A 56,754-nucleotide genomic window follows, 5' to 3' on the forward strand; every position below is an offset into this window, starting at 1 on the left:
CCCGCCCCCGCCCGGGAGCCGCGCCGGGCGCCCGAGCGCGCCCGCGCCGAGGCGCGTGGCCCGCGCCGGGAGAGTGAGGACGACACGCCGGTCGGGCTCGGCTCCCACGTCCCGGCCTTCCTGATGAAGCCGACCGGGCCGCGCAAAAGCAAGGATTAGGGCGTTTGCCCCCGCGGCGGATGCCGGCGCTCGGACAGGAGCCGAGGCGGCATCCGGACGGGGAATGGGGCGCGCTCGGGGCCGCGGGAACTTTGCCGGTGTTTCCCAGGTGCGCTTAACGTCCTGGCGACCTTCCCCGTGCGAGACTGCGCCATCGGACGGGGGGCACCGTCCAGAGGAGTGGATGGCACCGGATGAGCCACGGCCCCGACCTCGACCGTGAACGCAGCCTCGTCCTGGCGCAGCGCAGCTTCGAGCTGATGCGAGACTACTGCACCTGCGCGACGCCGCGGGCCTATGCCGTCTGGTACGCCTATGTGGCGGGCACGCAGCCGCTGATGAACGACGCCATCAAGCGCCTGACCACGCAGAACGGCACCCTGACCAGCGCCGATATCGAGCAGCTGCACGACACCTACATCGACGGGCGCCGCCTCGCCGTCGAGATGGACCGAATGAACACCAGCCTGATCGCCGAGGTCGAGGGCATCATGGAGATGATCGACGTGTCGATCCACTCCACCGCCCGCTACGGGGAATCGCTGCAGGCCTTCAGCCACGACATCGCCAACACGGCGACAAGCCGCGCCCGGCTGAAGGAGATCGTCGGCACGATCGTCGCCAACACCCGCGACGTGACCGCCAACAACCGCACCCTCGAAGCCCGGATGCGCGAGAGCCGCACCGAGATCGAGACTCTGCGCGAAACCCTGGAGGCGGCCCGCCTCGAGAGCCTGACCGATCCGCTGACGGGCCTCGGCAACCGCAAGAGCTTCGAGGAAGGTCTGCGCCGGGCGACCGAGGGCGTCGGACCCGGCCGGCGCCCGTCGAGCCTGATCGTGCTCGACATCGACTATTTCAAGCGCTTCAACGACCTCTACGGCCACCTGACGGGCGACCAGGTGCTGCGCCTCGTCGCGATCGTGATGCGCGAGCATGTGGCACAGCCCGGCGCCACCCTCGCGCGCTTCGGCGGAGAGGAGTTCGGCATCGTCCTGCCGGAGACGGATGGGCGGACCGCCCGCGAGATCGCCGAGCGGGTCCGCACCAGCGTGACCGGCCGCGATCTCGTCAAGCGCTCGACGGGGGAATCGCTCGGCAAGGTGACGGTTTCGCTCGGCGTCGCGGTGCAGCGCGCCGACGACAATTCGGTCTCCCTGCTGGAGCGGGCCGATTCCTGCCTGTTCGCGGCCAAGCGCGCGGGACGCAACCGCACCGTCGACGAGTCGCAGACCGCCCTGCTGCCGAACGTCGCCTGAGCGGCGTCGGTTCGGGCGGCGCACCAAAGCCCTTCACAACTGCCTTCAAAGGGCCCTTGGCGGGCGGGCCCGGCGCCACGATATGCGCTCCAGTCCGCGTCCCCGGGAGCCTGCCGATGCCCCGCCTACCCGCTCTTCTCCTGCTCCTGTCGATGGGCGGCGCTGCTCTGGCGGCGGGCGACAAGGCGCCGGCCCGCGGGAGCCCCGAGCCGGTGATCGGCTGCACCTCGCTGGCCAATCTGCGCAGCCTCCTGCGCGACACCAAGGGCGACACCACCGCCGCCCTCGCGACCATCCGCGATCCGAAATCCGATCTCGGCTGCAGCACGGTCGAGCGCGTGGCGGTGACCGAGATCACCGACCACGTCGCCCTGGCCGGCCGGGCCTATGACTGCCTCGCCATCAAGGGCACGGCGGTGTGCCACTGGGTCGTGGCGGGCGCCGTCGTGCCCCCCGAGAAGCCCGCGGGCAAACCCAAGAAATAGCGGCGCTTCCGGGATCCAGGGCGGGATCCAGGGGAAGAGACAGGCCTCTTCCCCCGGATGCCTCAGCGCGCCTTCTTCGTCAGCTTCTGGGCGATCTCGAACATCTCCTCCGGCGCGTAATCCGGCGAGAAGGCCGAGGGGACGCCGGTGAGCTGGTGGATCTTGCCCCCGTCCGGCATCCCGTCCACCACCTCCAGTTCGCCCGGCGGATCGCCCGGCAGAGCCTGCTCGCCATTGCCCCAGAGGCCCGCGATCTCGCGGTAATCCTTCGGACTCCAGGTGTAGAGGCGGCGGTGCGAGCCCTCCTGGAGATATTTCTGGCTCTCGGGGATCTTCGAGAGGTCGATGTTGGGCGTCGGCAGGAATTTCTCGATTTCCACGCCGGTGATCTGCTTGAGGGCGAGCGCGTAGGCATGGGCGTGGACCGAGCCGCGCACCAGCAGGTAGCCGCAGACCTCGCGGCCGGTCGGGTCGGAGAGCGTCTCGTAGACCCGCAGCTTGTGCAGCCGCGCGCCGCATTCGAGGTGGAAGTTGTGCAGCAGGTCGACGACGACGTTGCCGGTCGAGGTGATGAAGTCGTTGTTCCACGAGACGCCGTTGCTGTTGATCGGCGCCGCGCCGCCGCCACCCGACAGGAAGGCCGCCGCGAGACGGATGTCCTTCATGTCCTCGAACGGCGCGCCGGAGATGTCGCCGCCGGGCGTCTCGTCACCGTCGTTGTCGGGCCCGTTGTTGAGCATGGCGACGCCGTTGCTGACCAGCTCCACATGGCCGAGTTCCTCGGCCGTGATGCTGGCGACCAGGCTGTAGAACGGCTTGAGCTTGTCTTTGCTGCGGAAGTTGAAGCTCTGGAACATGTAGTTCCCGAGCGTGGACATCTCGCCGTACTTTCCACCCAGGAGTTCCTGGAGGGCGGCGGCCGCGTTGGGGTCCCGGCGCTTGGGAGCGGGCAGCTCCGCCTGGAGCTGATCGACGCGCATGAACATGGGAGGGAATTCCTTACCGCGTGTGAAGTCCGCAGCGGTGAAACCTCCGCTCCCAGCCCCTGTTCCGGCGCCGCGCCCGGTTCCCGACGCCCTCGGCGTCGATGAGGTCGTCGCTCCGATCGGGGCGATCATCGGCCATGCGGGCTAACATGATGCAGGCAAACGACACTTGCCCTGGATACAGGATCTTGCCCTGGATACAGGATACAGTGCGTTGAGCGTGATCCACGGCTCTGATAGCACCCGCGCCACGGCCCTCGCGCGAAGACGGGGGCATTGGAGGAGCGCGTCCCCGTGACACCCTGGAACCAAGTCTACGATCCATTCGGGAACCAATGGCTCTCGACCTTCATGGCCTCGCTGCCGGTCATCGCCCTGCTCGGGATGATCGCGAGCGGCAAGATCAAGGTCCACATCGCCGCCATCCTCGCCCTCATCGTCGCCTTCCTGGTGGCGGTGGTGGCCTTCGGCATGCCGACCGATCTCGCCGTTCGGGCGACCATCCTCGGCGTGGTCACGGGCATGTTCCCGATCGGCTGGATCATCCTCAACGTCATCTTCCTCTACCGGCTCACGGTGGAGAAAGGGTGGTTCGCGGTCCTTCAGCAATCGGTCGCGGGCATCACCGAGGACCGGCGCATCCAGTTGCTGCTGGTGGCCTTCGCCTTCGGCGCCTTCTTCGAGGGCGCGGGCGGCTTCGGCACCCCGGTCGCCGTCACCGGCGCCATCCTGATCGGCCTCGGCTTCTCGCCGCTCGCGGCCTCGGGCCTGTCGCTCATCGCCAACACGGCCCCGGTGGCCTACGGGGCGCTCGGCGCTCCCGTGCAGGGTCTCGCCTCGGTGACGGGCTACGATCCCTACATCCTCGGCGCGATGATCGGCCGTCAGCTGCCGTTCTTCTCGGTGATCGTGCCGTTCTGGCTGATCTGGGTGTTCGCGGGCTTCCGCGGCATGATGGCGATCTGGCCGCCCATCGCGGTCTGCGGCGTCTCCTTCGCGCTCGCCCAGTTCCTGATCTCGAACTACGTCAATCCCTGGATCGTCGATATCGGCGCCTCGCTCGCGTCGATGGGGGCCCTCGTCCTCTTCCTGAAGTTCTGGCGCCCGGCCCAGGTCTGGACCTCGCCCGCTCTGCGCGGCCACGATCCCTCGATCGGCTACGGCGCGCCCAAGCCCGCCTCCCTCGGCGCGGGCGTGCCGAGCGATCTGCCGAAGGTCCAGCTCGGCGGCCGCACCGCCTCCTCGCAGGCGATCTTCATGGCCTGGGTGCCGTGGATCATCCTCTCGGTGATCGTGGCGATCTGGGGCACCGGCTGGTTCAAGGGCATCGTCAACCCGATCTTCTCGTGGAAATACGAGGTACCGGGCCTGCACAACATGATCATGAAGGTGCCGCCGGTGGAGGCCGCCCCGAAGGCCGAGGCAGCAATCTTCAACTTCACCTACATGTCCTACACCGGCACGGGCGTGCTGTTCGCCGCGATCATCTCCGGCTTCATCATGCGCTTCTCGCCGCTGCGCCTGGTCACCGCCTATCTCGAGACGATCTGGGTGCTGCGCTACTCGCTCATCACCATCGCGGCGATGTTGGCGCTCGGCGTGCTCACCCGCTACGCGGGCGTCGACGCGACGCTGGGTCTGGCGTTTGCCGGCACCGGCATCCTCTACCCGTTCTTCGGCACGCTGCTGGGCTGGCTCGGCGTCGCGCTGACGGGGTCGGACACCGCCTCCAACGTGCTGTTCGGCGGCCTGCAGCGGATCACCTCCGAGCAGCTCGGCCTGTCGGGCATCCTGATGGCCTCGGCCAACTCCTCGGGCGGCGTGATGGGCAAGATGATCGACGCGCAGTCGATCGTCGTGGCCTCCACCGCGACCGGGTATTTCGGCCAGGAGAGCAAGATCCTGCGCTTCGTGTTCTGGCACTCGATCGTGCTGGCCTGCCTCGTCGGTGGCCTCGTGATGCTCCAGGCCTACGTCTACCCGTTCACCGAGATGGTGATCCACCCGCCGGCGAGCGTCGCGCCCGCGCACTGAGCGGCGCCGGGGCGACCGCAGACACGAGAGAGGCCCGCCCCGTCGCCACGGGGCGGGCCTTTCGGCTTTTTGCGGTTCGGCGCGGGGCGCGCGGATGCTCAGGGGGCTCCGGTCGAATCCGGCTTCGCCACCGGGGCCGCGGGCCGGGCGAGCCGCCCCTCCTCGGCCTTGTGAATGTACTGGCTGGCCACGAGCCAGCCCTTGAAGAAGCGCAGCGGCAGGGTGCAGGCGATCAGCACCACCGGCAGCGTCAGCGCGAAATGGAGCCAGACCGGCGGATCGTAGGTCAGTTCGAGCCACAGGCCGAAGCCGAGCGCCGGGATGGCGGTGGTCATCATCACGAAGAAGGCCGGCCCGTCGGCCGGGTCGGCGAAGGCGAAGTCGAGGCCGCAGGCATCGCAGGACGGCGCGATCTCCAGGAAGCCCTTGAACAGGTGGCCTCGGCCGCAGCGCGGGCAGGCGCTGCGCACGGCGCAGGCGATGGGGGACTGGGGGATGGGGTCGGGCATCGAACCTCTCCTGGCCAGGCAACCGGGCCCGGCCGCGACGGTTCGCTCCCATCCCAGGCTCGCGACATCCCGGCAAGGGGGCGCGATGACCGGCGCGCCGTCGGGATGAAGGCGCCGGGCCAGGACGTATCTACCCGTGTCCGCCGCCGCACCCACATCTTCCCGATGTTCTTCCGCCGCGCCCGCCCCGACAGCCTCTTGGATCTGCCCGCCATCGAGACCGGGCGGCTGTCGATCGGGCCGCTCGCCCCCGGCGACGCCCCGGCGCTGCACCGCCTCACCGACGATCCGGCCATCACCGGCGCGGTCGACTTCCTCGCCGATCCCTTCACCCTGGAGGACGCGCAGGCGCTGATCGCGGGCGGCCGGCACGGGCGCGACCGGTTCCTCGGCGTCTGGGCGCGCGCGCCCGGCCCGGACGGAGCCACGCCCTTGCTCGGCGTGGTCGGCACGCATCTGCGCGGGGAGGGGGCGATCGAGATCGGCTACTGGATCGGCGGCGCGGCCCGCGGACGCGGCTTCGGGGCGGAAGCGGTGGGCGGCGTCCTCGCCCTAATGCGCCGCCGCTTCCCGCGCCGGGCGATCCTGGCCGAGTGCCGCCCGGGCAACGTCGCCTCCTGGGGCCTCCTGCACAAGCTCGGCTTCCGCGAGACCGGCGCGGAGGGCCATCGCCCGGGCCGGCGCCAGCTGCTGCTCGAGGAGGCCTGATCTCCCCACGACGGCGGGGCGTCCGGCGGGAGCCGGGGAGAGCCCCCGCGCTCCTGTCCGCATGCGGCGCGGAGGGACGGGCTGCCTTGCCCAAAAGGACGGGCAGTCATCCGCGCCGAAATGGCTTAACTCTCATGGTGATGGGGCCGGATGCCGAGGGCGCCGGCCCGCCGGAAGGCGTGACCCACCATGATGGCCTGCGCAGCAGCGGACACCGGAAGCGGCCCCGCGGGGACCGTCCCGCGCCCGGGGGAAGGGACGCTCCGCCTTCTCCTCGTGGACGACCACCCCCTGTTCCGCGAGGCGCTGGCGAGCGCGATCGCGCTCGCCTTTCCCGGGGCCGAGCTGCACGAGGCGGACGGCATCCGCGGAGCCTGCGAGATCCTGGAGCGCACCCCCGCCATCGACCTCACGCTCCTCGACCTGACCATGCAGGGGGTCGCCGGCTTCGACGGGCTCGTCGGCATCCGCACCCGCTTCCCCCGGGTGCCGATCCTGATCGTCTCCGGGCTGGAGGAGCCGCGCATCATGCACGAGGCCGTGCGTCACGGCGCGGCGGGCTTCGTGCCGAAGGCGGTCGACAAGGCGACGCTGACCCGGGCGATCTCCGAGGTGCTCAACGGCGCCCTGTTCCTGCCGCCCGACCTCGCCGCCCCGCCGCCGACCGCCCGCCCCAGCCGGAAGCCGCCCCTCGCCGAGCGCGTCGCCCGCCTCACCCCGCAGCAGATGCGGGTCCTGAGCATGATCCGCCAGGGCAAGCTCAACAAGCAGATCGCCCACGAGCTCCAGGTCGGCGACTCGACCGTGAAGGCCCATGTCTCCGAGATCCTCCGGAAGCTCGAGGTCATCAGCCGCACGCAGATCGTGATCGAGACGGCCTATCTCGACTTCGATCAAACCGGCGGGGGATTCTGAGGCGATCCTCGAACGATCCGCGCGACGGCCCCCGGCCTCGCGCGGCGGGGCCGGAACGATCCGGCGCGGGCACCGTCCCGGACAGGCCGGGCCCGCCGGATTGCGAGGCCGATGCGCGCCGTGACGGCCTCACGATTTCAGCCGCTCGATCAACCCCTGGATCCGTCCGGGCAGCGGCTCCCCGTCCGGGCGGGCGTAGAGATCCCGCAGCTGGCGGCCGATCTCGGCGAGGCTCATCGTGCCCTTGACGATGAGCCGGTCGGCCTGCCGGCCCAGGCTCTCCTTCTCGGCCGGGGTGACCTCCTTGGCGGTCAGCACCACGACGGGGATCGTGCCGTCCGGGCGGCCGCGCAGTGCCCGGAGGAAGGCGAAGCCGTCCATCACCGGCATCATCAGATCGAGCAGGATCAGGCTGGGGCGGGCGACGTCGAGGCATTCGAGCGCCTCGGCGCCGTTGCCCGCCTCGCGCACCTGCCAGCCGTCGCGCCGCAGCGTGCGGCGCACCCGCTCGCGGGCCTCCGGGTCGTCGTCGACGACGAGGACGCTGCCCTCGTGCCCGGCCGGGCGGTAGCGCTCCATCGTGTCCTTGAGGGCGCCCCAGTCGATCGGCTTGACGAGGTAGTCGGTCGCGCCGAGCACGTGGGCGAGGCTGAACTCGTTGACGACGCTGGTGATGATGACCGGCGTGTCGGCGATGTCCGGATCGGTGCGGATCGCGTGCAGCACCGCCCAGCCGTCCATGCGCGGCATCTCGATGTCGAGGAGGATGGCCCGCGGCTTCAACGCCCGGGCCAGCGTCAGCCCGGCCCGTCCGTCATGGGCGGTGCGCACGCGAAAGCCCTCGCGTTCCAGGAAGCGCTGGAGCAGGTCGCGGGCGGCCGGGTCGTCGTCGACGAGGAGCACCACGTCCTGCGGGCTGACCGCGCCCGCGGTGATCGCGCGCACCTGCGCGGCGACGGTCTCGGCCTGCATCGCCTCCTCGCGGGCGGCGAGTTCGGCGGGCAGGCGGATCGTGAAGGTCGCGCCCTCGCCGAACGTGCTCGCCACGTCGATCGTCCCGCCCATGCGCTCGCAGAAGGCCCGGGTGATGGCGAGGCCGAGGCCGGTGCCGCCGAACTGGCGGGTGGTCGATTCGTCGGCCTGGGAGAAGCGCTCGAACAGGCGGCCCCTCTGCTCGTCCGTGAGCCCGATCCCGGTATCGGCGACCGCGAAGGCGAGCCAGCCGGCGCCGGCCTCCTCGGAGCGCCGCACGCTCAGGGTGATGTCGCCGTCCTCCGAGAACTTGGCGGCGTTGCCGACGAGGTTGATCAGCGACTGGCGCAGCTTGAGCTGGTCCTGGTGCATGGTGCCGAGATCGGGCCCGAGGTCGAGGTGGAAGCGGTTGCGCTTCTTCCCGATGAGCGACTGCGTCGCGGCGCAGACATCCTCGACCAGCGTCGCGACATCGAAGGTCTCGGCCGAGAGGGTCATGCGCCCGGCTTCGATCTTCGAGATGTCAAGCACGTCGTTGATGAGCCCGAGCAAGTGGCGGGCCGAGGCCTCGATCTTGCGCAGGTCCGGCAGCAAGTCGGCCTGCCCCAGATCCTCCAGCTCCTCGCCGAGCATCTCGGAATAGCCGATCACCGCCGAGAGCGGCGTGCGCAGCTCGTGGCTCATGTTGGCCAGGAACTGGCTTTTCGCGAGGTTGGCGGCCTCCGCCGCCGCGCGGGCGCGCTCGACCTCGGCCTCGGCCTCCTTGCGGGCGGTGATGTCGATGTTGAGCCCGACCCATTCGCGGATCGCCCCGTCTTCGCCGAGGACGGGCACGCCCCGCACCTCGGTGTCGCGCCAAGCGCCGTCGAAGCGGCGCAGGCGGTACTCGACCGCGTAGGGCCTGGCCGTCTCGACGCATTCGGCCCAGATCTCGGCGGCCCGCGCCCGGTCCTCGGGATGGACCGCGTCGACCCAGCCCCAGCCCTGGTAAGCCTCCTCGCTCTGGCCGGTATAGGCGGCCCAGCGCGGCTGGGGCGGCATCAGCGCGCCCTCGGGCGTGGTGTTCCAGATCACCGCCGCCGACGCATCCACCAGGGCGCGGAAGCGTTGCTCGGAGCGGGCGAGCGCCTCCTGCGCCGCGCGGGTCTCGGTGATGTCGGTGTTGGTGCCGTACCAGCGCAGGACCGTGCCGCCGGCGTCGCGCACCGGCTCGGCGAGCGACAGGAACCAGCGATAGGAGCCGTCCGCCCCGCGTAAGGGAAAGGTGTCCTGCCAGGACCGGCCCGCGGCGATGCAGGCGGCGAAGCGCGCGGCGGCGCCGTCCAGATGGTCCGGGTGGTGCAGCCGTCGCCAGCCGTGATCGGCCATCTCGGCGGGCGTGGTGCCGGTATAGTCGTACCAGCGCCGGTTGTACCAGACGAGGGTGCCGTCGGGCTCGGCGATCCAGGCGAGCTGGGGCAGGGCATCCGCGAGGTTGCGGAAATCCGCCTCGGTCGGCGGAGCGGCCGGCGGGTGGTCCGGAGCCGGGGCCCTCTGATCGTCGCGTGCCGTCACGGTGTCCCTCCCCGAAGGTCTCGCGACCACGCGGCCCGCTGCGGCCGCATGGCTTCTGCTCCCAATGGCCTCAGCGCCCGATGGCCTCAGCGCCGCAGCCGGTTGCCGAGCACGAAGCCGAACAGGCCCATCAGCACGATGCCCACCGCCCCCTGGAGCCCGACGAGCAGGTTCGTGACCCGGCCGTCCGGCTTCACGCCGATCTCCGGCGGGTTGGCGGTCATCATGTTGAGCGCACTGTAGCTCACGAGGTCGAGGGGGTTGCGGATCGGCACGCCCGGGGTCGCCTCGAAGGACAGGCCGCCGGCCACCCCGTAGGCGGCGGCGAACAGCAGAATGCCGATCACGAAGGCCCGGACGATGCGCGAGAGGCTCTCGCCGTAATCGCACAGCCACTCGACGTAACGGTCGGCGATCCAGCGATAGCCGTGGACGGCCATGCCGCGCGGGTCGCGCTTCGACACGGCGTCGCGGGCCTGCGCGCCGGCGTGGCGGCGGCCCATGCGGCGTCCGCGCTTGTAGGCCCAGCTCGCCCCCGCATGGCTGCCGATGCCGTGGAGGTTGCGCTCGAGTGCCAGATAGCTCGCCTGCGCCGCCTCGAACTCGCCCGCGACCTCCTCGCCGACCGCGCCGCCGAGCTGCTCGACCGAGAGCCGCACGCCCTCCAGCCACGCCCCGGCGAAGCGCGCGTGGCGGAGCTGGCAGGTGGTGAGGTCCAGCCGCACCAGGCTGGTGCGGGAGAAGTCCGCCCCCGAGAGATCCGCCCCCTCGAGCCGGCAGCCGGCGAGGTTGGCGCCGCGCAGGCGCGAGCCGGTGAGCCGCGCCTTCTTCAGGTTCGCGCCCTCGAAATCCGCCCCCGTCAGGTTGCAGTCGGACAGGTTCGCCTCCTCGAGGCGGGCGGCGCGGAACACGCTGTCGTCGGCATCCGCCCCGGAGAAATCGGTGCCCCACAGGTCGGCGCCGGGGAAGCGGGCCCCGTCGAGGAGCGCGCGGCGGAACCGGGCGAAGCGCATGACGGCGCCGGAGAAATCGGCATCCTCCAGCATCGCCTCGCCGAAACCGGCCTGGCCCGCCACGACGCCGTGGAAGCGGGCGCCGCTGAGATCGGCGCCGGAGAAATCGGCCTCCTCCAGGCAGGCGCCCTCGAAGCCCGCCGAGCGGGCCAGCGCCCCCTTCAGGCGCGCCCGCCGCAGGTTGGCCCCCGACAGATCGGTCTCCTCCAGCCGCGCCCCGGCGAGGTCGGCCTCCCCGAGGTCGAGTCCGCCGGCCCCGTCCGTCCACCAGCGCGGCGGGGCGCGCGGGTCGATCCGGCCTTCGAGCGCCGCGCGACCGAGCCGCAATCCGGCGAGGCCGCCGCGCCCCTCCGCCGCCAGGGGCGGCTGGCCCGAAGCGAGCCGGGCGAGCACATTCGCGACCCGATCGTCTTCCTCCGCTCCGCCGTGTTGCACCGCCGCGTTCCCCGCCATATCCCACCCTCGCGCCCATGGTCGGGCCCACGGTCGGGCCCATGGTCGGGCCGCGTCCCGAGCAACACGGCCCGAGCGATACAGGCAGCCCGCCCCCGATGGCGAGCCGTTTGCGACGATCGGGCCGTCAGCGCGTTGGTGCGGTGCGCGACGCCGGCACGATTGCTGCGCGCCGGGCGCGCGAGAGGGGATGGGCGGGCGTGTCGGGCAAGATCCTGTTGGTGGAAGACCACGAGGAGATCTGGGACTTCCTGTCCCGGCGCCTCAAGCGCCGCGGCTACGAGGTGATTCTGGCGCATGACGGCGAGGCCGGCGTGCAGCAGGCCCGCGCCGCGCAGCCCGACGTGATCCTGCTCGACATGAACCTGCCGGTCCTCGACGGCTGGTCGACGGCGCGCGCCCTCAAGGCCGGCGGCGACACCCGGGCCATCCCGATCATCGCGCTCACCGCCCACGCCATGTCGGGCGACCGCGACAAGGCGATCCAGGCGGGCTGCGACGACTACCATCCCAAGCCGATCGACTTCCCGAAGCTCCTGAGCCAGATCGGCGCCGCGATCGGAGCGGCGTCCTGAGCACGTCCGCGGCGCGGGGCAGGCGGCGGGCCCGATGAGCGAGGATCCGGTCACGGCGCGCCTCCTGCGGCGGGCGCTACCGGTGGTGACGAGCCTCGCCTCGCTGCTCCTCGTCGTCACGCTGGCCGGGGCGCTCTCCCTCGGCCGCGACATCCTGGTCCCGGTGGCTCTGGCCATCCTGCTGAGCTTCGTCCTGCTGCCGGCGGTGCGCGCCCTGCGGCGCTGGCGGGTGCCGCGGGCCGCCGCCGTGCTGGTCGTCGTGGTCCTGGCCTTCGGCCTCCTCGCCGCCATCGGCGGGCTGATCGCCCGGGAGGCGGCCCAGCTCGCCATCGACCTGCCCCGCTACTCGCTGACCTTGCGCGAGAAGATCACCGCCTTGCGCGCCGCCACCGCCGAGCGCGGCGGCCTGTCGGACAGCTTCTCCGGCTTCTTCGACATGGCCGAGGAGATCGGCAGGGAATTGCAGCCGCCCGTCCCCGAGGGGGAGAGCGACGCCCGGCTCGGCACCGCCGCGCGGCCGATGCAGGTCGAGATCCACGCGCCCCGCTCCGGCCTCCTGAAGACCCTGGGCTCGGTCGCGGGGGGCGTGCTGCATCCGCTGGCGACGCTTGGCCTGATCCTGCTCTTCACGATCTTCATCCTGCTCCAGCGGGAGGATCTGCGGAACCGGGCGATCCGGCTCGCGGGCTCCAGCGACCTGCGCCGCACCACGGCGGCGATCGACGACGCCACCGGGCGGCTGAGCCGGCTCTTCCTGGCGCAGCTCGTGCTCAACCTCGCCTTCGGCGTCGTGATCGGCGCGGGGCTCTGGGCGATCGGCGTGCCGAGCCCGATCCTGTTCGGGGTCATCGCCGGGATCTCCCGCTTCGTGCCCTATGTCGGCGCCGTCATCAGCGCGGTCCTGCCCCTGGCCATCGCGGTCGCGGTCGATCCCGGCTGGTCGATGGCGATCCAGGTCGCGATCCTGTTCATCGTGGTCGAGCCGATCGCCGGCCACGTGGTCGAGCCGCTGCTCTACGGGCATTCGACCGGCATCTCGCCGATGGCCGTGATCCTGGCGGCGACGATCTGGACCTTCCTGTGGGGGCCGATCGGCCTTCTGCTCGCGACCCCGCTCACGGTCTGCCTCGTGGTGCTCGGGCGCCATGTCGAGCGGCTGTGGTTCCTCGACGTGCTGCTCGGCGACCGCCCGGCGCTGGGCCCCCAGGAGATCTTCTACCAGCGCATGCTCGCGGGCGACCCGGCCGAGGCGATCGAGCAGGGGCGTCTGTTCCTGAAGGAACGGGCGCTCGTCACCTACTACGACGAGGTGGTGCTGGCCGGCCTGCGGATGGCGCAGGAGGACGCCGCCCGCGGCAGCCTCGACCGGGCGCGGCAGGCGGAGGTCGGGGAAAGCGTGCGCGCCGTGGTCGAGACCCTCGGGCAGACGCGGGCGCGCGGGCTCCTGCGGCGGCGCTCCAGTCCCGTCGGCGCGGAGGCCGAGGCGGCGCTGGCCGCGATCGGGCCGGACCGGCGCAACGCCGGCACCGTCCTGCGGCGCGAGGATGTCGCCCCCCCCTGGCAGGGGGAGGCGCCGGTCCTGTGCGTGTCGAGCGGCGGCGCCTTCGACGAGGCCGCCACCCTGATGCTCGCCCAGACCCTGACCCGCCACGGCCTCGCGGCGCGGGTCGCCGGGAAGGACACATGGCGCGAGGGACTGAGCGGACCTTGGGCGCCGGGGGAGCGGCCGGCGCTGATCTGCTTCTCCTATCTGGAACCGATCAGCCTGTCGCAGATCCGGCTGACCATCCGACGGGCCCGGCAGGCCCTGCCGGGGGTGACGGTCCTCGTCGGCTTCTGGCGCGAGCGCGACCCGGCCTCCGTCGGCCGCCTGCGCCGCCAGATCGCCGCCGACGGGCTGGCGACCTCCCTCAGCGACGCCCTCGACGCCGCCCTGGAGCGGGCCCGGGCGGCGTAATATCAAATCCGGTTGATCCCTTCGGGATGGCGGATTTGGGCTTCGCTCAAACGCCGCGCGGGCTGGACTGATCCGGGCGGGCCCCACGCTCGGCGGGGATCCGCTTGGGGTGGAGGCCGGCTCTCGGAGAACGGCGATGCCGCAGGCGCGCGTTCGGACCCGTCCCCGATCCGATCTCCGGGACGGGTCTGGTCTGCCGCGGGCGGCCTCACGCCTCCGGGGTCGCCAGGTCGTGGCCGGCCATGCGCTCCAGCGCGCGCACCATGGCGGAGTGGTCCCAGCCCCGTCCGCCCTGGGCCACGCAGGCATTGAACAGCTCCTGGGCGGTCGCGGTGTTGGGCAGGGACACGCCGATCTCCCGGGCGGCCTGCAGGGCGAGGTTCAGGTCCTTCTGGTGCAGCTCGATCCGGAACCCCGGGTCGAAGCTGCGCTTGACCATGCGCTCGCCATGCACCTCCAGGATGCGGGAGGCGGCAAATCCCCCCATCAGGGCCTGGCGTACCCGGGCCGGGTCGGCGCCCGACTTGGCGGCGAAGACCAGCGCCTCGGCCACCGCCTCGATGTTGAGGGCGACGATGATCTGGTTGGCGACCTTGGTGATCTGGCCGTCGCCGTTGCCGCCGACCAGCGTGATGGTCTTGCCCATCGCCTCGAACAGGGGCCGCGCCCGCGCGAAGGCCGCCTCGGGGCCGCCCACCATGATGGTCAGGCTGCCGGCCCGGGCGCCGACCTCGCCGCCCGAGACCGGCGCGTCGAGATAGTCGCAGCCGAGGGCGTTGATGCGGCGGGCGAAGTCCTTGGTGGCGAGCGGAGCGATCGAGCTCATGTCGATCACGAGGGTGCCGGGGCGCAGGCCCTCGGCGACGCCGCCGGGGCCGAACAGGACCGCCTCGACCTGGGGCGTGTCCGGCACCATGGTGATGACGACCTCCGCCTCCTCGGCGACTGCGGCGGCGCTGTCGCAGGCGCGGCCGCCGGCCGCGATCAGGTCGGCGGGAACCGGCCGCGCGCCGGATTTCAGGAGGAGGGTGTGTCCGGCCGCGATGAGGTTGGCCGCCATGGGGCGGCCCATGATGCCGAGTCCGATGAAGCCGATCTTCATGGTGGTGCGCCTCGTTGTGTCGGAAAAGGTCGGGGAGCGGCTCGGCGCCCGCGAGGGCGGGGGGCGGCCATCCGCCGAAGGCAGGGATCCGCAAGCATCGGCCGCGATTCCCCGCGGGGTGATCGCGCTCAGGCGCCGGACGCCTTGAACCGGCCCGCCAGCGCCTCGGAGGTGCGCGCGAGCAGGCCCATGTCAGAGCCGACCGCCGTGAATCGGGTGCCGGCGGCGACGTAGCGATGGGCGAGTTCCTCGTTCGCCGTCAGGATGCCGGCCGCCTTGCCGGTGCGGACGATGCGGGCAATCGTCTCCTCGACCACGCGCACCACCTCCGGGTGGTTCTGCTGGCCGAGGAAGCCGAGGCTGGTCGAGAGGTCGCCGGGGCCGATGAACACGCCGTCGACGCCCTCGACCGCCGCGATCTCCTCCAGGTTGTCCAGCGCCCGGCGGGACTCGATCTGGACGGCGACGAAGATCTCGGCCTCGCAGCGGGCGTGATAATCGGGGATGCGCCCGAACCGGGCGGCCCGGGGCGCCTGCGAGAAGCCGCGCAGGCCGCGCGGCGCGTAGCGGGTCGCCGCGACCGCGCGACGGGCCTGGTCCGCGTCGTCGATGTTGGGGATCATCAGCGACTGCGCGCCGGTGTCGAGGATGCGCTTGATCGTGATCGGCTCGTCGCTCGGCACCCGCACCATGGCGCTGGCGGTGCCCTCGGCCATGGCCTGGAGCTGGCCGTAGATGTCGCGCAGGTCGTTGGCCGAGTGCTCCATGTCGAGGAGCAGCCAGTCGAAGCCGGAGCCGGCCACGATCTCCGTCGAGATCGGGCTGGCGAGGCTGCACCACAGGCCGATCTGCTGCCGGCCCTCGGCGAGCGCCGCCTTGAAGCGGTTCTTCAGGATGTCCATCGGAGGTCTCCGCGAGAGGGGAAAAGGGGTCAGCGCACGAGGCAGGGGCGCTTGTTGTCGAAGCGCCAGCCGGGGATCAGGCCCTGCATCGCCGCCGCGTCGTCCCGGGCTCCGAGCCCGTGGTCGCGGTAGAGGGCGTGGGCCGCCTCGACCTGCGTCCAGTCGATCTCGATGCCGAGCCCCGGCCGCTCCGGCACCCGCACCCGCCCGCCGCGGATCGCCAGCGGCTCCCGGGTGAGGCGCTGGCCGTCCTGCCAGATCCAGTGGGTGTCGATGGCGGTCACCCGGCCCGGGGCGGCGGCGGCCACATGGGTGAACATGGCCAGCGACACATCGAAATGGTTGTTCGAGTGCGAGCCCCAGGTCAGGCCGTGGTCGCGGCAGAGCTGCGCCACCCGCACCGCGCCGGCCAGCGTCCAGAAATGCGGGTCGGCCAGCGGGATGTCGACGGAGCCGAGCTGGATCGCGTGGTTCATCTGCCGCCAGTCGGTGGCGATCATGTTGGTGGCGGTGGGCAGGCCGGTGGCGCGGCGGAACTCCGCCATGATCTCGCGGCCCGAGAAGCCGTCCTCGGCCCCGCACGGGTCCTCGGCATAGGCGAGCACGTCGCCCTGCCCCTTGCAGAGCCGGATCGCCTCGGCGAGCGACCACGCCCCGTTCGGGTCGAGGGTGACGCGCGCCTGCGGGAAGCGCTCGTGGATCGCCGTGACGGCGGCGATCTCGTCCTCGCCGGCGAGCACGCCGCCCTTCAGCTTGAAGTCGTTGAAGCCGTAACGCTCGTAGGCCGCTTCCGCGAGGCGGGCGATGGCCTGCGGGGTCAGGGCCTCCTCGTCGCGCAGGCGCAGCCAGCCGTCGCGGGCCTCAGGGGCGCGGTAGGGCAGGTCGGTGCGGCGGCGGTCACCGACATAGAACAGGTAGCCCAGCATCTCGACGGCGTCGCGCTGCTGGCCCTCGCCGAGGAGGGCGGCCACCGGCACGTCGAGGAACTGGCCGAGCAGGTCGAGGAAGGCGGATTCGACCGCCGCGACCGCGTGGATCGTCACCCGCAGGTCGAAGGTCTGAAGGCCGCGCCCGCCGGAATCCCGGTCGGCGAAGCGCGTGCGCAGGGCGTTGAGCACGGCGTTCCAGGCGCCGATCGGCCGGCCGACGATCAGGTCGTGGGCCTCCTCCAGGGTCTGGCGGATACGCTCGCCGCCGGGCACCTCCCCCAGTCCGGTGGCGCCGGTCGAGTCGGTGAGCACCACGAGGTTGCGGGTGAAGAAAGGGCCATGCGCCCCCGACAGGTTGAGGAGCATCGCATCGCGCCCGGCCACCGGCACGACCGTCATCCCGGTGACGACCGGGGTGCGCGAGAGGCCGTGCGCGGCATCCGGCGCGGCGGGGCGGAGGGATTCGAGAATCATCGGCGTTCTCCCGGCGGACGGTGTCGGCCTCTGGCGGGCCGCTTTCCCCCGTTCTACTCGGGCTCTTCGATGACGGTCCAAGCCAAAGCCTGGATCGATCGATGCCCCATCGGCATCGATCGCGGGGGCCGTTTCCGGGCATGGCGCGGATTCTCGAACGCGGGTTAACGAGGCGCGTGCCAAGTGGCGTGCGTGGGTGCCGCAGCCCTGACGCTCATCTATCCCATTGACCCCCATTCGGAAGGCATGAGGAACGACCCGAGCGTTTGACGCTCGACAGCGCCACGCTGTTCGTCGCCTCCGTCGCGATCGATTTCGGCATCGCCCTCTATTTCCGGACACCTTGGCTCAGCCCGCGGAGCCAGCCGATCCATCGCTGGGCCCGCGGCCTCGGCCACCCACGCCCTGGCCGGCGGCTTCCTCTCCATGCTGCGGCCGGTCGGGCCCGACGGGGTCGCGGTCTGGGCCGCGCAGGTCTGCTTCATCCAGACCTTCGCTTTCCTCGTCGCGCCCGGACGCCCTGGCGTTCGGGCGCTGACGGCACGCCTCATCCCCAGCGACCCGGACCAGGACCGATGTTCCGGGCGTCCGGCGGAGGCCCGCCGCCCCACTGTGGCGGGGGCCATCGACGATGGCTCACCATCATCGCCGAGGGGTCTCATACCCAATCCGGTTGATCCCTTCGGGATGGGGGATTTGGGCTTCGCTCAAACGCCGCGCGGGCTGGACTGATCCGGGCTCCGCTTTGATCAAGCGGAGCCCGGATCAGGCGCCGCCCATCCCCGCGATGAGGCCGCGCAGGCCGGCGACGACCGGATTGTCGTGGTCGCGCCGCCAGGTCAGCATGAGTTCGGCCGGGCGCGGGCGCGGCAGGTCGAGGGGCCGGAAGGCCACGCCGTCGAAGCGCAGGCGCTCGGCCGCCGCGGGCACCAGCGCCGCCCCGAGCCCGGCCCGGACCAGCGCCAGGATCGAGTGGATCTGCGTCAGGCGCTGGCGCATGTCGGGCTGCACCCCGGCCTCGGCGAACAGGCCGAGCACGAGGTCGTGGAAGTAGTGCGCTTCCCCCGGCGCGTAGGCGATGAACGGCGCGCCCGCGAAATCGGTGGGCGTCAGACGCGCCCGTTCGGCGAGGGGGTGCTCCGCCGGCAGGGCCGCCACCATCGGCTCGGCCAGCGCCCGCACGGCCTCGAGCTCCGGATGCGTCGACGGCGGGCGGATCAGCCCGGCATCGATCTGGCCCGACAGCAGCCCCTCGACCTGATCCCGCGTCACCATCTCGCGCAGCACCAGGGTGACCTCGGGCAGGGCGGCCCGGCAGGCCGAGACGAGGCGAGGCAGGAAGTCGTAGGCCGAGGCCGCGGTGAAGCCGAGCTTGAGCACGCCGGAGCGCCCGGCGGCCACCTGCCGGGTCGTGTGGGTCGCGGTCTCGGTGAGCCGCAGGATGTGTTGGGCCTCCGGCAGGAAGCTGCGCCCCGCCGCCGTCAGCCGCACGGAGCGGCTGGTGCGATCGAGGAGCTGCACCTTGAGGACCCGCTCCAGCACCTGGATCTGCCGCGACAGCGGCGGCTGGGTCATGTTCAGCCGGGAAGCGGCGCGCCCGAAATGCAGCTCCTCGGCGACGGCGACGAAGCAGCGGAGCTGGCTGAAATCGAGCATCAACGTCCCCGTCCCGGGCTCCGCCGAGGCCAGGGCGCGGCCCTGACGACCCGCCGTCGGGCGCGCCCGTCGGGAGCCGGTTCGGTCTCGGAGGCCCGACACGGACTCTATCAGGTGATCGGGGCGGGGTTGAACAGGGTGAGGTCGTTGTAGAGGCCCCAATGGTCCGACCAGGGCCGCTTGCGTCCGCTCGCCACGTCGAGGATCAGCCGGAACAGCTCCCAGCCCATCTCCTCGATGGTGGCCGCGCCCGTGGCGATGCGGCCGGCGTCGAGATCGATCAGGTCGGACCAGCGCTCGGCGAGTTCGGTCCGGGTCGCGACCTTGATGACCGGCGCCTCGGCCAGGCCGTAGGGCGTGCCGCGCCCGGTCGCGAACACCTGCAACGTGATGCCGGAGGCGAGCTGGAGCGTGCCGCAGACGAAGTCGCTCGCCGGCGTCGCGGCGAAGATCAGGCCCTTTTCCCGCACCCGCTCACCCGGGGCGAGCACGCCGGCGATGGCGCTGCGGCCGGATTTGGCCACCGAGCCGAGGGCCTTCTCGACGATGTTGTTGAGCCCACCCCGCTTGTTGCCCGGCGACGGGTTGGCCCGGCGATCGGCTCCGCCCTTGGCGAGGTAGGCGTCGTACCACGCCATCTCGCGGATCAGCGCGTCGGCGACCTCCGGCGTGGCGGCCCGGGGCGTCAGGAGGTGGATCGCGTCGCGCACCTCGGTGACCTCGGAGAACAGCACGGTGGCGCCGCAGCGCACCAGCAGGTCGGCGGCAAAGCCCAGCGCCGGGTTGGCGGTGACGCCCGAGAAGGCGTCGCTGCCGCCGCATTGCAGCCCGACCACGAGGTCGGCGGCCGGGCAGGTCTCGCGGGTGCGCCGGTTCAGCACGGAGAGCCGCGCCTCGGCCATGGCCAGGATGCTCTCGATCATGCTGGCAAATCCCGCATGGCGCTCGTCCTGCAGGCGCACGACGCTCGCCGCGTCCTCGCCGCCCCCGCCCGCCTCGCGGCCGGGCAGGAGACGCTCGGAGACGAGCTTCTCGCAGCCTAAGCCCACCACCATGACCTCACCGCCGAAATTCGGGTTGCGGGCGAGGCTCTGGAGGGTGCGGATCGGGATCACCGCCTCGGGCGCGCCGATGGCGACGCCGCAGCCATAGGCGTGGGTGAGCCCGACCACGTCGTCGACGTTGGGAAAGCGCGGCAGCAGCTCCTGCTTGATGCGCCGGATCGCCACCGCGAGGGTGCCGGCGACGCATTGCACGCTGGTCGAGATCGCCAGCACGTTCTTGGTGCCGACGCTGCCGTCGGGGTTGCGGTAGCCCTCGAAGGTGTAGCCCTCGAGCGGGGGCAGGGGGGCGGGCACCCGGGTCGCCCGCTCCAGCCTGTCGAGGGCCGGGGCCTCCGGCGTCTCGACCCGGGATTCCTCGACCCAGGCCCCGCGGGGGATGGGCGCGCGGGCGAGGCCGACCACCTCGCCGTAGCGCCGCACCGGCGCGCCGCCCGGGATGTCGGCGAGCGCCACCTTGTGGCCCTGGGGCACGAACTCCGTCAGCGTCAGCCCATCGGGAAAGACCGTGCCGGCGGGCAGCCCGAAGGCGTTGACCACGATGGCGACGTTGTCGTCCGGGTGCAGGCGGATGGTGCGGGGGGCATCCCCCGTGACGGGGGACTGGGTGTCGGGGGACTGGGTGTCGGGCGACGGGGACTGGGTGTGTGCGAGCATGATCGCCTCCCTTCAGCGCAGCTCGACGCGGCGGATCTCGCCGACCACGGCGAGGTAGCAGAACACCGCCACGAGGGCGTTGAGCCCGACGAAGACGAGGGCGCCGTTGAACGAGCCGGTCTGCTGGACGATGTAGCCGATGACGATCGGCGTGGTGATGCCGGCGGTGTTGCCGAAGGTGTTGAACAGCCCGCCCGACAGGCCGCCGCTCTGGCGCGGCGAGGTGTCGGACACGACCGCCCAGCCCAGCGCGCCGATGCCCTTGCCGAAGAAGGCCAGCGCCATCAGGCCGACCACCACGGCATCCGCCTGGACGTAGTTGCAGCCGATGATGCTCATCGACAGGAGCATGCCGGAGACGATCGGGACCTTGCGCGCCACGGTGAGCGAATATCCGCGCTTCAGCAGCATGTCGGAGATGACGCCACCGAGGATGCCGCCGATGAAGCCGCACAGCGCCGGGAGCACGGCGGCGAAGCCGGCCTGGAGGATCGACAGGCCGCGCTCCTTCACGAGGTAGACCGGAAACCACGTGAGGAAGAAGTAGGTCAGGGTCGTGATGCAGTACTGGCCGACATAGATGCCGAGCAGCATCCGATTGCCGAGGAGCTGGCGCAGGGTGGTCCAGGTGTTGCCGGCCTCGGTCGCGTCCTTGCGCCCGTCCATGTCGAGCAGCGCGCCGCCGGTCTCGAGATAGTCCCGCTCGGCCTGGTTGATGCCCGGATGGTCCTTCGGCCCGAACACGACCTGGGTCCAGAGCAGCGCGAAGGCGATGCCGAGCGCCCCCATCAGGGTGAAGACGTGGTGCCAACCGAAATGGTGCACCACCCAGGCCATGAGCGGGGTGAACAGCACGGTGGCGAAGTACTGCGCCGAGTTGAAGAAGGCCGAGGCCATGCCGCGCTCGCGGGTGGGGAACCACGCGGCGGTGATGCGGGCATTGGCGGGGAAGACCGGCGCCTCGGCGAGCCCCACGGCCAGCCGCAGCGCGAACAGCAGCGCCACGGCGGTGAAGCCGGTGAAGAAGCCCACCGCGCCCTGGATCAGGGTGAAGGCCGACCACAGGAAGATCGCCGCGGCATAGACCCATTTGACGCCGTAGCGGTCGAGCAGCCAGCCGCCCGGCACCTGGGCGAGGACGTAGGACCACGCGAAGGCCGAGAAGACGTAGCCCATTTGGACCGCGTCGAGGCCGAGATCCTTCGCCAGGGCCGGACCGGCGATCGAGATCGTCGCCCGGTCGGCGTAATTGATGGTGGTGGCGGCAAACAGCATCAGGACGATGGTGAGCCGCACGCGGCTGCGCCTCGCCGCGGTCATGGCCAGACCGGCGCTCATGGGCGTTCTCCCTCGGGCAGGCCGCCCGGCTCGTACCGTGGCGGGCATCGGCCGTTCTCGGACCAGCCCCTCTTCGGGAGCGGTCGGCGGCCTTATGCGAGGATCAGCCTAGGAGCGTGCCGGGCCAGGGGTCCAACTCAAAGCCTGGATGGATCGATGCCGAACCTGCATCGATCCGCCGGGTTCGCCGACCGGATCGCGTGTCGGAGCACCGACCCCGACGGTCGATGCCGGCGCGGACAAGGCCGCGGCCTCAGGGCCGGAAGCCCTCGAACACCATCTGGTCGGCATGGGCCTGGGCCAGCGCCCGCTGCTCGGGGGTGCGCACCGTCCAGGTCATCACCGGCATGTTCCCGAGCCGGCGGCACAGATAGGGCACCGGACCCGGCAGGTCGCCGACGCGCCAGGACAGGAAGTCCGGCCGGCTCTCGTGGAGATGGAGCAGGCCGGCGAGTTCCGTGCGCAGCGACGGGCTCAGCGCCGCGTAGGAGGGATCGTCCTGGCTCGCCTCCGCGACGATGCCGCGGGGGACGGACGGCGCGATCTCGGCCAGCGTCGCGACGATGCCGGGATCGAACGACTTGATCGCGATCGGGGCGTCGAGCCCCGCGACGATGGCGGCGGTGCGGCGGGCGAGGCGATGGTCACCGTCGAAGCGGCTCTTGACCTCGACGATCACCGGCACGCGGCCGGCGATGCGGGCGAGAAACGCCGTCAGGGTCGGGACGCGCTCGCCGGTGCCCATCACCGTCAGGGTGGCGAGATCCGCCGCGCTGCGGGCCTCGATCGCCCCCTCCGCCCCGGTGAGGCGCCCCAACGTGGCGTCGTGGAACACCATCGCCTCGCCGTCGGCGCTGATCTGCACGTCGCACTCGATGGCGAAGCCGGCCGCCACGGCGGCCTCCGCGGCGGCCAGCGTGTTCTCCGGGATGCCGGCGGCGCGGTCGTGCAGGCCGCGATGGGCGATCGGGCGCGCCGTCAGCCAGGCGGGGGCGTTGGGCGCAGGGCTCACGCGACCTCGAACATCGCCTCGACCTCGACCGCGGCGTCGAGGGGGAGTTCGGCGACGCCGACGGTCGAGCGGGCGTGGCGCCCGCGATCGCCGAGCACCGCGACCATGAGGTCGGAGGCGCCGTTCATGATGGGCGCCAGACCGGCGAAGGTCGGCACGGCGTTGATGAAGCCGCCGAGCCGCAGGCATTGCACGACGCCGCGGTCGAGATCGCCCACCGCCGCCTCGACCTGGGCGAGCACGTTGAGGGCGCAGAGCCTGGCCGCCTCGATCCCGGCCTCGGGCGCGATCTCGGCGCCCAGCTTGCCTTTGTGGGCATCGCTGAGCTTGCCGTCGGGCCCGAAGCAGATCTGGCCGGAGATGATCACGAGGTTGCCCGAGCGCACGAACGGCACGTAGTTCGCCACTGGCGCGGCGGCCTTGGGCAGGGTGAGGCCGAGCGCCTTCAGGCGTTCCTTGACCGAGTTCATGGGCCGTGGGTCTCCCGTTTCGGTTGATGACCGGCGTCTCAGCACGGTCGCCGGGCGCGACGCAAGGGGCATTCCGGACGGCGGCCGACGGTTCGAGGCCCCGCGGCCGGGAAGGGGAAGAGGGAAGGGGAAGACCCGGCCCGGGGATCCGTCCGGGATGCCGGATCCGGGGCCGGTTGCTCCGATCGTCCGCTGACCCGCCTTTGTCCGAGCACCGGCGCCCCGCTCCGATGGTCGATCGGCTCGGCGGACCTCCGCTCACACCGCCGCCGCATCCTCGGCCTGCGCCTCCGGGCGGCTGTGGGAAAAATCAAAGCGCAGGTCGGCATGCGCCACGGTGGCCGGGCGGTGGGCGACGATGAGGCGGGTCATGCGCAGGTCGCGGAGCGCGGCGGCGATGAGGGCCTCGGTGGGTTCGTCCAGCGCGCTCGTCGCCTCGTCGAGGAACAGGATTTCGGGGCGCCGGTAGAGGGCGCGGGCCAGGATCACCCGCTGGCGCTGCCCGCCCGAGAGGGTCGATCCCATGTCGCCGACCAGGGTCTCGAAGCCCATCGGCGTGCGGGCGATGTCCTCCAGGATCGCGGCGCGGGCGGCGCATTCGCGGATCCAGCCGGGATCGGGCCGCTCGTCGAAACAGGCGATGTTCTCACTGATCGAGCCCGCGAACAGCCCGTCGTCCTGCATCACACCCGCGATGCGCCCGCGATAGGCGGCCGTGGCGCCCGCGCGGATGTCGCGTCCGTCGACGAGCACCGCGCCCTCGCTCGGGGCGATCAGGCCCATCATCACCCGCATCACGCTGCTCTTGCCGCAGCCCGAGGGACCGGTGATGGCGAGGCTCATCCCCGCCGGCACGGAGAGGCCGAGATCGCGGAACACCCAGGGCTCGTCGGCGCCGTAGCGCAGGGACAGGCCCACCGCCCGCAGGGCCGCGCCCCGCAGGGCGCCGCCAGCGAGGGCAGGGGCGGCAAGGGGAGAGGCAGCAACGGAAGAGGCGGCGACGGACGCGGCCTCGGCCTCCGGCGGGGCGGGCGCGGGGACCGGCAGCGTCACCGCGGCCTCCTCGGGCTCCGTCAGGACGATGTCGGCGAGGCGGTCGGTCTGGACGTTGAGCATCCGGAGCTGGAACCCCGCCTGCATCAGGTTGCCGATGCGGGCCGAGAACTGGTCGCGATAGGCCAGGAAGGCCACCAGCATGCCAAGCGACATCGATTGGTCGATGACGGCGCCGGCGCCCAGAACGAGCAGCACGAGCCGGTCGGCCCCGGCCAGGAACTCGTGGCCGCGCCCGAACACGAGGTCGAGCCGCTGGAGCCGCAGCCGCGCGTTCAGCGCCTGGACGAACTGGTTCATCCACACGCCGCGGCGGCGCTCGCGCAGGTTCAGGAGCTTGACGCTCGCCATGCCGCGCACGGTCTCGATGAAGTGGCTCTGCTGGCGCGCCTCCGCGACGAGCGCCTCCTCGGTGCCCTCGCGATAGGCCTTGTAGGCGATGAGGCGGAGCCCCGCATGGAGCGTCGTCGAGGCGAGGGCGACCAGCGCCAGCCAGCCGCCATAGACGAACAGCATGATCAGCATGCCGACCGACATGAGGCCGTCGAGCGCCGCCTGGATGAGATCGGTGGTGAGCCCCTTCTGGATGGTCGCGAGCGAGCCGAACCGGGAGATCACGTCGCCGACATGGCGCTTCTGGAAGTAGTCGAGCGGCAGGCGCGACAGGTGGTCGAACAGCGAGCCCGACCATTGGTAGTTCAGCTTCGAGCCGGTGAGCATGATCGCCCAGGTGCGGGTGACGCCCAGACCCAGTTGCAGCAGGAGCAGCAGGGCGAGCCCGAGGCCGACCACGAGCAGGAGGTCGCGGTCGCCGTTCACGATCACCTCGTCGATGACGATCTGCGAGGCGATCGGCATCAGGATCGAGACGAGTTCGATGCCGAGCGACAACGCCAGGATCTGCGCCATCGCCCCCCGGATGCCGGTGAGCCCCCGGAACAGGTCGGCGATCCCGAAGCGGCGCTCCGCCTTCTCGCGCACGAAACTCTGGTTCGGCTGGACCTCCAGCGCCACGCCGGTGAACTCGCGCGAGACCTCCGCGAGGCTCAGGGCGCGGCGGCCCCGGGCGGGATCGTGGATGACGACGTCGCGGCGGCGCACCTCGGCCAGCACCACGAAGTGGTTGAGGCCCCAATGCAGGATGCAGGGGGCGCGCAGCCGGCGAAGATCGGTGAGCTCGACCCGCAGCGCCCGGGCCGAGAGGCCCATCGTGCCCGACAGGTCGATGAGGTTGCGCAACGTCATGCCCTTGAGCGAGAGGGCGTGGCGGGCGCGCATCGTGCCGAGATCGACCGCGCGGCCGTGATAGCCTAGCACCATGGCGAGGCACGCCATGCCGCATTCGGCCGCCTCCGCCTGGAGCAGGACCGGCAGGCGCCGGCCGAAGCCGAACTTGAGATCCGCGATGAGGCTCACCGGCCGCCTCCGTCCGTGACGAGATCGACGCTGCGCTTCACCCGATAGAGCGGGTCGAGGAGCCAGCGGTAGAGCGGGCGCTTCTCCAGGGCGATGTCGGCCTCGACGCGCATGCCGGCCTCCAGCCGCCGGGGTTCGCCATAGGCGATCACGCTGTCCGCGTCGGGCCTGACGACGATGCGGTAGACGCCGCCGCTCGCCCGCTTCGCCGGGTCCTTGCCCGGATCGGGGGCGGCGCCGTCGTCCTCCAGCGGCGCGCGGGTCACCTCGGTGACCCGGCCGCCATAGAGGCCGAAGCGCTGGAATGGGAAGGCGGCGTAGCGCAGCATCACGGTCGCGCCCGGCTCGATGAAGCCGATGGCCGAGGAATCGACGTAGAGGTTGGCCTGCAGCCGCCCCTCGCTCGGCAGCAGCGTCAGCAGGCTCGCGCCCGCCGCCACCGTCTGCCCGGCCTGCGCCCGGATCGAGGTGAGGATCCCGCGCTCCGGCGCGCGCACCTCGATGGCCCGGCGCGCCTCGCTCTCGGCCCTCTGCTGCTCGAGCTGCGCCGCCGTGCGGTCGAGCTCCGCGAGGTCCCGCGCCAGGGTCTCGTCATAGGTGGCGAGCTTGGCCTTCAGCTCGCCGAGCTTACCGGCCACCTGCAGGCCGCCCTGGCGGAACTGGGCGAGCTGCGAGGTCGCCTGGAGATAGAGGTAGTTCTGGCTCTGGAAGTCGGCGGCCCGGGCAAATCCCCGGGCGACCGCGTCGGCGAGCTCCTCGGCGCGGGCCTTGAGCGGGGGCACCAGCTTCTCCTGAAGGGCGACCTGCTCGGCGACGCGCTCGCCCTGCTCCGCCAGATTGGCGATCTGCTCCTGCAGGCCCCGCTTCTCGGCCGCCGCCATGGCGGCGCGGGCCGTGCGCTGGCGCTCGACGCTGTCGCGCTGGCGGGCGAGTTGGGCGATCACCCGCTCCTGGGTCGGGCCCGAGGCCGAGACCGCGTCGAGGTCGATGGTGAAGAGGAGCTGGCCACGCTCGACCCGGTCGCCCTCCCTGGCGCCCGAGGCGCTGACCCGGCCGGCGAGCGGGCTCGCCACGGTGATGAGCCCGACATCGGGGGCGAGCAGCCCGTCGGCATGGACGCGGCGGGTATAGGTGCCGAGCCACGCGTAAAGGGCGACCGCGGCGACGAAGACGAGGCAGAGCAAGACCACGATCCGAACCGGCAGCGGCTGGACGATCTGCGCCTCGCCGAGCCACGCGCTGCGGCGCGCCTCGGCGACCTCCTGGCGGAAAAGCGGCTTGCTCACCGCCCGTCTCCCCGGGTGACGCCCCCACCCTCAAGAGGTGCGTTGTTCTGTCGCAACTTCACGGTAAACTCCATTTTTTTCAATTTGTTAGATGGGACAAAGGGGGTCGCCGCGCCCCGCCCCGATCGCAGGTCAATTTTTGATCCCGCGCCCCCGCCGCCGCGACATTCCGTCCAGGCGCTCCGAGGGGGCGGCGTCCTCGTCCGGTGCGGCCGTGCGAGGGCAAAATATGTCCACCCGGCCGACCGCCGCGCCCTCTCGATCCGAACTCCTCAAGAGCACGCCTTGCCTCCCGCAACATTATCCCTAACTTTCCTAGCAGGGCGGCACATCGATGCCGTTCTTAATCCACAGGAAGACAAAAACATAGAACGTCTTTCTCAGTATTGAGCCATACGCAGGAGAAAAACCATGCAGCAGAACATTGACACCATCCGTGAGCTCGATGCTGCGGAGCTGGATCAGGTCGGCGGCGGTCTCACTCTCGGTGTCGGCCTCGATCTCAGCAGCGAACTCGGCGCCGTCTCCGGTGTGATCGACCAGGTCGGCGGGCTCGTCGGCGGAACCCTCGACAAGGTTCTCGGTGCCGTCGGCGGCCTGCTCGGCGGACTTCTCGGCAAGTAAGCGCGGCCCCTCCCTAAGGGTCTCGCACGGCGCCCGATCACCGGCCGTCCCCGCACCGGGTGCGATGGCGTGACGGGGGCTTTGCGAGGAAGCGCGATTCGGACCGCTGTCCGCGGGCGCGGTGATCGTCACCGCGCCCGCGGGTTTTCGGAATGGCGCCGCCTCGCGCCCCCGTTTCCCTCCCGTGACCCGGCGGGCCCGGTCGCTTCCCGGCCCGAAATCCCTTCCCCGAGCGACGCCGCGCCACCGAAGACGGTTCGCGCGCGACAACGGGCGTGTCTCCGACAGCGGCATTCCCCCTGCGCAGCGCCTCGCTCGGGCCTCGGCACAGGCCACGCCCCTGAGTGAGCACGACCGTCTCCGGGCGCAGGGGCCCGCCCGGGCGCGGGGCCCGGATCCCCCGATGCGCGCGCCATGTCGTCGAGCGCCCTGCGTCGCGACGCTCCGGACGGCCGCGCCGCGACCGCTCCTGTTGTCACCCGATCCTCGCCCACCCGCCGTTCCGCGTTTTCTGCAGGATGCGCCAGCGCCCTCGCACCCATGCGCAGCGACCAATTGAGCGGTGGCCATTTGGACCGCGAACGGGCGGCCAGTCCCGACGGAACGGATCGCCCGAATTCCCGTTCTAAACTTACATATGTTTGTTCTTGCATCGGGCTCCGGGCCGCTCCCGAAGCCCGCAGCCAAACGGGGGTATCAAACGACGACGCTCCGGGAGAGCGGACCGCCACGGCCTTGTCTCGAGAGCGAAATCCCGAGAGCGAAATCCCAAGAGCGACGTCCCAAGAGCGACGTCCCAAGAGCGACCGGGGATCGTGAGATCCGCCGAGGCGCCGCGAATGATCCGGGAGCGATGCGAACCATGAGCGTGCCCTTCGCCACCGCCTGCGTGCAGGGAGAACTGAGCGCCCCGCCCGACACGATCTTCGGTCAGATCGCGGCCGGCGGCGTCGACGGTCTCGCCTTCATCGATTACGCCTATCGCTCGCCCGGCCAGAGTACGCACAGCGTCGGCGGCTTGCTCGTCGGCACGTGGCACGGCGCGCCGCGCACCCGCCTCACCTTCTCCCGCGAGACCCCGGACGGGGGCGAGGCGGTCGAGGAATGGGCGGGGGAGACCTTCGTCCAGCGCGGGCCGGGCTATGCCGGGACGACGCGCTGGAGCGGCACCTACCGGGCCCGCTACCTCGTCTTCACGCCGGGCGCGGTCGAGCGGATGACCGAGATCCCCCTGGAGCGGGCCGGGATCGCCTCGACCACCCGCCCCCTCTCCGAGCGGATGACCGTGTTCCACCTGCTGGCCGCCCTGGGCCAGGAGGCCCACCGGCCGGGGAGCGGATCCGGAAGCGGCGGACCGGCCGACGCGCTCCTCCTCGACAGCGTCGGCCTCGCCGTGCTGCGGGCCTCCGGGGCGATCCCGGCCGACGGCGCCCGCCGCAGCGCGGCGCTGACCCGCCGGCAGGCGGCCCGGATCCGCGACCTCGTCGCCGCCCGGATCGGCACGCCGCTGTCCCTCAGCGAGATGGCGGAGGCCGCGGGCCTGAGCGAGGGGTATTTCGTGCGCGCCTTCAAGGGCTCCTTCGGGGTGACGCCCTATCAATACGTCCTGCGCGAGCGGGTGGCTCTGGCCCAGTCGCTGATCCGCTCGGGAACGGTCTCGCTCAGCGAGGCGGCGGCCCGCTCGGGCTTCCCCGACGCGCGACGCATGGGCCGCACCTTCCGCAAGGTCACCGGGCGCTCGCCCACCGCCGCCGCCCGCCTGCGCCGAGCCTGACCCGGCGACGGGCCTGACGCGCCCGGACAAGATGAGCCGGCAACAGGGGCAGGATCCTCCGCGAGGGCGGTGCGATTCCTTCCCTGCCCGCCGGGCGCGACATTGACAGACAGACCCCCTTCCATAGTAATCGCCCCGTGCCGCCCGCTCCCCGAGGCGGCACTTTCTTTTGGACCCCTCGTTCGGACCAAGCCCGAGGAACCGGATGCCCGCGACCTCCGCCCTTCTGCCGACCTATGCCCGCGCGCCGCTCGCCTTCGAGCGCGGCGAGGGCGCCTGGCTCGTGACGGAGAGCGGCGAGCGATATCTCGATTTCGGTGCCGGCATCGCGGTCAACGCCCTCGGCCACGCCCACCCGCATCTGGTCGAGGCCCTGACCACCCAGGCGCAGAAGCTCTGGCACACCTCGAACCTGTTCCAGATCCCGCAAGGGGAGCGGCTCGGGGCGCGGCTGGTGGCGGCGACCTTCGCGGACGTGGCGTTCTTCGCCAATTCCGGCGCGGAGGCGAACGAGGCCGCCATCAAGATGGCGCGCAAGTACCACGCCGCGGGCGGCCACCCGGAGCGCTACCGCATCGTCACCTTCGAGGGCGCGTTCCACGGCCGGACGCTGGCGACCATCGCGGCGGGGGGGCAGCAGAAATACATCGACGGCTTCGGTCCCAAGGTCGAGGGCTTCGACCAGGTGCCGGTCGGCGACTTCGACGCGCTGGAGGCCGCCATCGGCCCCGAGACCGCCGCCCTGATGATCGAGCCGATCCAGGGGGAGGGGGGCCTGCGGGTGATCCCGGGCGAGACCCTGCGGCGGCTGCGGCGCCTGTGCGACGAGCACGATCTGCTCCTCGTCATGGACGAGGTCCAGACCGGCGTCGGGCGCACCGGCCGGTTCTTCGCGCATGAGTGGTCGGGGGTGACCCCCGACATCATGAGCGCGGCCAAGGGCATCGGCGGCGGCTTCCCCCTCGGCGTCTGCCTCGCGACCGCCGAGGCCGCCCGCGGGATGACGGCGGGCAGCCACGGCACCACCTTCGGCGGCAACCCGCTCGCCATGGCGGTCGGCAACGCCGTGCTCGACGTGGTGCTCGGCGACGGCTTCCTGGCCCATGTCGAGCAGATGGGCCTGCTGCTCGGGCAGAAGCTCGCGGGGCTGATCGACCGGCACCCGCATGTCTTCTCCGAGATCCGCGGACAGGGGCTGATGCGCGGCCTCAAGCTCAACCTGCCCAACACCGAGTTCGCAGCGGCCGCCCGCGCACGGCACTTGCTCGTGATCCCGGCGGGCGACAACGTGGTCCGGCTCCTGCCTCCGCTGATCGTCGGCGGGGCGGAGGTGGATGAGGCCGTGGCGCGGCTGGAGGCTGCGGCGACCGACCTGGAGGCGCAGATGCGCGGTGCGGCCTGAGGGCCTTTCCCCTGACGCGCCGAGCGGCGCGTCAGGCCCCCCCAGCCGCCTCGCGAGCGAAGATTCGATGAGCACGACCCTGAACGGCAGCGGGCGCCAAGCCCCCCCCACCGACATCCGCCACTTCCTCGATCTGAAGGACTTCTCCGGCGAGACCCTGCGCGGCATCCTCGATTCCGCCGCCGCCATCAAGCGCGCGCGCGTGAAGGGGCGGCGGGCGGACGAGCGCCCGCTCACCGGCAAGACGCTGGCGATGGTGTTCGACCGGCCCTCGACCCGCACCCGCGTCTCGTTCGACATCGGCATGCGCGAGCTCGGCGGCGACACCCTGATGCTCACCGGCAAGGAGATGCAGCTCGGCCGCGGCGAGACGGTGGCCGACACGGCCCGGGTGCTCTCGCGCTTCGTCGACGCGATCGTGATCCGCACCCTCGACCACGCGCTGATGCTCGAACTCGCCGAGCACGCCGAGGTGCCGGTCATCAACGCCCTGACCAAGGTCTCGCATCCCTGCCAGATCATGGCCGACATCATGACCTTCGAGGAACATCGCGGGCCGATCCGGGGCCGCACGGTCGCGTGGTCGGGCGATGCCAACAACGTGCTGGCGAGCTGGGTCCACGCCGCGGCCCGCTTCGACTTCACCCTCACCGTCGCCGCCCCCGAGGAGCTGGCGATGCCGCCCGCCCTCGTGGCCTGGGCCGAGCGCGAGGGCGCGCGGGTCACCGCCACCACCGACGCCGCCGCGGCGGTCGCGGGGGCCGACGCCGTCGTGACCGATTGCTGGGTCTCGATGGGCGATGCCGACGAGCATTTCCGTCACAACCTGCTCGCCCCCTACCGGGTCGACGCGGCGCTGATGGCGAAGGCCGCCAAGGACGCGATCTTCCTGCATTGCCTGCCGGCCCATCGCGGCGAGGAAGTCACCGCCGAGGTCATCGACGGACCGCAATCGGTGGTGTTCGACGAGGCCGAGAACCGGCTCCATGCGCAGAAGGGCATTCTGGCCTGGTGCCTGGGGGAAGCGGGCTAGGGCCCGGAGCCGCGTCACGGGGATCGAATCCGGGACGCCGCACTGAGATCATCGGTCCGCGCCGGCTCTGTCCCGAGAGCCGGCGTTTCCGTTTCCGGCGGATGGCGCGCCCATCCGGAGCGCCCCCGGGGACCGGGCGCGCGACCCGAACGGGGTGAGCGACCACGAAAAAGGGCGGCCCCTCGCGGGAGCCGCCCTCGTCCCGGGATCCGGACCCGATCAGTTGCTGGCGAGGTGCGGGACCGGATCGACCGGGGTCGCGCCCTTGCGGATCTCGAAATGGAGCTGGGGCGAGGTCACGTTGCCGGTCGCGCCGGACTTGGCGATCGTCTGGCCGCGGCGGACCTTCTCGCCGGGGCGCACGTCGAGCTCCCCGTTATGGGCGTAGGCCGAGACGTAGCCATTGGTGTGCCGCACCAGCACGAGCTTGCCGTAGCCCTTCACGTCCGAACCCGCATAGGCCACCGTGCCGTCCTCGGCCGCCTTGACCGGCGTGCCCTCGGGCACGGCGATGTTGATGCCCTCGTTGCCGCCCGTGCCGTAGCCGTTGATGATGCGGCCCTTGGCCGGCCAGCGGAACGACTCGGCCGTCTGCGCCGGGGCCGCCGGAGCCGCCACCGGGGCGGTCGCCTCGGCGCTCGCGACCTTCACCGTCGGCGCGGGCGCGGACGCGGCGGCCTGCCGGGTCTCGCGATCCTTGGCCTCCTTCGCTTCCTTGGCGGCGGTGGCCTTGGCGGCCGATTCCGCGGCGCGGGCCTCGGCGAGCTTCTTGGTGGCGTCCGCCTTGGCCTGACGGGCTTCGGCCTCGGCCTTGCGGGCGGCCTCGGCCTCCGCGCTCTTGCGGGCTTCGGCCTTCGGATCGGCCTTCGCCTCGGACTTCGCCTCCGATTTGGTCTCGACCTTGGCGGTCTGGCCGGGACGGACATGCTTCTTGGCGTCGGCGAGCTTGGACTCGGCCTTCTTGGCCTCGGCCTCCGCGGCCTTCTTGGCCTCGACCGCCTTCTTCACGTCGGCGAGCTTCTTCGTTTCCGCGACCTTGGCGGCGGCAGCCTTCTCGGCGATCTTGGCCTCCGCGATCTTGGCCTCCGCGATCTTGGCCTCCGCGGCCTTCACGACGGCCGCCTGACGCTCGGCTTCGCGCTTGGCCTCAGCCGCCTTCTCGGCCGCCCGCTCCGCCGCCTTGGCCGCGACAGCCTCGGCCGCCTTTCGTTCGGCCGCCCGCTCCGCGGCCTTCTCGGCGGCCTTGTCGATCGGCTTGCCGAACTGGAGCCGGGGGGCCGGCGCCGGGGCGGAGGCGCGCGGCGTCATCGCGCGGCCCGCATCCGGGTTCATGCCGGCGACCGCGCCGATGGGCTCCGCCGTCGCCACCCGGGCGGCGGCGGGCGTCGGGCTCGGGCCGAGGGCGGTGGGACGGGGCGACAGGGCCGGGGCGGGCAGCGCCTGGGACTGCACGCGGGGCGTGCGGATCGCCGGGGTGGAGGCCAGATCCCCCTCCGCGCCTTCGTCCGGCAGGCTGCCGGTGGCCGAAGGCTCGCCCGCCAGCGACGAGAACGGATTGGTGAAGGGATCGCCGAGACGCGACGCATCCGACGAGCAGGCGGCCGCGCCACCGCCGATCATTCCGATGAGGGCGAAGCGCGACAGCGTCCTCAAGCCCAGAACTGAACCCCGAACCCGCATCGACGCACCCGTTCAACACTGACGCAACCTGATGCCCGCATTCAAACGGGATTCAGGTTAAGCATCCGTTCCCGCGGGCCCTTCGACGATCCGATTTGCGGGGGCCGGGCGCCGGTTGCGGCTCTCAGGACACGCGGGCCCGGCCCGGGGTGAGCGGTCCGAGCCGCAGCACCGGCCCCTCCGTGCGGGCCGGCGGGCCGTCCCCCTCCCGGGCCAGCCCGACGAGGCGGCTGCCGCGGGCGCTCCGGAGAGCGGCCACCATCCGCCCGCCGGGGGCGAGGGCGTCCGTGAGGTGCGGCGGCAGCGCGTCGAGGGCGCCGTTGACGAGGATGCGGTCGAAGGTTTGGCCCCCGAGGCCGTCCGGCGCGAGCCCGTCGGCGACCTCCACCGTGGCGTCGTTGAGGCTCGCCCCCAGCCGGTCGCGGGCGGCGCGGGCGAGGGCGCCGTAGCGCTCCAGGCTGCGCACATGGCCGGCCCCGAGCCGCACCAGGAGGGCGGTGACGTAACCCGAGCCGGTGCCGATCTCCAGCACCCGGGCCTCCGCCCGCAGGTCGAGGGCGCCGAGCATCGCGGCGACCACGGAGGGCGCCGTCATGGTCTGACCATGCGGCAGCGGCAGGGCGATGTCGCGGGCGGCGTGGTCGCGCAGGGCCGGCGGCACGAAATGCTCCCGCGGCACCCGCTCCATCGCCCGCAGCACCGCGGTGTCGCGCACGCCCCGCTCGCGCAGGCGCAGCACGAAGGCGGCGCTGCCGATCGCCCGGGTCAGCCCGTCCGCATCGTCGGACGCATTCGTCCCGGGCGGGCCGCGGCTCACGTCCCAAGCACCGTCATGCCGCGACGGGCCTCATGCGCCGAAGGCCTGGGCGAAGCGGGTCAGCTCCGGCTCGTCGGTGAGGTCGAGCCGCAGCGGCGTCACGGAGATGCGGTTCTCGGCGATGGCCTTCAGGTCCGAGCCGTTGCCGGGCTCGAACCGGGCCTTGGCGAAGGCGAGCCAGAAATAGGGGTTGCCGCGCCCGTCATGGCGGGCGTCGATCTGCAGGAGCGCCTGATTGCGCTGCCCCTGCGCGGCCACCGCCACGCCCTGCACGTCCCCGGGCTCGCAATCCGGGAAGTTCACGTTGACGAGGATGCCGGGCTCGATGCCGATCTCCAGGATCCTGCGGATCACCCCCGGCCCATGCGTCGCCGCGCAGGCCCATTTGAGGTTCGCCCGCCCGCCCGCGCCGTAGGCCTGGCTCAGGGCGATCGAGCGCACGCCGAGGATGGTGCCCTCCATGGCGCCGGCGATGGTGCCCGAATAGGTCACGTCTTCGGCGACGTTCTGCCCGCGGTTGACCCCCGACAGGACGAGGTCCGGCCGATGGTCCTTGAGGATGTGGGCGATGCCCATGATGATGCAGTCGGAGGGCGTGCCCTTCACCGCGAAGCGGGTCTCGGCGATCTGGCGCAGGCGCAGGGGATCGTTGAGCGAGAGCGAATGCGAGACGCCCGACTGATCGGTCTCGGGCGCCACCACCCACACGTCGTCGGAGAGGGCGCGGGCGATGCCCTCCAGCGTCTCCAGGCCCGGCGCGTGGATGCCGTCGTCGTTGGTGACCAGAATGCGCATCAGTTCTTCGGTCCCTCGATCCGGTTCAGGCCACCCATGTAGGGCTGGAGCACCGACGGGATCGTGACGCTGCCGTCGGGGTTCTGGTAGTTCTCCATCACGGCGATGAGCGCCCGCCCGACGGCGACGCCCGAACCGTTCAGGGTGTGGACGAAGGCCGGCTTGCCGTCCTTGCCCCGGAAGCGCGCGTTCATCCGCCGCGCCTGGAAGTCGCCGCAGACCGAGCAGGACGAGATCTCGCGATAGGTCTGCTGGCCCGGCACCCAGACCTCGATGTCGTAGGTCTTTTGGCTCGCAAAGCCCATGTCGCCGGTGCACAGCGTCATGACCCGGTAGGTCAGGTCGAGCTTTTGCAGGACCGTCTCGGCGCAGGCGAGCATGCGCTCGTGCTCCTCCGCCGATTTTTCGGGGGCCGTGATCGAGACCAGCTCGACCTTGTTGAACTGGTGCTGGCGCAGCATGCCGCGGGTGTCGCGCCCCGCCGCCCCGGCCTCCGCGCGGAAGCAGGGGGTGAGGGCGGTGAAGCGCAAGGGGAGTTCGTCCTCGGCGAGGATGCTTTCGCGCACAAGGTTGGTCAGGGGGACTTCGGCTGTCGGGACGAGCCAGTAGCCGTCGCCCGCGGCGAACTGATCCTCGCGGAACTTCGGCAATTGCGCCGTGCCGAACATCGCCTCGTCGCGCACGAGGATCGGCGGCGCCACTTCCAGATACCCGTGCTCGCCGGTGTGCAGGTCGAGCATGAACTGGCCGAGCGCCCGCTCCAGCCGGGCGAGCTGGCCTTTGAGCACCACGAAGCGCGAGCCCGAGAGCTTGGCCGCGGCCTCGAAATCCATCAGCCCGACGGCCTCGCCGAGCTCGAAATGCTGGCGCCCCTCCGACAGTGTTTCGCGGGAGGATTCGAAGCGGCGATACTCGACGTTGCCGTGCTCGTCGGCGCCCTCGGGCACCTCCGCCTTGGGCCGGTTCGGGATCGCGGCGAGCCGCGCGTCGAGGGTCTTGCCGGCCTCGGCTTGGGCCGCGTCGAGGCCCGGCGCCTCGTCCTTGAGACGGGCGACCTCGGCCATCAGCTCGGCCGCGCGGGCCTCGTCGCGTGCCTTCTTGGCGCCGCCGATCTCCTTGGACAGCGCGTTGCGCCGCTCCTGATTGGCCTGCGCCGCCGAGACCGCGCCCTTGCGGGCATCGTCGAGGGCGATCAGCTCGGCCGACAAGGGCGCGAGGCCGCGTCGAGACAGATCGCGGTCGAAGTCCTGCGGGTTCTCGCGGATGGCGCGGATGTCGTGCATGGGCGGCTCTCGCAGGCTCGGACGGGCCCGCTTTGCCGCATCGCCCCCGGCACGACAAGAGCGGCCAAGGGGACGGCCACCAGGACGGCCACCGGGGCGCTCGATGCAGGCCCCGGGGCAGGCGCCCCGGAGCCGCATTCGGACAAGATTACTTGATCAGCTTGACCAGCGCCTTGCCGGCCTTGCTGCGCAGCTCCTTGGCATCGAGCGTGCCGTCGTTGTCCGGGTCGGCCGCCTTGAACAGGCTCTCGACCACGGCGAGGTACTCGGTCTTGTCGAGGGTGCCGTCGTTGTCCGGATCGGCGCTCTTGATCTGGCGCGCGGTCAGGATGCCCTTCAGCTCCCGCTTGTCGAGGGTGCCGTCCTTGTCCGGGTCGAGGGCGTCGAACTTGGCCGAGGCCGCGGCCTGGACCTCCTTGAGGTCGAGGGTGCCGTCCTTGTCGGGATCGAAGGCGGCGATGAGCGCGCTCGTCTGGGCGAAGGCGGGGCTCAGGCCGGCGGCCGGCAGGAGGAGGGCGAGGGCGAGCGCGGCGCTGCGGGTGAGGGTCATACGGGATCGCTCCGAAAAATCGGCCGTCGTGCGGCGGGCCACGCTAGCAGCGGTCTGAACATAGGATAGGCATGATGTTGCATTGCGGCAATGCGATGCCGGAAGGGCTGGCATTTCGTCCCGGGAACAAGCGGCAGTCCGCGACGGCGGGCCCTTCCGAAAACCACGGCCGGCCCAGGACCTGGGACGCCCCGGCGCCCCCCCCGCTCACGCCGATGGCGTGATCCGCGGATCGAGGATCGCCGCGCACAGATCCGCGACCAGGTTCAGGAGGATCACCAGCACGGCCACCAGCACCACGGTGCCCATCACCAGCGTGTAGTCGCGGTTGAGCGCCCCATCGACGAAGTAGCGGCCGATGCCGGGCAGGCCGAAGATGGTCTCGACCACGACGGAGCCGGTCATCAGCCCGGCGGCGAGGGGACCCAGCGTCGCCACCACCGGCAGCAGCGCGCCGCGCAGGGCATGGCGCAGGATGCGGAGGCGCGAGAAGCCCATGGCGCGCTGGGTGCGGATATGCGGCTGGACCAGCACCTCGGCGAGCGCGGCGCGGGTGAGCCGGGCGATGCCGGCGGCGTGGGGCAGCGCGAGGGTGACGACCGGCAGAATGAGGTTCTTGGGGGATCCCCCGCCCCAGCCGCCGACGGGGAGCCAGGCCAGCCCGAGGCCGAAGGCGATCTGGAGGAGGGGGGCGACGACGAAGTTCGGCACCGCGAGCCCGAGGGAGGCGAGGAGCCCCACGACCCGATCGGCGATCCCGCCGCGCCGGAGCGCCGCGAGGCTGCCGAGCGACAGGCCCAGCGCCAGCGCCAGGACCAGGGCGAGGCCGCCGAGCGTCGCCGAGACCGGCAGGCCGCGGGCGAACAGGTCGGTGACGGTGAGGTCGCGGAAGCTGAAGGAGGGCCCGAAATCCCCCCGGGCGAGGCTCGCGAGGTAGCGCAGGAACTGCACGGCCAACGGCTCGTCGAGGCCGTAGACCCGGCGCAGGTTCTCCATCGCCGCGGGCGGCAGGGGCCGCTCCAGGTCGAACGGGCCGCCCGGCGCCAGTCGGATCAGGAAGAAGCTTCCCGCCACCACGAGGAACAGGGTCGGCACGCTGTGCAGGAGCCGGCGCAGGAGGAGGGCGATCACGGGTCGAGCCGGAGGGTGCGGGTGGGGGCGACGTTGCGGATATTGGGCTGCATCCCGTGCAGCCGCGGCGAGACGAGCGCCTTCGAGCGGAGATGCAGCACCGGAATCCAGGGCAGCTCGTCGAGCACGATCGTCTCCGCGTCGAACAGCCCCTGTGCCCGGCGGCCGACGTCGCGCTCCTGGGCGGCCTGCGCGAGCAGCCCGTCGAAGCGCGAGTTCGACCAGCGCCCGGCATTGAAGCCGTCATTGCCGGTGCGGAGCAGGAACAGAAAATTCTGCGGATCGGAATAGTCGGCGACCCAGGACATCCGGGCGAGGTCGAAATCCCCGCCGTCGCGCAGGTAGGCGAAGTGGGTCTTGGCGTCGGTGGCGACGAAGCGGGTGATCACGCCGAGGCCGCGCCAGAAATCGGCGAGCGCGACCGCGGTGTTGCGGTTGTTGTCGGTCACGTTGAAGCGGTACTCGACCCGCAACGGGTTGCCCGGACCGAACCCGGCCTCGGCGAGGAGCCGCCGGGCCTCGTCCTCGCGGTCGATCGGCCCGGCCTCGCGGCCCGCCAGGATCGGCGGATCGCGGGCGTTGTCGAGGCCCGGCGGGCAGAACGAATAGGCGGGCGTCATGGTCTCGCCCCACACCACCTGCGCCAGGAACTCCCGGTCGATGGCGAGCGACAGGGCGCGGCGCACCCGCGGGTCGCCGAAGGGGGCCTTGCGGGTGTTGATCCCGATGGCCTGCAGGCCGAGGGCGGGGCCGAGCTGCACCTGCGCGCCGAAGCGCCGGCGCAGCGAGGCGATCTGGTCGGCGGGAAGATCCGAGAGCGAATCGATCTCGCCGGCCGCGTAGCGCCGCACCGCCGCGGCGAGGTCGGGGGTGGGCACGAAGTCCACGCGCGCGATCGGGGCTCGCTCGCGAAAATGCGGGTTGCGGGTGAGGGTGATGCGGTCGTTCGGCACCCAGTCGACGAGGGCGTAGGCCCCGTTCGTGATGTGCCGGCCCGGCCGGGTGAAGGCGTCGCCCCAGCGGGCGAGCGAGGGGCGGTGGACGGGCAGCGCCGTCTGGTGGGTGAGCAGTTCGAGCAGGTAAGGGATGGGCTCCGCGAGCGCGATCTCGACGATCCCCGCCTCGGGGACGGACACGCCGAGGGTCTCGGGCGGCGCCTCACCGGCATTGACCGCCGCCGCGCCCCGGATCGGGAACAGCACCTCGGCGTATTTCGCCGCCGTCTTCGGATCGAGGATGCGGCGCAGGCCGAACAGGAAATCCTCCGCCGTGACCGGGTCGCCGTTCGACCAGCGCCCGTCGGGGCGCAGGGTGAAGCGGTAGGTCAGGCGGTCGTCCGAGATCGTCCAGCGTTCCGCCGCGCCGGGGACGATCGCCCCGCGCCCGTCATAGGTCAGCAGGCCCTCGTAGAGGTCGCGCAGGAGATGGGCCTCGGCCACCGTCGAGGTCTTGTGCGGGTCGAGCGTCTCCGGGTCGGCGTCGTTGCCGCGGCGGTAGACGGGCCCGCCCGCCGCCCGGGCCGGAACGCCAAGCCCGGCGGCAAGCCCGGCGGCGAGCCCGGCGGCGAGCCCGGCGGCGAGCGCCGCGCCGGCCCGCAGCCCGCGCCGCCGGTCGGGCCGCAAAGGCTCAGGCGCCCGTCTCGGCGACGAGGCCGGCCGCCGCGATGCCGGCCAGGGCGCAGATCTCGTCGTTGTCCGAGGTATCGCCGGAGATGCCGACGGCGCCCAGCAGCCGCCCGTCGGGGGCGCGGATCAGCACGCCGCCGGCCACCGGCACCAGCGCGTCCGGGCCGACGAGGTGGCTCACCGCCGCCACGAAATGCGGCTGCTCCTCGGCCCGCTTGGCGATGGCCCGCGAGCCGAGCCCCAGCGCCAGGGCGCCGTTGGCCTTGCCCCGGGCGATCTCGGCCCGGCGGAGCGAGGTGCCGTCCTCGGCCGCCAGGCATTTGAGGGCGCCGCGGGCATCGTAGACGACGATCGCCAGCGGCTTCAGGGAACGCTCCCGGGCGGTCTTCAGGGCCTCGGCCACGAGGGTCTGCGCGGCGGACAGCGTCAGGTCGGTCGTGGCGGCGGTCATGGGGGCGATCCTCGAGAGGTGGCGTTCCCCAGGACATGCACCGGCATGCCCCCTTCCGCCAAGTCGGACTTCATCCAAGGCGGACGTCATCCAAGGCGGACGTCATCCCGTCGGACGCGGCACCGCCTCACGCGACGATCACCTCGGTGCGCACGGAATTGGCGATGAAGCAGGTCTCGTGCGCCGCGTGGTGGAGCGCGGCGAGTTTTTCCGCCTCGGGCGCCTCGCCCGCCCAGTCGATGGCCGGATGCAGCACCACCCGGGTCACCGCCTGCCGGTCCGGCGCGATCGCGGCGAGCGTCCCCTCGGCCCGGTCGCGATAGGCACGCACCGAAAACCCCGCGAGCCGGGCGACGTGGAGGAAGCTCAGCATGTGGCAGGCGGAGAGCGCCGCCACCAGCATCTCCTCGGGATCGACCGCCGCCGGATCGGCCCACTTGCCGACGACGTGGGGCGAGGCCGAGCCCGGCAGGGTAATCCCGCCGTCGAAGCGCAGGGTGTGGGCGCGGCCGTAGCGGCCGGCGGCGAAATCCTCGCCCGCGCCGAGCGCCCAGTCGACCTCCGCGCTATGGAGCGCCATCCGCCGCCTCCCGTTCTTCGTCTCCCGAGACTATCGAAGTCCCGTGCGGGCCGCCACGTTGTGCGGCCCCGCGCCGCCGGTGCATGGTTGCGCCGGAACGGGGAAAGCGGCCGCCATGCGCTACGGCACCATCAAGAAGATTCTCGTCACCGGGGGCGCGGGCTTCCTCGGCTCGCATCTGTGCGAGCGGCTGATCGCCCAGGGCCACGAGGTGCTCTGCGTCGACAACTTCTTCACCGGGGCGCGCCGCAACGTCGCCCACCTGCTCGGCCACCCGTCGTTCGAGCTGTTGCGCCACGACGTGACCTTCCCGCTCTATGTCGAGGTGGACGAGATCTACAACCTCGCCTGCCCGGCCTCGCCGGTGCACTACCAGTTCGACCCGGTGCAGACGACGAAGACCTCCGTGCACGGCGCCATCAACGTGCTCGGCCTCGCCAAGCGGGTGAAGGCCACCGTGCTCCAGGCCTCGACCTCGGAGGTCTACGGCGACCCGGAGGTGCATCCCCAGCCCGAGGAATATTGGGGCCGCGTCAACCCGATCGGCTTCCGCTCCTGCTACGACGAGGGTAAGCGCTGCGCCGAGACCTTGTTCTTCGATTACCACCGCCAGCACATGGTGCCGATCAAGGTGGTGCGGATCTTCAACACCTACGGGCCGCGCATGCATCCCAACGACGGGCGCGTGGTCTCGAACCTGATCGTCCAGGCGCTGAAGGGCGAGGACATCACCCTCTACGGCGACGGCCAGCAGACGCGCTCGTTCTGCTACGTCGACGACCTGATCGAGGCGATGATGCGGATGATGGGCACCGACCCCGCGGTGACGGGCCCGATCAACATCGGCAATCCGGGCGAGTTCACGATCCGGGAGCTCGCCGAGACGGTGCTCGACCTCACCGGCTCGAAGTCGCGCCTCGTCCACCGGCCGCTGCCCCCGGACGACCCGCGCCAGCGCCGACCCGACATCACGAAGGCCAAGGCCGTGCTCGACTGGGAGCCGACGATTCCCCTGCGCGAGGGGCTGAGCCGGACGATCGCGTATTTCGAGGCCTACCTCGCCTCCGAGCCGAAGGAGGGGTGAGGTTTTGGGGGCGGTTCGGGTCGTGGGGCGTGCCGATGATGCGGGTGATGGAACGGCGAAAACATCCAATCTGCCCTCGCCGCATCCCCGATTTCTGTTTGGCGGCTTCCAGAGAGGCCCCTCTCAGCCGCCCATGGATGCCTTGAGATCGACGATCCATTCATGGCCGGGATGCAGAGCCTCAAGCCAAACCATCAGATCATGTTTCTCCTCTGATTCAAGCCTTGGCAAGGCGGCGAGAAAATCGTCCTTGTCTTTCGGTCGCGTGTATCTTGCCTTGAACAGCAGAACCAACGCGGGCGCCAGATACGAAATTCCGGCCGGGTCGATCCGGATGGCCGCCGCTCTCGGCATCTGGAGCGTGGGCTGTCGCTTGTAGGACCAGATGTCTCGGCTTCCCCGCTCCGTCATCAGATCGACCCGCCAGCACCCGGCGGCGATCTCCGCTCCCCAAACCTGCCAGAGATCGACGGGAACGGGTTCGCTCGACGGAAGGTGAACGAGGCTTTTCCCAACGACACGAAAACATTCAAGCTCCGAGAGTTTCCTTCGACAGCCCTCGATCTCGTCCGGAAGGACAGCAAACTCCAGATCCTCATGGTCGCGCGTTTGATGCCCGTGCCAGATGTCCAATGCCCAGCCGCCGACGAGATACCAACGGCGGCTGAACCGTCCAATCCGGTCAAACAATTCGTTCGGCGACCATGCTCGCCAATGATCCTCCGGAATTGGCTCCACCGGAACACCTGTTTCGGGTCTGACCTTCGACGTGAAAAGCGGCTACCGCAAACCGACGACCTGCCCCCGGACACGGGTCGAGCGCCCCGTCGACGAAAGCTGACAACACCCCGCTCCGTGCGCAATTTCCGAATCTGGTACAAGCTCTCACCGGTTGTGTCCGCGGCGGCCTCATTCGGAGCGGAGTCCCGACGCGAGCAGGACCCTCGCCCCATGAGCGATGCCGCGACGACCGACCGTCCCTACACCATCTGCCACATGACCACCTCGGTCGACGGCCGCATCAAGGTGCGGCGCTGGACGACGGTCGACGCGGATGCGCATTGCGAGGCCAGTGCACGCCACGCTCGAGGGCGATGCCTGGATATGCGGGCGCGTCACCAGGCAGGGCTATGCCGACAGCGCGGAGCCTTTGGCCGAGGCGGCGCCGCTGTCGCGGGAGCACCGCGTGGCGCGCGCCGACGCGCCCGGCTAAGCGGTAGCGCTCGACGCCCGCGGAGTGATGGAGTGGGCGGCGCGCAACGCCATCACCGGCGACCCCGTCGTCGTAACTACGGGGCAGGCTTCGGATGACCGTCTGCGCCGCCTGCGGGCGGGGGCCTCTCCTATATCCTGGCGGGCGAGCACGCGGTCGATTTCCCGCTGGCGCTGCGCAAGCTCAAGGCGCTGTTCGGGATCGAGCGGCTCCTGATCGAGGGCGGCGGGCGCATCAACGGCTCGCGGGTGAAGGCCGGGTTGATCGACGAAGTGAGCCTGCTGCTGGCGCCCGCCATCGACGGCGCGTCCGGCACGCCGGCCCTGTTCGACGTCGACGGGGCGGACGGCGACTCGATGGGCGCGCGCCTTCGCCTGAGCCGCACCGCCTGCAAGCCCCTCGCGGACGGCACGGTCTGGCTGCGCTACCGGGTCGCTCCGGCGGGGTGAGGCGGCGCGCCCCACCCCGCATCCGGCCTCATCCGTCCTGCTTGCCGCCCACGCCCGAGGGGTTCGTCATCGGCCCGGCCGGGCCGCTGGCATCGGCGTCCTCGGTGCCGGTCCGGCCGCCGCTTTGGCGGGCGCCCGCGTGGTCGTGATCCTGCTCGATCTGGATGTTGCGGCGGTCGAGGCCGCGCTCGTTCGTGGGCTGGGACTTGTCGCGGTTGCTCAGCACCTGATTCTCGCCGAGCACGCCCTCGGGCCGCTCGGTCATGGCGCCGCTGCCGTCGCGTTTGCCCTTGCCGCCTCCTCTACCCTGCGCGCCGGGGCCCATGCTGTGCCGATCGGCTTTGGCCCTGATGTCGCGCCTCGTTGAGGACGGCGTGGGAGCGCAATCTGTGTTCTCGCCGCTCCGGAGCACACTGAGCCACGACAAACTCAAATATCTCCCGGAGGCGAAATGTTCGAAAACCGCGGGAGAGAGCCTGCCTGTGCGGAAAAGATCTTGGGGAAGGCCGTCCCGCTACGCTCACCCCTTGGCGGCCAGAAGCTCCGCGAACCGCGCCACGAGCCGGCGCCCGACCTCCTCCTTGTCGAGCCGCGGCCAGGTTTCCACCGTGCCGTCGCCGGCCACGAGGTGGACGGTGTTTTCAGCTCCCCCCATCACGCCGCCCTCCGCCGAGACGTCGTTGGCGACGATGAGGTCGCAGCCCTTCCGGGCGATCTTCTTTCGGGCGTTGTCGATCACCGCGTCGGTCTCGGCGGCGAAGCCGATCACGAGGGGCGGGCGCCCCGCGCCGCGTCCGGCAATGGTGGCGAGGATGTCCGGGTTCTCGACGAGCGTCAGCGGCGGGACGGCTTTGCCGTCCTTCTTGATCTTGCCGGCCCGCGCCTCGGCGGGGCGCCAGTCGCCAACCGCGGCGGCGAAGACCGCGAGGTCGGCGGGCAGCGCCGCCTCGACCGCGGCCAGCATCTCCCGGGCGCTCTCGACCCGCACCACCGCGACGCCGGCCGGATCGGGGATCGCCACCGGCCCGGAGACCAGCGTCACCCGCGCCCCGGCCTGCGCCGCGGCGGCGGCTAGGGCATGGCCCTGCCGGCCGGAGGAGCGGTTGGCGAGGTAGCGCACCGGGTCGATCGCCTCGTGGGTCGGGCCCGAGGTGACGAGCACGTGCCGCCCCGCCAGCGCCCCCTTGGGGCTCGCCCGGCCGGCCAGGAAGCCGAGGCCGGCGCCCCCTGAGCGCTCCGCCAGCAGCCGCTCCAGCGCGTCGGCGATCTCGTGCGGCTCGGCCAGCCGCCCGGGGCCGAACTCGGCCTCGGCCATCGCCCCCTCGTTGGGGCCGACCACGGCGACGCCGTCAACGCGCAACTGCGCGAGGTTGCGCTGCGTCGCCGGGTGCAGCCACATCCGCACGTTCATGGCGGGCGCGATCAGGATCGGCAGGGTGGTGGCCAGAAGCACGGTCCCGGCGAGGTCCGGCGCGTGGCCAGTCGCCATCCGGGCCATCAGGTTGGCGGTGGCGGGCGCCACCACGACGGCGTCGGCGTCCCGCGCCAGGCGGATATGACCGATCTCCGCCTCGGTCTCCCGATCGAACAGATCGGTATGCGACCGCTCGCCCGCGAGCGCGGCGGCGGCGAGCGGCGTGATGAATTCCTGGGCCGACTCGGTCAGCAGCGGGCGGACCTGGGCGCCGCGCTCGCGCAGGCGGCGGATCAGGTCGAGCGCCTTGTAGGCGGCGATGCCGCCGCCGACGATGAGGAGGATGCGGCGGCCGGCGAGGGGGCCGGAGGCGGACTGGGTCATGGGGGCACCTCGGGCGTTCGGCGCGGCCGCGTCAAGGGTGCGGGGCCAACGAGCGGGCGCCGAACCCGGGACACGATGTGACCTGCCCCGTTGTGAGGCGGCGACCGCACGACACGGCATCCGCGTCGGTCCGGAACCGCCAGCGAAACCCGGAATCCCCCTGCGATGCGCGCTCGGAGCCTCAGGGCGCGGCCCGGCGTCGCTTCCGGGCTCGCTGATCCGCGCGGTTGAAACGAGCGCCTTCCGCGCCGGCGGCTGGGTGGGCGTCGCGTCGCCCCGAATTCGGCGCCGCGGCGGCGGCAGGCTCAGCCGGGCTCGATGCGGATCGCCGTCGCCCGCGGCCGGTAGGCGCTCAGGGAAAGGGCGAAGCGGCGCTCCTGCGGATCGCCGCCCGCCTCCGACGGCAGTTCGGAGAACCCCAGGCTCGGGTAGAGATCGCGGACCATGCCGTTCTTCGGGCTCGGCCGGTAGAGGCCGACGAGGCCGGTGGCGCCGTGGTCCCGAGCGGCTCCGGCCAGCATGTCGAGCATCGCCGCCTCGACCCCGCGCCCGATCACCCGGCAGCTCATCAGCCAGGTTTCGATCATGAGGTCGTCGCCCGCGCGGCGGCCGATGACGACGCCGACGATGCCGTTGTCGGCGAGCCGGTCGATCAGGCGGACGCGGAGGGCGAGCGCGTCCGGGTCGTCGAGGAGGGCGCGGGCCTGCCCCTCCGTGATCCGCTGCGTGGTCAGGTTGAACTGGTTGGTCTTGTTGACGAGCTGGACGATGCGGGGGAGGTCCTCGGCGGTGAAGGATCGCCACAGGAGCCGCATGTCGAGGCCGGCGAGATAGGCCGTCAGGTCGCCCGCCTCCGCCACCGCCGCATGATGGCGGGCGGCGGCCGCGTAATGGCCGCCCCGGGCCCGGTCCTCCTCGGTCACCGCGAGGGCCTCGAAATAGCCGGCCTCGGCGATGCGCCCGGCATAGCCGCTCGGATCCTCCGGCAATTCCGGCACGGCGACCTCCGGCAGGGCGCTGCGCACGCGGTCGCGCTCGAACGGGTTGTCGTCGACGAAGACGAGGGCGTCGAGGCCGATCTTGAGCCGTTCCGCCACCCGGCGCAGGTTCGCCGCCTTGTCGTCCCAGTTGGCCAGGAAGGCGGCGATGTCGGACGGCCGCAGCACCATCTCGGGATGCCCCTCGAAGGCCTCGCGGGCATTGGCCTCGTCGTTCTTGGACACGACCGCGAGGATGATGCCGCGCCCGGCGAGGTCGCGGGCATAGGCCTGGACGCCCGCGAAGGCCTCGCCCTCCGCGCTGCCCGGCCCCAGCGCCAGGCCCGCCGGACCGTCGTCGCCGACGATCCCGCCCCAGAGGGTGTTGTCGAGGTCGAGCACCAGCGCCTTGCGCGACAGCCCGCGCCGGGCCGCGAGCATCCGGGCGACGAGGTCGCCGTAATGGGGGGCGGCGGCCGGCGCGATCTCCTGCCGGGCGCGCAGCCACCAGACCGGCTCGTGCCACGCGGCCAGGCCGTGGCGCAGGAGCGCGGGGTCGAGGTCGAGGAGATCGACCCCCTCGGCCGCCGCCGTCGCCCGCAGGGCGGCGTTCAGGCGGGCGACCGAGGCCGCGCGGGAACCGGGCAGGCGCCGCTCGTTCAGGCCCAAGAGCGGCACCGGCGTCGGCAGGAGGCTCTGCTGAAGGATCGCGCAGCCGAGGCGCGCCCGGGCCGTCCGCCACAGGCCGTGCAGCTCGGTGAGGACCGCCTCCTCGGTCCGGCATGTCTGCGCCGCGTCGTCCGCGACCGCGAGCCCGCCGGTCGCGTGGCCGGCATCGAGGCTGAAGAGGATCTCGTCGGGCCGGAAGGCGTGGAGGCCGGAGCCCGGATCGAGGATCTCCTGGCGGTAGGCGCCGTAGGCCCCCTCGTAGGTCTCGATCCAGAGGCCGCGCCGCAGCCCGGCGACGCGGATCGCGGGCAGGAGATGCGAGAGGGTGGCCGAGCCGAGGACCGCGAGCCGCACCGGCGGGCGGGCCAAGCCCTCGGGCGGGCCGGAAAAGCGCGCGTCGAGGGCCCGGGCCAGCGCGTTGGTGCGCACCGCGGTGAGCCGGGTGTTGGCGAGCGCCACGAAGGCTGCCCAGCCCACCCCCTCGCGCAGGGCCGCGAGGCGCTCCGCCCAGGGGCCGGGATCGGGCAGCCAGGCGAGGTCGGGCACGCGGCTCAGGCTCCGCCGCCCGTCTTGCGTGCCACGGTGTCGGCGAGATCGCCGACGCGGGCGAGCGCGTCGACCTCGCGGGTCGTGAGGGTGATCCCGAACGCCTCCTCGGTGGCCATCAGGATCTCGACCATCCGCCCGGAATCCCAGCCGGGCACGTCGTTCGCCGTGGTCTCCGGCCGCAGGACGAGGGCCGGGTCCTCGAAGATCTCGCGGAAGAGCTCGGTCAGGCGGGCGTAGATGGCGTCGGAGGTCATGCGCGCTTCCGTCGAACCGGCTTCGGTCGGCCGGCGCCTATAGCAGATCGGTGCGGCGGACGCGCGGGTCAGAAGCGGGCCAGGATCCGGGCCGGAAGGGGCGGATGCGGGGCGGCGGAGGGCTCGGGGGCCTCCTCCAGCCGCCAGCCGGCGGTGTGGAAGACGCCCGAGGCGGGGCCGCGGGCGACGAGGCCGACCCGCAACCGGCCGTGCCCCTCCGGCAGGGTCGCGGTCACGAAGACGCGCTGCCACGTCCCGCGCTGCCCGAGATCGGCCTCCCGCCAGCGGATCCGCCGGTCGCCGATCGCGGCGGCGAGCCCCTCGCCGCGGAAGCCTCCCGGGATCCGGACCCAGCAGGAGAAGGCGTGCACCGCCCGCCGGTCCAGGGGCGCCAGATCGACGAGCGGGCCGAACACGGTCTGGTCCGCGTCCGGGTCCGGCCGGTGCCGGCGGGCGAGGTAGCCGAAGCGCGGCAGCAGGTTCGCCGGGGGGAGGGCGGGTAAGGCGGGCAGCCCCCGGACGAGCGCCCAGGCCTGGCGGCACAGCGCGAACCAGGGCGGAAGATCGATCGCCACCACGGCGTCGTAGGGGGCGAAGTCGCCGACCCATCCCTCGATCAGCCCGTCCTCGCGCCACCGCAAAGGCGGGACCGGCCCCGAGGCCCCGGCGGCGCGCACCCACAGGAGCGTCGCGGGCCCGTGCCGGCGCAGGGCCCGCATCAGCGCGGCGATCCCGGCATCCGTCGCGTTGGCGCCGTCCTTGCGCACGAGCACCTTCTCGCCCGAGCGGAGATCCTCGAGGAAGCGGCGCTTGAGATAGCCGACCTTGCGGACCTCCTTCTTGAGCAGGCTGTCCGGATCCACGGACCCCGTACGGTGCCCGGTGTTATAATCGAAGCCGTAGCGGCGGCTCACGCAGAACAGGTAGCCGGAGCTGTGCTCGGTGAGGTGCAGGTCGTCCCCGCGCCCGTAGAGTTCGAAATCGGTGTCGAGGGCATGGATCAGGTTCTCGATCCGGGAGGCCGAGAACTTGAGCAGCCCGAGCTGGTCGACGCCGCCATAGCGCTGGACGAGACCGAATTCGCAGTTGTCGCCGATGCTCTCGAAGGTGCCGAGGACATGGTGGATCGGCGGGCATGCGCCAGCGGGCATCGGGTCTTGCGGAGGTTGCCTCAGGGGGCCCGCCGGATACGCCCTCGCGGGCCGGGGAGCAATGCGCGCCCGCGGCTGGCCGCCCTACCGCAGGGCCAGCACCACCACCCCGATCGCGATCGCCCACAGGGCCAGCGCGGAGACGATGGACCGGCGCGTCTCGGCCTTGGCGAGACGCTCGAGGGCGCGGCGGTCGCGGCCGCCCTCCTCGTCGAGGCGGATCATGATGCGGCGGATGCGCTGGGCGATGTCGGGGATGTCGGAGACGACCTCGGACAGGGTGAGCGCCGCGCGCCCCGCCCCTTCGAGGCGCCCGACGGGGCCGAGATGGCGGGTGATCCAGCTGCGCACCACCGGCTCGGCGCCGGTCCACATGTCGAGCTGGGGATCGAGGGAGCGGGCGACGCCCTCGACCACCACCATGGTCTTCTGGAGCATCACCAATTCGGTGCGGGTGCTCATGTCGAACAGGGCGGTCACGTCGAACAGCAGGGTGAGCACCTTGGCCATCGAGATCTCATCGGCCCGGCGCTGGTGGATCGGCTCGCCGATCGCCCGGATCGCCTGGGCGAAATCGTCGACGGAATGGTGGCGCGGCACGTAGCCCGCCTCGAAATGGACCTGGGCGACGCGGCGGTAGTCGCGGGTGATGAAGCCCAGCAGAATCTCGGCGAGGAAGCGCCGCTCGGCATGGCCGAGGCGTCCCATGATGCCGAAATCGACCGCCACCAGCAGGCCGTCCCGGTCCACGAACAGGTTCCCGGGATGCATGTCGGCGTGGAAGAAGCCGTCGCGGATGGCCTGGCGCAGGAAGGACTGGATCACCGTGCGCCCGAGCGCCTTCGGGTCATGGCCCGCCGCGACGATGCCGGCGCGGTCGTTGAGGCGGATGCCGTCGATCCATTCGGAGGTCAGCACGTCCCGCCCCGTCAGGACCCATTCGGGTCGGGGCGTGCGGAAATCGGCGTCGCCCGCGGTGTTCTGGGCGAGTTCGGACATCGCGGCGGCTTCGAGCCGGAGATCCATCTCCATGGTGACGGAGCGGGCCAGGATCTCGACGACCTCGCGCGGGCGCAGGCGCTCGGCATCGGGCAGCAGCGCCTGGACGATGCGGGCCATGAAGCGCATCGCCTGGATGTCGCGGGCGAAGCGCTCGCGCACGCCCGGGCGCATCACCTTGACCGCGAGGGTCCGCTGGGTGCCGTCGGCGTCGAGCACCGTCGCCTTGTGGACCTGGGCGATGGAGGCCGCCGCCACCGGCTCGCTGAAGGCGGTGAACAGGACCGAGACCGGCTTGCCGAGGTCGGCCTCGATCGCCCGCAGCGCCTGCCCCTGGGGGAAGGGCGGCACCCGGTCCTGGAGGCGCTCCAGGTCGCGGGCGGCGGCCATGCCGACGATGTCGGGCCGGGTCGCCAGGAACTGGCCGAACTTGACGTAGGAGGGCCCGAGCCGGGTCAGCGCCCGCTCCAGGGGGCTGGCGCCCGGGTCGAGGGCGATGCCGCGCCGCTCCAGGGCGCGGCCCATCCGCAGGGCGAGGCGCAGATGCGGCGGCAGGGGGGCCGGATCGATCAGCGCCAGCCCGCCCTCGCGGGCCAGCACGAAGCCGACATGGGCGCCGCGGGCGAGGTGGAAGACCGCGCCGAACATCATCGCGTCCCCTTCGCGGCCGATCTCAAGAAATCTTCCAGCCCGAATGGATCGCGACGATGCCACCGGAGAGCCGGCGATGGGTCACGTGCGAGAAGCCCGCGGCCTCGATCATCCCGGCGAAGGCGCCGGGGGAGGGGAACTTGCGGATCGATTCCACGAGGTACCGGTAGGATTCGCGGTCGCCCGCCACCCGCGCGCCGATCCGCGGGATCACGTGGAAGGAATAGGCGTCGTAGATCTTCTCCAGCACCGGCAGGTCGACCCGGGAGAATTCCAGGCACAGGAAGCGCCCGCCGGGCTTGAGCACCCGCCGCGCCTCGGCGAGCGCCGCGTCGATGCGCGGCACGTTCCGGATGCCGAAGGCGATGGTGTAGCTGTCGAAGGTGTCGGCCGGGAGCGGCAGCGTCTCGGCGTTGCCGGTCACGAAATCGATCCGGCCGGCATAGGTCGTCCCGGCGCGCTCGGCGCCGACCCGCAGCATCGCCTCGTTGATGTCGAGCACCGTGACATGGGTGTCCGGGCCACCCGCTTCGAGCGTGCGGAAGGCGATGTCGCCGGTGCCGCCGGCGACATCGAGGTGGCGGACCGGACGGGTCCTGGACGGGCGCAGCATCCCGATGAGGTGCGACTTCCAGGCCCGGTGGAGGCCCCCCGACATCAGGTCGTTCATCAGGTCGTAGCGGCGGGCGACCGAGCGGAACACGTCGTCGACCCGGGCCTGCTTCTCGGAGAGGCGCACGCGCTCGTAGCCGAAATCGGCGGTGGTCTCGTCCGCCCCCGCTCGCGTGTCCCGGCCCGTGCCGGTGCTGGTCCCGCTCATCCGATCCCGCGCCGCTCTCCGGCCCCGCCATCCTGGCCGAGCCCATAGCGCCAGCCTCATAGCGAATGCGCGCCGGAACCGCCATCGGGCGGCGGCGGGAATCGTCCCGGGCCCCGGATCCGGACCGCGTCCCTAAGATCCTGCGCCGCATCGGATTTTTTCCGCAAGGGCCTGCATCCCCGTCTCAAACCGATGCGATCCGCCGCCCGCGACGCAAGGGCGCCGCGATCCGACGATGCGGCGGAGCGCAGGAGAGCCTATCGTCCCGCCCCACGCCGAGGGGCCGCCCCGCCAAATCCGGAAACCATGCCCGAACTGCCCGAAGTCGAGACCGTGCGCCGGGGCCTCGCCCCCGCGATGGTCGGTGCGCGCATCGCCCGCGTGACCCTGCGCCGGCCGAACCTGCGCTTTCCCTTCCCCGAGAACTTCGCCCGGCGGCTGGAGGGCCGGACGGTCCTCGACCTGAGGCGGCGGGCCAAATACCTGACGGCGCCCCTCGATTCCGGCGAGAGCCTGATCCTGCATCTCGGCATGAGCGGGCGCTTCGACGTGGCGCTGCCCGACGGCGGAAACCTCTCGCCGGGCGATTTCTACCTCGACGGGGCGCTCGGGAGCCCCAAGCACGACCACGTGGTGCTGGCCTTCGAGAACGGCGCGACCGTCACCTACAACGACGCCCGCCGCTTCGGCTTCATGGACCTCGTGCCGACGGCGGCGATCGACACCTGCCGCCACTTCGCCGCCATGGGGATCGAGCCCCTGAGCGAGGCCCTCGACGGGCCGGTCATCGCCCGCCTGTTCCGCCACCGGATCACGCCCCTGAAGGCCGCGCTCCTCGACCAGCGCCTGATCGCGGGCCTCGGCAACATCTATGTCTGCGAGGCGCTGCACCGGGCGGGCCTGCATCCGGCGCTGCCGGCCGGGGCGCTGGCCAAGCCCGATGGCGGCCCGACGCCGAAGGCGAAGCGGCTCGCGAAGGAGATCCGGGCGGTCCTGACCGAGGCGGTCGCGGCCGGCGGCTCGACCCTGCGGGACTATGCCCAGCCGGACGGCCAGCGCGGCGGCTTCCAGAACGTGTTCCGGGTCTACGACCGGACCGGGCTCGCCTGCACGGCGCGGGGCTGCACCGGCCGGGTCGCGCGGATCGTGCAGGGCGGGCGGTCGACCTTCTTCTGCGAGGTCTGCCAGTCGCTCTCGAAGCCGTGATCGCGCCCGGAACGGTTTCGCCGCGCCCGCCGTTCGCCTTCATGTCGATCCGGACGGGTCCGGCCCGTCGCCGGGGCCTTCTGGGATCGCCCGCACTACTCGCAATCGAAGGGAGAAACCCCATGCGCATCTCTCGGCTGCTGCCCGTTCTCGGGCTCGTCGCCCTGGGGCTGACCGCCTGCAAGGACGAGAAGAAGGACGCCGCCGCCCCGCCGCCCCCGGCCGGCAGCACCACGACGACGGCCCCGACGACGCCGCCGACCGGCACCCCGGCCCCGGGCAATCCGGCGCCCGGCACGCCGCCCGCCCCCGCCAACAAGCCCGCCGGCCAGTAAGCGCCGGAACGTCAGGAAGGCCCGCCCGCTCGGGCGGGCCTTCTCCGTTTGCGGAAGGACGCCTTGGGGAAGGACGCCTTGGGGAAGGGCGCCCCGTCGCGGGCGCCTGAACGTTCCGGTGGGGCTCGCGGTGGCGGTCGGTCAGGCGTCTGCCTTCGAACCGACCGGGAGCATCCATGACACCGCTGTTCCTCGCAGCCCTCGCGCTGCCGCTCGCGACCGCCGCCCTCGCCCCATCCGCCCTCGCTCAAGCCGGCCCGGCGGAGACCCAGCCGCCCGGCCCGAAGCGGAGGCTCGGCCCCGCCGACGGCGCCGGAACGGTCGTCCAGCCGGGGGGCATCGACCATGGCGGGCCGGGCTCGGTCGGCACGGTGGCGCCCGGCTCGACCCATATCACCAACAATCCCGGCACCGCCGAGAAGCCGGAGCAGCCGATCGCCAATCCCGGCGCGCCGGACACCGCGGGCGGCGGCTGATCCGGGCTCCGCTTGATCAAAGCGGAGCCCGGATCAGGCAAGCCCGCGCGGCGTTTGAGCGAAGCCCAAATCCGCCATCCCGAAGGGATCAACCGGATTTGGTATGAGGCGCGGCCCCTCCATCCGGGCCGGGCCGAGGCAGGGGACAGGGGCCGGCTCAGGCGGCCCTGCGCCCGGTCACCGTCCGCAGCACCCGCGCGAGTTCCTCCGCCGAGTACGGCTTTCGCAGCAGCTCGAACCCGTGCGCGTCGTCCTGGGCCAGGACGTGGCTGTAGCCGGAGGTGAGCACCACCGGCAGGTGCGGGGCGCGCTCGCGCAGCAGGCGGGCCAGGGCGATGCCGCCCATGCCCGGCATCACCACGTCGGAGAAGACCGCGTCGAACGGCGCCGCGTCGGCCTCCAGGGCGGCGAGCGCGGCTTCCGCGTTCTCGGTCCAGACCGGGCGATGGCCGAGATCCTCCAGGATCTGCGTGCAGAAGCGCCCGACCTCCAGATTGTCCTCCACCACGAGAATCCGCAGCGACGCGTCTCCGCCGCCGACGGGGGGCTCGCGCCGGGATGGGGCGGCCTCGTCCGGGCGCGCCACCTGGGGGAGATAGAGGGTGAAGGTGGCGCCCGCGCCGGGATGGCTGCGCACGTCCACGTCGCCGCCCGACTGCTTGGCGAAGCCGATCACCTGCGACAGGCCGAGGCCGGTGCCCTTGCCGACTTCCTTGGTGGTGTAGAAGGGCTCGAAGATCCGCATCAGGTCGCCGGCGGCGATGCCGGTGCCGGTATCCGTCACCGAGACGGCGACGAAGGGCCCGGCCGCCCCCGCATGCCCGCGGATCGGCGGGAGCGGAGAGGGGGCGTCGAGCCGCAGGGTCAGGGCGCCCTCGCCGTCCATGGCGTCGCGGGCGTTGACCGCCATGTTGACCAACGCCGTCTCGAACTGGCTCGCATCGGCCCGGACGTAGCAGGGCTCGCCCGGCAGGTCGGTGACGACGCGGATGCGGGCCCCGGTCACCGAATCGAGCATCTCCGAGATGCCGCGCAGGCGCTCGCACACGTCGAAGGTCTCGGGCTTGAGTGCCTGGCGCCGGGCGAAGGCGAGGAGCTGCCCGGTGAGCTTGGCGGCCCGGTCGACGGTGTCGGAGACCGCGTCGAGGTAGCGGCGCTTGCGCGCCTCCGGCAGTTCGGGCCGGCGCAGGAACTCGACGGAGGAGCGGATGATGGTGAGCAGGTTGTTGAAGTCGTGGGCGACGCCCCCGGTGAGCTGGCCCACCGCCTCCAGCTTCTGCGACTGGCGCAGGGCTTCCTCAGCATGGCGCTGCTCGGTGATGTCGCGGCCGAAGGCGTAGAGCAGGCCGTCCTCGGGTACGATCGTCCAGAGCACCCGCCGCTGCCCGCCCGTGGCGGTGAGGCAGGACAATTCCAGCTCCTGCGCCGCGCCGGTGGCGAGCAGGGCCAGAGCCACCTCGAAGGCCGGGCGCTCCTCGGGGACGACGAAGTCCGGCAGGGTCCGGCCCAGCGTCTCCTCCGCGGGCCAGGCCAGGGCGCGGCTCCAAGAGGGGTTCACCGCGGCGATCCGCCCGTCGGGTGCCGTCACCGCCTTCAGCACCGGCGAGAGGGCCCAGACCCGGTCGCGGTCGCGCCGCTGGGCATTCACCTGCGCCTCGAGATGGGCGGCCTTCGAGTGGAGCCGGTGCTCGGTCTGGCGGCGCGAGGTGACGTCCTGGAACAGCACCGCGACCTGCCGCCGGCTCGGCGGCTCGAAGCGGAAGGCGGCGACTTCGAGATAGCGGCCCGTGGCGACGAGCTCGCGCTCGACCCGGATCGGCGTGCCGGTGCGCAGCACCTCGCCGTAGAGCGCGACCCAGCCGTCGGCCTCACCGTCGGTCACGATCTCGCGCAGGCGCTGCCCGACGACGTTCTCGATGCCGGCATGCTGGGCGTAGGCGCGGTTGGCCTCGACATGGACGTAGTCGCTCTGGGGGCCGTGCGGTCCGTCGACGAATTCGATGACGCAGTAGCCCTCGTCCATCTGCTCGAACAGGGTGCGGTAATGCTGCTCGCGTCCGGCGAGCTCCGCCCCTCCGGCCCGCTCCGCGGTCACGTCGCGCACGACGCCGGCCACGCGGGCGGGCCCTTCGCCGGACCCGCGCGCCTCCGGGACGGTGCTGCGTGCGAGCCACCGCACCGTCCCGCTCGCCGTCCGCCGGATGCGGTAGACGGCCTCCCCCTCGGCGGCGAAGGCGGGGCGGTCCTCGGGCAGGACCAGCGCCGCGACGGCCGCCGCCGGCAGGCTCGCCTGCACGTCGAGGCCGTGCAGGCGACAGAAGGCGGGGTTGGGATGCAGCAGCCCCGTCGCCGGATCGAAGGAAAACAGGCCGATTCCGGCCGCGTCCTGGGCGCGGGCGAGAGCCTCCGGCAGGCAGGGGGCGGCCGCCATCTCTTCGGTGCGGGGGAGCGGGCTCTCGATCACAGCGCAAACTCTATCACGCCGAAGCTGGCGTGAGACTGGGCCCCGCGTCAACGCTCACGCTTCGACGCGTGGGCGAAACGCCGCGAGACCGGCGGGAGATCCGGCCCGGGGCCGGGCCTCACCAGCCCCGGCGCTCGTCGGGGCCCGGGGCGCGGCCCTGGGGGGTCAGCGCGTCGATCACGCCGGGCAGGGCCTGGGCGAGCTGGGCGAGGAGATCGTCGCGGGACAGGCCGGTCTCCCGGCTCAGGGACGTCACCGTGTCCGGTCCGAGGGCATCGGCGAGGCGGTTCGGCGGCAGCGGCTGGTTGGGGCCATGGCCGATCCAGGAGGCGAGCACGTCGCCGAGCCCGCTGCGCTCGAAGCCGTGGATCAGACCGTCGAGACCGCTCGCCTCGGCCCCCGCCTCCCGGGCCCCGTCGCGGTCGAGACGGGCGTAGGGGCCGGCGCCCGAATCGCGGTCGTCGAACCCGCGTTCACCGGGCCCGCGATCACCAGGTCCGTCGAGCATCCCGGCGAGGTCGCTGAACGCGCCGCCGCCGGGATCGCCTCCCTGGGAGCGCTCCTGCGGCGGGCCGCCCCGGCCCTGGCCGAACCCGCCGAGGTCGCCGTCGTCCCGGTCCGGTTCACGCCACTCGGGTTCGCGCCGGTCGGGCTCGCGGGGGGCCGGGCCCGCCCGGTCATCGCCGCGGCCGCCGCCGAAGATGTCGCCGAGCCCGCCGCTCGCGCCCTTGGCGAGGAGCAGCATGAGGAGCGCCTTGACCACCGGCGAGGCCAGCGCGCCGCCGCGCCCCCCGCCGAGAACCTGCCCGACGACCCCGCCGATGACCTGATCGAGCAGTCCCATTCCCGTTCTCCCCGTGCCGTCGGCGCATCAACGGCCCGGACCGGGCCGCGGTTTCGGTCTAAATAGAAACTGTCTCTTCGGGTGTGATGGCACATGAGAAGCCGAGGCGCTCGATGTGTCGCGCGAGAGCCTTGG

At 71.9% G+C, this 56,754-nt stretch carries 49 protein-coding genes; 16 read left to right on the plus strand and 33 right to left on the minus strand.

The window, feature by feature from the left end; all coding sequences use genetic code 11:
* Window positions 1-353: 353 nt before the first annotated feature.
* A complete protein-coding gene (locus tag LW587_RS13680) occupies window positions 354-1,418 on the plus strand; it encodes a GGDEF domain-containing protein (protein WP_232630141.1) in 1,065 nt (354 codons plus the stop codon).
* A gap of 116 nt (window positions 1,419-1,534) precedes the next feature.
* Window positions 1,535-1,903, plus strand: a complete 369-nt coding sequence (locus LW587_RS13685; RefSeq protein WP_232630142.1) for a hypothetical protein — start codon at window positions 1,535-1,537, stop codon at window positions 1,901-1,903.
* 62 nt (window positions 1,904-1,965) lie between these two features.
* Here the strand turns inward: LW587_RS13685 and LW587_RS13690 are convergent, their stop codons facing one another.
* Window positions 1,966-2,889: a manganese catalase family protein gene (locus tag LW587_RS13690; protein ID WP_232630143.1), complete on the minus strand. Its 924-nt coding sequence runs from the start codon at window positions 2,887-2,889 to the stop codon at window positions 1,966-1,968.
* Window positions 2,890-3,183: 294 nt separating this feature from the next.
* On the opposite strand from LW587_RS13690, the gene LW587_RS13695 reads away from it, so the two are divergent.
* Complete coding sequence (locus tag LW587_RS13695) at window positions 3,184-4,923, plus strand: L-lactate permease (RefSeq protein WP_232630144.1); 1,740 nt, start codon at window positions 3,184-3,186, stop codon at window positions 4,921-4,923.
* A 98-nt stretch (window positions 4,924-5,021) separates the two neighbouring features.
* Here the strand turns inward: LW587_RS13695 and LW587_RS13700 are convergent, their stop codons facing one another.
* Window positions 5,022-5,432 carry a DUF983 domain-containing protein gene (locus tag LW587_RS13700; RefSeq protein ID WP_232630145.1) on the minus strand — a complete coding sequence of 137 codons (411 nt, stop codon included), beginning with the start codon at window positions 5,430-5,432 and terminating at the stop codon, window positions 5,022-5,024.
* 165 nt (window positions 5,433-5,597) lie between these two features.
* Between LW587_RS13700 and LW587_RS13705 the strand changes: the two genes are divergently transcribed.
* Window positions 5,598-6,140 (plus strand): GNAT family N-acetyltransferase, encoded by a 543-nt coding sequence (locus tag LW587_RS13705; RefSeq protein ID WP_232630185.1) that lies wholly within the window; start codon window positions 5,598-5,600, stop codon window positions 6,138-6,140.
* 189 nt (window positions 6,141-6,329) lie between these two features.
* Window positions 6,330-7,055, plus strand: coding sequence for a response regulator (locus LW587_RS13710; RefSeq protein WP_232630146.1), 726 nt, complete (start codon window positions 6,330-6,332; stop codon window positions 7,053-7,055).
* Between the two features lie 129 nt (window positions 7,056-7,184).
* On the opposite strand, the gene LW587_RS13715 is transcribed toward LW587_RS13710, so the two are convergent.
* Together LW587_RS13715 and LW587_RS13720 are read right to left on the minus strand one after the other, a co-directional pair.
* Window positions 7,185-9,581 (minus strand): response regulator, encoded by a 2,397-nt coding sequence (locus tag LW587_RS13715; protein ID WP_232630147.1) that lies wholly within the window; start codon window positions 9,579-9,581, stop codon window positions 7,185-7,187.
* A gap of 86 nt (window positions 9,582-9,667) precedes the next feature.
* Window positions 9,668-11,029, minus strand: coding sequence for a pentapeptide repeat-containing protein (locus LW587_RS13720; RefSeq protein ID WP_232630186.1), 1,362 nt, complete (start codon window positions 11,027-11,029; stop codon window positions 9,668-9,670).
* 218 nt (window positions 11,030-11,247) lie between these two features.
* Here LW587_RS13720 and LW587_RS13725 point away from each other — a divergent pair, with 218 nt between their 5' ends.
* Complete coding sequence (locus LW587_RS13725; RefSeq protein WP_232630148.1) at window positions 11,248-11,622, plus strand: response regulator; 375 nt, start codon at window positions 11,248-11,250, stop codon at window positions 11,620-11,622.
* A gap of 34 nt (window positions 11,623-11,656) precedes the next feature.
* Window positions 11,657-13,579 carry an AI-2E family transporter gene (locus LW587_RS13730; protein WP_232630149.1) on the plus strand — a complete coding sequence of 641 codons (1,923 nt, stop codon included), beginning with the start codon at window positions 11,657-11,659 and terminating at the stop codon, window positions 13,577-13,579.
* Window positions 13,580-13,787: 208 nt separating this feature from the next.
* Here the strand turns inward: LW587_RS13730 and LW587_RS13735 are convergent, their stop codons facing one another.
* The 10 genes from LW587_RS13735 to LW587_RS13780 form a co-directional block, all read right to left on the minus strand.
* Window positions 13,788-14,681: a 2-hydroxy-3-oxopropionate reductase gene (locus LW587_RS13735; protein ID WP_232630150.1), complete on the minus strand. Its 894-nt coding sequence runs from the start codon at window positions 14,679-14,681 to the stop codon at window positions 13,788-13,790.
* A gap of 128 nt (window positions 14,682-14,809) precedes the next feature.
* The gene (locus tag LW587_RS13740; RefSeq protein ID WP_232630151.1) at window positions 14,810-15,583 is read right to left on the minus strand and encodes an HpcH/HpaI aldolase family protein; all 774 of its coding nucleotides are present in this window, start codon (window positions 15,581-15,583) and stop codon (window positions 14,810-14,812) included.
* 29 nt (window positions 15,584-15,612) lie between these two features.
* Entirely contained in the window at window positions 15,613-16,986 is a 1,374-nt protein-coding gene (gene gudD / locus LW587_RS13745) for a glucarate dehydratase (RefSeq protein ID WP_232630152.1), read from the minus strand.
* 765 nt (window positions 16,987-17,751) lie between these two features.
* Window positions 17,752-18,642 carry a LysR substrate-binding domain-containing protein gene (locus LW587_RS13750; protein WP_232630153.1) on the minus strand — a complete coding sequence of 297 codons (891 nt, stop codon included), beginning with the start codon at window positions 18,640-18,642 and terminating at the stop codon, window positions 17,752-17,754.
* Window positions 18,643-18,752: 110 nt separating this feature from the next.
* A complete protein-coding gene (gene garD / locus LW587_RS13755) occupies window positions 18,753-20,360 on the minus strand; it encodes a galactarate dehydratase (RefSeq protein WP_232630154.1) in 1,608 nt (535 codons plus the stop codon).
* A 12-nt stretch (window positions 20,361-20,372) separates the two neighbouring features.
* Complete coding sequence (locus LW587_RS13760; protein ID WP_232630155.1) at window positions 20,373-21,698, minus strand: MFS transporter; 1,326 nt, start codon at window positions 21,696-21,698, stop codon at window positions 20,373-20,375.
* A gap of 253 nt (window positions 21,699-21,951) precedes the next feature.
* Window positions 21,952-22,710 carry a glycerophosphodiester phosphodiesterase family protein gene (locus LW587_RS13765; RefSeq protein WP_232630156.1) on the minus strand — a complete coding sequence of 253 codons (759 nt, stop codon included), beginning with the start codon at window positions 22,708-22,710 and terminating at the stop codon, window positions 21,952-21,954.
* On the minus strand, window positions 22,707-23,180 hold the full coding sequence (locus LW587_RS13770) for a RidA family protein (protein ID WP_232630157.1): 474 nt from the start codon (window positions 23,178-23,180) through the stop codon (window positions 22,707-22,709). The genes LW587_RS13765 and LW587_RS13770 overlap by 4 nt, the downstream gene beginning before the upstream one ends.
* A gap of 258 nt (window positions 23,181-23,438) precedes the next feature.
* A complete protein-coding gene (locus LW587_RS13775; RefSeq protein ID WP_232630158.1) occupies window positions 23,439-25,649 on the minus strand; it encodes a peptidase domain-containing ABC transporter in 2,211 nt (736 codons plus the stop codon).
* Window positions 25,646-26,935, minus strand: coding sequence for an HlyD family secretion protein (locus tag LW587_RS13780; RefSeq protein ID WP_232630159.1), 1,290 nt, complete (start codon window positions 26,933-26,935; stop codon window positions 25,646-25,648). Before LW587_RS13780 ends, LW587_RS13775 begins: the two co-directional genes overlap by 4 nt.
* Before the next feature lie 411 nt (window positions 26,936-27,346).
* Here LW587_RS13780 and LW587_RS13785 point away from each other — a divergent pair, with 411 nt between their 5' ends.
* From LW587_RS13785 to argF, 4 genes are all read left to right on the plus strand, one after another.
* On the plus strand, window positions 27,347-27,559 hold the full coding sequence (locus LW587_RS13785) for a hypothetical protein (protein ID WP_232630160.1): 213 nt from the start codon (window positions 27,347-27,349) through the stop codon (window positions 27,557-27,559).
* 862 nt (window positions 27,560-28,421) lie between these two features.
* The gene (locus LW587_RS13790; RefSeq protein WP_232630161.1) at window positions 28,422-29,333 is read left to right on the plus strand and encodes a helix-turn-helix domain-containing protein; all 912 of its coding nucleotides are present in this window, start codon (window positions 28,422-28,424) and stop codon (window positions 29,331-29,333) included.
* A gap of 205 nt (window positions 29,334-29,538) precedes the next feature.
* Window positions 29,539-30,735 carry an aspartate aminotransferase family protein gene (locus tag LW587_RS13795; protein ID WP_232630162.1) on the plus strand — a complete coding sequence of 399 codons (1,197 nt, stop codon included), beginning with the start codon at window positions 29,539-29,541 and terminating at the stop codon, window positions 30,733-30,735.
* Window positions 30,736-30,802: 67 nt separating this feature from the next.
* Window positions 30,803-31,768, plus strand: a complete 966-nt coding sequence (gene argF, locus LW587_RS13800) for an ornithine carbamoyltransferase (RefSeq protein WP_232630163.1) — start codon at window positions 30,803-30,805, stop codon at window positions 31,766-31,768.
* Window positions 31,769-31,987: 219 nt separating this feature from the next.
* Here argF and LW587_RS13805 read toward each other — a convergent pair whose 3' ends face one another.
* The 9 genes from LW587_RS13805 to LW587_RS13845 form a co-directional block, all read right to left on the minus strand.
* Window positions 31,988-33,448 carry a M23 family metallopeptidase gene (locus LW587_RS13805; protein ID WP_232630164.1) on the minus strand — a complete coding sequence of 487 codons (1,461 nt, stop codon included), beginning with the start codon at window positions 33,446-33,448 and terminating at the stop codon, window positions 31,988-31,990.
* A gap of 124 nt (window positions 33,449-33,572) precedes the next feature.
* Window positions 33,573-34,265, minus strand: coding sequence for a protein-L-isoaspartate O-methyltransferase family protein (locus LW587_RS13810; RefSeq protein WP_232630165.1), 693 nt, complete (start codon window positions 34,263-34,265; stop codon window positions 33,573-33,575).
* 30 nt (window positions 34,266-34,295) lie between these two features.
* Window positions 34,296-35,060 (minus strand): 5'/3'-nucleotidase SurE, encoded by a 765-nt coding sequence (gene surE / locus LW587_RS13815; protein WP_232630166.1) that lies wholly within the window; start codon window positions 35,058-35,060, stop codon window positions 34,296-34,298.
* Window positions 35,060-36,343 (minus strand): serine--tRNA ligase, encoded by a 1,284-nt coding sequence (serS, locus tag LW587_RS13820; RefSeq protein WP_232630167.1) that lies wholly within the window; start codon window positions 36,341-36,343, stop codon window positions 35,060-35,062. Before serS ends, surE begins: the two co-directional genes overlap by 1 nt.
* A gap of 148 nt (window positions 36,344-36,491) precedes the next feature.
* Window positions 36,492-36,893: an EF-hand domain-containing protein gene (locus tag LW587_RS13825; protein ID WP_232630168.1), complete on the minus strand. Its 402-nt coding sequence runs from the start codon at window positions 36,891-36,893 to the stop codon at window positions 36,492-36,494.
* Window positions 36,894-37,100: 207 nt separating this feature from the next.
* A complete protein-coding gene (locus tag LW587_RS13830) occupies window positions 37,101-38,024 on the minus strand; it encodes an ABC transporter permease subunit (RefSeq protein ID WP_232630169.1) in 924 nt (307 codons plus the stop codon).
* Window positions 38,021-39,646, minus strand: coding sequence for a peptide ABC transporter substrate-binding protein (locus LW587_RS13835; protein ID WP_232630170.1), 1,626 nt, complete (start codon window positions 39,644-39,646; stop codon window positions 38,021-38,023). Before LW587_RS13835 ends, LW587_RS13830 begins: the two co-directional genes overlap by 4 nt.
* A gap of 4 nt (window positions 39,647-39,650) precedes the next feature.
* A complete protein-coding gene (locus LW587_RS13840) occupies window positions 39,651-40,100 on the minus strand; it encodes a GlcG/HbpS family heme-binding protein (RefSeq protein WP_232630171.1) in 450 nt (149 codons plus the stop codon).
* A gap of 127 nt (window positions 40,101-40,227) precedes the next feature.
* A complete protein-coding gene (locus LW587_RS13845) occupies window positions 40,228-40,680 on the minus strand; it encodes an OsmC family protein (RefSeq protein ID WP_232630172.1) in 453 nt (150 codons plus the stop codon).
* Between the two features lie 115 nt (window positions 40,681-40,795).
* Between LW587_RS13845 and LW587_RS13850 the strand changes: the two genes are divergently transcribed.
* Window positions 40,796-41,764: a UDP-glucuronic acid decarboxylase family protein gene (locus LW587_RS13850; RefSeq protein ID WP_232630173.1), complete on the plus strand. Its 969-nt coding sequence runs from the start codon at window positions 40,796-40,798 to the stop codon at window positions 41,762-41,764.
* Between the two features lie 123 nt (window positions 41,765-41,887).
* Here the strand turns inward: LW587_RS13850 and LW587_RS13855 are convergent, their stop codons facing one another.
* Window positions 41,888-42,502: a nucleotidyltransferase domain-containing protein gene (locus tag LW587_RS13855; RefSeq protein WP_232630174.1), complete on the minus strand. Its 615-nt coding sequence runs from the start codon at window positions 42,500-42,502 to the stop codon at window positions 41,888-41,890.
* A 612-nt stretch (window positions 42,503-43,114) separates the two neighbouring features.
* Between LW587_RS13855 and LW587_RS13860 the strand changes: the two genes are divergently transcribed.
* A complete protein-coding gene (locus LW587_RS13860; RefSeq protein WP_269780331.1) occupies window positions 43,115-43,426 on the plus strand; it encodes a dihydrofolate reductase family protein in 312 nt (103 codons plus the stop codon).
* Window positions 43,427-43,454: 28 nt separating this feature from the next.
* On the opposite strand, the gene LW587_RS13865 is transcribed toward LW587_RS13860, so the two are convergent.
* From LW587_RS13865 to ubiE, 7 genes are all read right to left on the minus strand, one after another.
* Complete coding sequence (locus LW587_RS13865) at window positions 43,455-43,751, minus strand: hypothetical protein (RefSeq protein ID WP_232630175.1); 297 nt, start codon at window positions 43,749-43,751, stop codon at window positions 43,455-43,457.
* A 195-nt stretch (window positions 43,752-43,946) separates the two neighbouring features.
* A complete protein-coding gene (coaBC, locus tag LW587_RS13870; RefSeq protein ID WP_232630176.1) occupies window positions 43,947-45,224 on the minus strand; it encodes a bifunctional phosphopantothenoylcysteine decarboxylase/phosphopantothenate--cysteine ligase CoaBC in 1,278 nt (425 codons plus the stop codon).
* 305 nt (window positions 45,225-45,529) lie between these two features.
* Window positions 45,530-47,416, minus strand: a complete 1,887-nt coding sequence (locus LW587_RS13875) for an HAD-IIIC family phosphatase (RefSeq protein ID WP_232630177.1) — start codon at window positions 47,414-47,416, stop codon at window positions 45,530-45,532.
* Window positions 47,417-47,421: 5 nt separating this feature from the next.
* Window positions 47,422-47,673 (minus strand): acyl carrier protein, encoded by a 252-nt coding sequence (locus LW587_RS13880; RefSeq protein ID WP_232630178.1) that lies wholly within the window; start codon window positions 47,671-47,673, stop codon window positions 47,422-47,424.
* A gap of 68 nt (window positions 47,674-47,741) precedes the next feature.
* Window positions 47,742-48,824, minus strand: a complete 1,083-nt coding sequence (locus LW587_RS13885) for a hypothetical protein (RefSeq protein ID WP_232630179.1) — start codon at window positions 48,822-48,824, stop codon at window positions 47,742-47,744.
* Window positions 48,825-48,908: 84 nt separating this feature from the next.
* Window positions 48,909-50,471 carry a 2-polyprenylphenol 6-hydroxylase gene (gene ubiB, locus LW587_RS13890; protein ID WP_232630188.1) on the minus strand — a complete coding sequence of 521 codons (1,563 nt, stop codon included), beginning with the start codon at window positions 50,469-50,471 and terminating at the stop codon, window positions 48,909-48,911.
* A 25-nt stretch (window positions 50,472-50,496) separates the two neighbouring features.
* Window positions 50,497-51,294, minus strand: coding sequence for a bifunctional demethylmenaquinone methyltransferase/2-methoxy-6-polyprenyl-1,4-benzoquinol methylase UbiE (ubiE, locus tag LW587_RS13895; RefSeq protein WP_232630180.1), 798 nt, complete (start codon window positions 51,292-51,294; stop codon window positions 50,497-50,499).
* A gap of 306 nt (window positions 51,295-51,600) precedes the next feature.
* Here ubiE and mutM point away from each other — a divergent pair, with 306 nt between their 5' ends.
* The 3 genes from mutM (at window position 51,601) to LW587_RS13910 (ending at window position 53,311) form a co-directional block, all read left to right on the plus strand.
* Complete coding sequence (gene mutM / locus LW587_RS13900; RefSeq protein WP_232630181.1) at window positions 51,601-52,500, plus strand: bifunctional DNA-formamidopyrimidine glycosylase/DNA-(apurinic or apyrimidinic site) lyase; 900 nt, start codon at window positions 51,601-51,603, stop codon at window positions 52,498-52,500.
* A gap of 122 nt (window positions 52,501-52,622) precedes the next feature.
* Window positions 52,623-52,835 (plus strand): hypothetical protein, encoded by a 213-nt coding sequence (locus LW587_RS13905; RefSeq protein ID WP_232630182.1) that lies wholly within the window; start codon window positions 52,623-52,625, stop codon window positions 52,833-52,835.
* Window positions 52,836-53,011: 176 nt separating this feature from the next.
* On the plus strand, window positions 53,012-53,311 hold the full coding sequence (locus tag LW587_RS13910; RefSeq protein WP_232630183.1) for a hypothetical protein: 300 nt from the start codon (window positions 53,012-53,014) through the stop codon (window positions 53,309-53,311).
* Window positions 53,312-53,468: 157 nt separating this feature from the next.
* Here the strand turns inward: LW587_RS13910 and LW587_RS13915 are convergent, their stop codons facing one another.
* Together LW587_RS13915 and LW587_RS13920 are read right to left on the minus strand one after the other, a co-directional pair.
* Window positions 53,469-55,742 (minus strand): hybrid sensor histidine kinase/response regulator, encoded by a 2,274-nt coding sequence (locus LW587_RS13915; protein WP_232630189.1) that lies wholly within the window; start codon window positions 55,740-55,742, stop codon window positions 53,469-53,471.
* A 151-nt stretch (window positions 55,743-55,893) separates the two neighbouring features.
* Complete coding sequence (locus LW587_RS13920) at window positions 55,894-56,619, minus strand: YidB family protein (RefSeq protein ID WP_232630184.1); 726 nt, start codon at window positions 56,617-56,619, stop codon at window positions 55,894-55,896.
* Between the last annotated feature and the right edge of the window lie 135 nt (window positions 56,620-56,754).

It is taken from the genome of Methylobacterium sp. Leaf118 (assembly GCF_920984675.1).
Lineage (GTDB): Bacteria > Pseudomonadota > Alphaproteobacteria > Rhizobiales > Beijerinckiaceae > Methylobacterium.

Coding starts and splice junctions, on each gene's coding strand:
- LW587_RS13680 (WP_232630141.1), top strand. CDS start 354: ATGAGCCACGGCCCCGACCTCGACCGTGAACGCAGCCTCGTCCTGGCG.
- LW587_RS13685 (WP_232630142.1), top strand. CDS start 1,535: ATGCCCCGCCTACCCGCTCTTCTCCTGCTCCTGTCGATGGGCGGCGCT.
- LW587_RS13690 (WP_232630143.1), bottom strand. CDS start 2,889: ATGTTCATGCGCGTCGATCAGCTCCAGGCGGAGCTGCCCGCTCCCAAG.
- LW587_RS13700 (WP_232630145.1), bottom strand. CDS start 5,432: ATGCCCGACCCCATCCCCCAGTCCCCCATCGCCTGCGCCGTGCGCAGC.
- LW587_RS13705 (WP_232630185.1), top strand. CDS start 5,598: ATGTTCTTCCGCCGCGCCCGCCCCGACAGCCTCTTGGATCTGCCCGCC.
- LW587_RS13710 (WP_232630146.1), top strand. CDS start 6,330: ATGATGGCCTGCGCAGCAGCGGACACCGGAAGCGGCCCCGCGGGGACC.
- LW587_RS13730 (WP_232630149.1), top strand. CDS start 11,657: ATGAGCGAGGATCCGGTCACGGCGCGCCTCCTGCGGCGGGCGCTACCG.
- LW587_RS13735 (WP_232630150.1), bottom strand. CDS start 14,681: ATGAAGATCGGCTTCATCGGACTCGGCATCATGGGCCGCCCCATGGCG.
- LW587_RS13740 (WP_232630151.1), bottom strand. CDS start 15,583: ATGGACATCCTGAAGAACCGCTTCAAGGCGGCGCTCGCCGAGGGCCGG.
- gudD (WP_232630152.1), bottom strand. CDS start 16,986: ATGATTCTCGAATCCCTCCGCCCCGCCGCGCCGGATGCCGCGCACGGC.
- LW587_RS13750 (WP_232630153.1), bottom strand. CDS start 18,642: ATGCTCGATTTCAGCCAGCTCCGCTGCTTCGTCGCCGTCGCCGAGGAG.
- garD (WP_232630154.1), bottom strand. CDS start 20,360: ATGCTCGCACACACCCAGTCCCCGTCGCCCGACACCCAGTCCCCCGAC.
- LW587_RS13760 (WP_232630155.1), bottom strand. CDS start 21,698: ATGAGCGCCGGTCTGGCCATGACCGCGGCGAGGCGCAGCCGCGTGCGG.
- LW587_RS13770 (WP_232630157.1), bottom strand. CDS start 23,180: ATGAACTCGGTCAAGGAACGCCTGAAGGCGCTCGGCCTCACCCTGCCC.
- LW587_RS13785 (WP_232630160.1), top strand. CDS start 27,347: ATGCAGCAGAACATTGACACCATCCGTGAGCTCGATGCTGCGGAGCTG.
- LW587_RS13790 (WP_232630161.1), top strand. CDS start 28,422: ATGAGCGTGCCCTTCGCCACCGCCTGCGTGCAGGGAGAACTGAGCGCC.
- LW587_RS13795 (WP_232630162.1), top strand. CDS start 29,539: ATGCCCGCGACCTCCGCCCTTCTGCCGACCTATGCCCGCGCGCCGCTC.
- argF (WP_232630163.1), top strand. CDS start 30,803: ATGAGCACGACCCTGAACGGCAGCGGGCGCCAAGCCCCCCCCACCGAC.
- LW587_RS13805 (WP_232630164.1), bottom strand. CDS start 33,448: ATGCGGGTTCGGGGTTCAGTTCTGGGCTTGAGGACGCTGTCGCGCTTC.
- surE (WP_232630166.1), bottom strand. CDS start 35,060: ATGCGCATTCTGGTCACCAACGACGACGGCATCCACGCGCCGGGCCTG.
- serS (WP_232630167.1), bottom strand. CDS start 36,343: ATGCACGACATCCGCGCCATCCGCGAGAACCCGCAGGACTTCGACCGC.
- LW587_RS13825 (WP_232630168.1), bottom strand. CDS start 36,893: ATGACCCTCACCCGCAGCGCCGCGCTCGCCCTCGCCCTCCTCCTGCCG.
- LW587_RS13840 (WP_232630171.1), bottom strand. CDS start 40,100: ATGACCGCCGCCACGACCGACCTGACGCTGTCCGCCGCGCAGACCCTC.
- LW587_RS13845 (WP_232630172.1), bottom strand. CDS start 40,680: ATGGCGCTCCATAGCGCGGAGGTCGACTGGGCGCTCGGCGCGGGCGAG.
- LW587_RS13850 (WP_232630173.1), top strand. CDS start 40,796: ATGCGCTACGGCACCATCAAGAAGATTCTCGTCACCGGGGGCGCGGGC.
- LW587_RS13865 (WP_232630175.1), bottom strand. CDS start 43,751: ATGGGCCCCGGCGCGCAGGGTAGAGGAGGCGGCAAGGGCAAACGCGAC.
- coaBC (WP_232630176.1), bottom strand. CDS start 45,224: ATGACCCAGTCCGCCTCCGGCCCCCTCGCCGGCCGCCGCATCCTCCTC.
- LW587_RS13880 (WP_232630178.1), bottom strand. CDS start 47,673: ATGACCTCCGACGCCATCTACGCCCGCCTGACCGAGCTCTTCCGCGAG.
- LW587_RS13885 (WP_232630179.1), bottom strand. CDS start 48,824: ATGCCCGCTGGCGCATGCCCGCCGATCCACCATGTCCTCGGCACCTTC.
- ubiB (WP_232630188.1), bottom strand. CDS start 50,471: ATGTTCGGCGCGGTCTTCCACCTCGCCCGCGGCGCCCATGTCGGCTTC.
- ubiE (WP_232630180.1), bottom strand. CDS start 51,294: ATGAGCGGGACCAGCACCGGCACGGGCCGGGACACGCGAGCGGGGGCG.
- mutM (WP_232630181.1), top strand. CDS start 51,601: ATGCCCGAACTGCCCGAAGTCGAGACCGTGCGCCGGGGCCTCGCCCCC.
- LW587_RS13905 (WP_232630182.1), top strand. CDS start 52,623: ATGCGCATCTCTCGGCTGCTGCCCGTTCTCGGGCTCGTCGCCCTGGGG.
- LW587_RS13910 (WP_232630183.1), top strand. CDS start 53,012: ATGACACCGCTGTTCCTCGCAGCCCTCGCGCTGCCGCTCGCGACCGCC.
- LW587_RS13915 (WP_232630189.1), bottom strand. CDS start 55,742: ATGGCGGCCGCCCCCTGCCTGCCGGAGGCTCTCGCCCGCGCCCAGGAC.
- LW587_RS13920 (WP_232630184.1), bottom strand. CDS start 56,619: ATGGGACTGCTCGATCAGGTCATCGGCGGGGTCGTCGGGCAGGTTCTC.